We start from the raw sequence: 55,969 nt of genomic DNA on the forward strand, positions 1-55,969 counted from the left end.
TGTACGTCAAAAGCACCCGGCATCGACTTGTCGAGTTCCGCCTTGAACGCTTGCAGCGCCTTGGATTGCCATTCGGTGTCCGGACCGGGCGTCGAGGCACGGATGACCTTGCCTGCCGCGAAAGCGAGTCGCGAGACGAAGGGCGCCGCAAGGACGCCCAAGGCGCCGGCAACGACCGCGCGGCGGCCAACGGCTCGATTAAGAAATGGAGACTCCTGTTTGCTCATGCTCTTCCCCTCCTGCGTCGCTGTTGGGTCGCCTTCGATGGCGCGCGACCTGACGAACGGATGGTTTCACCACAGCTACAAATCGTCAAGCTGAATGTTGACAATAGGCAATCAATCATCATTTGTTGCGAGCCGGAGGGCGCAAACTGCTCTCAAACAGACGAGCGAGCCGACCTATGAAGATCCAGACGCCAGCCCTGCCGAGGATCGATTGCTTCATGGTCGCGGCGGCGACACCGCTGACGGCCGACCTGCACCCCGACATCAAACTCCTCGTCCGTCACATCGATATGCTGTTCGGTGCCGGCTGCGACGGCATCGCGCTCTTTGGCACGACGGGCGAGGGCACCGAGTTCTCGATGGAGGACAGGATAGAAGCACTTGATGGCGTCATTTCCGCCGGTATCGCGCCTGGCCGGCTCATCGTTTCGGTCGGCGCGCTGTCGATCCCGGATATTGCGCGGCTGGCTCATCATGCGCTCGACCGTGGCGTTGACAGCCTGCTGCTCATGCCGCCTTGCGTCTATCGCGGCGGCATCACCGATGACGGCACCTTTCGCTTCTACGCGAGTGTCATCGACCGTATCGCGCGGGCGGATCTGAAACTGTGCCTCTATCATTTCCCGGATATTTGCGGCGTTCGGCTGACGCCGCGCGTCATCCGGCGGCTGGACGAGGCCTATCCGGGGATCATCAGCGGCGTGAAGGACAGCGGCGGGGACCTGGATTTCACCGAGGCCTTGATACGCCGCTTCTCGCACTTGTCGATCTACACGGGCTCTGAGACCCATCTGCCGCAAGCGCTCGCCGCGGGTGCGCGCGGCACCATATGCGGCCTCGGCAACGCCATGCCGCGTCTGATGCGCGCGATGTTCGACGCATCGACCGCCTTCGATCGCCGCAAGCTCGTGCCGGCCTTGTTGGGCGGCGACTCCATCCTTTCGAGGAAACCGTTCCCTGCCTCGGTGAAGGCCGTACTCGCGTCGGCCAGTGGCGAGCCGGGTTGGAACCGGGTTCTGCCGCCGATGTCTGAGATAGCCATGCCCGAAAGAGATTGGCTGCTGCGGGATTTCTTCCGTTGGGAGCAGAACCTGCCGCCGGCTTGGCGCAGTTTTCAACCGAGCGAACCACAGATCGGGTCGCAGGTAGTCAAGATACGGCGCGCCTAGCCAGGCTTGTTGTCTACGGTCGGCAGATTGACTGCGTTAACAGTGGATCGTCCGAATTCGGGCCCTTCCTATGCATTGCGCCGCTCAGCAGGAGAGCACGGCTTTTCTGCCGGCTAAAGCCGGCGGCTATAGCTACCAAAGACTTGTTCGTCTTGAGCAATTATTATAATAGCATAATCAGACTGTTTGGAGACGCCGGATGCGCTGCGATTTGGGAGGCAAGGTCGCACTGGTCACCGGCGCGGCCGGGGCGATAGGCAGCGTGATCGCCAGGCGATTGTCCGACAACGGCGCAACGGTCATTGTCGCCGACATCGATATCGATGGTGCGGAGCGCGTCGTGGAGATGCTGCCCAACGCGATGGCCTGCTCGGTGGACATCCGAAACTCGGCGTCGGTGGATGCCAGCATCGCCACGATCACGCAACGCTATGGTCGTCTCGATATTCTGATCAACAATGCCGGCGTCAACACGCTGGCGCACCGCGTTACGCTGGATGAATTTCCTCCCGAGGAGTGGGATCGCATTACCGGCATCGACCTTGATGGCCTCTATGTCATGAGCCGCGCCGCGCTTCGACCGATGCTTGCGGCCGGCAAGGGCGGACGTATCATCAACATCGCCTCGGTCGTCGGCCTTGCGGCCATGCGTCTGCAGAGCCCGTTCGTCGCTGCCAAGGCCGCAATCATCCACCTCACACGGTCGATGGCGATTGAACTGGGAGGCAAGGGCATCCTGACCAACGCGGTTGCTCCCGGCTCGGTAATGACCACGCTGACGAAAAAGCTTTTCTACGGCGAAGACGGCAAGTTCGCCGGCCGCACGGAGGAATTTCTCGCCCATGTGCCGCTCGGCCGGCCGGGCCAGCCAGACGAAATCGCCGAGGCAGTGCTCTTTCTTGCCTCTCCGGCTGCTAGCTATGTCAATGGCCAGGTGCTTGCCGTCGATGGCGGCTGGACGGCGGGATACATGATGTGAGTGCGGGATGGAAATCGAGCTTGCAGGCACCGCCTTCGCCATGAATGGCGAACTTAACCCCGTCGCCGAGGCCGCGCTTGCCGCGCTCCAGGCCAATGGTGGCCATCTGGTCGAGGGCTCCCAAGCCCCCGGGGCGGATATCCTGCTGATTTCCTGCCCGTTGCGGCCTAGAGCGGTGACGGGTGAACCGAAATCCTTGTACGCGGATGCGCGGAAGGCGGCGGTAAGCATGACCGAGCGTGGAAGCGGACGCATCGTGTTCCTGCTGTCGGTGACGGCCGGCATGCCGATGCGTCGCCACCCGCGCTTTTCGATGGAGAATGCATCCATTCTCGCCGGCATGCGCACATTGGCCATGGAGTTTGGACCGAAGGTCCTGGTCAATGCCGTTGGGCTCGGCGCGGTCGAGGACGAAAAAATGGTTTCCGGCGACAAAGCTATGCTCAGCCACACGCCGGTTGGACGCCCCGGCATGATCTCGGAAGCGGTGGCTGCCGTGCTGTTCTTCTGCGATCCGCTGAACACCTATACAACTGGCCAGATGCTGGGCGTCGACGGCGGCTGGACAGCAGGCTACGGCCGCAACTTCTGAAGCATCGGCCCGGCGCGTAAGGCGACCGGTTTGATGCCGTCGCCGTCTGCCCGGCGATGAGTGGAAACCCGCCGCTTGACCCTCTATGATGCGCCGAGATGGTTTGCGGAGTGCATTGATGGCGGTGAAGTCTGGCGACGGCGAGAAGAAGTCGCCGCAGCGCCTCGGTGTGCGCGAGATCGCCAAACGCGTCGGCGTAGCGCCGATGACGGTATCGCGCGCGCTGTCCAATCCCGACATGGTCTCGCCCGAGACGCGCGCCAAGGTTCTGGAGGCCATCGAGCAGGCGGGCTTCGTTCCGAACAGGCTGGCCTCGAGTATGCGCGGCAACGGCCGCATGATCGGCACGGTGGTGCCGCCGCTGATCAATTCAGGCATCGCCGAACAGGTGCAAGGCATGTCCGACGAGTGCCATGCGTGCGGCTATTCAATGCTGTTGGTGCAAGGCGAGTTCACGCCGGAGGCCGAAGAGAAATCGATCCGCACGCTGCTCGGCTGGCGCCCGGTCGGCATGATCCTGCAAAGCTTCGTGCAAAGCGAAGTGGCGCGTGCGTTGCTGAAGAGCAGTGATGTGCCGGTGGTCGAAATATCCGAGATAAAGGGACGCAAGCCGATCGACATGGTGGTCGGCGTCTCCAACTTCGAGACCGCCTACGCCATGACCATGCATCTGGCGGCCAAGGGCTACAAGCGCATAGGCTTCGTCTCGACGCCAATACATGGCAACGACCGGCTGCAGCAGCGGCGCACCGGCTATCATGCCGCGCTGACTGAACTTGGCATCAAGAACCATGGCAGCATGGAGGTCGAAGTGCCGATCACGGCGCAGGGCGGCGCCGAGGCGCTGGTGACTTTGACGAGCCGCCACAAGGACATCGACGCCATCTTCTTTTCCAGCGATACACTGGCGGTCGGAGCTGTACAGGAATGCCACCGGCGCCGCTGGGCGGTGCCAGGCAGGATCGCGATTGCCGGCTATGGCGACATGGATCTCGCCGCCCAACTGTTTCCACCTCTGACCACGGTCAAGGTCAATCGTTACGAGATGGGCCGGCGCTCGGTGCGGCAGTTGCTGGCGAGGCTAGGCGGAAACACCAAGGTGCCCACCATTACCAGCCTCGGTTTCCAGATTGTCGACCGCGAAAGCGCCTGATCACTTGCCGCGTTTCGGCTTCGCGCTTTCTTCGCGGCGGCCAAGCCGCTTTTCCCAGGCTTCGGCGTGGACGTTGAGATAGGCGTTGGGATCGTAGGGGTGATGCTTGATCGCGTCGATGTTGAGATCTATGCCGAGCCCGGGCGCGTCCGGCAGCGACAGATGGCCATTCCTGGAATTGACGGTCGGATGCCAGGTGACGAGATCACGCGTCCAGGGATCGTTGAAGGCGTCAAAATGCTCCTGAATGAGGAAGTTTGACACCGCCGCCGCCAGCTGCAGGCACACCGCTGTCGCCACCGGCCCGCCGCTTTGATGCGGAGCGATGTGGCTGCCATGGGCAAGCGCCAGATTGGCCACTTGCATCGATGGCCCAATGCCGCCGAGCGACATCGGCTCGGGCTGGAAGATGTTGACGCCGCCACCCGCGGCCAGCGCGTAGAACTGGCCGACCGTGTCGTACATCTCGCCGGTGGCGACGGGGATCGGTGAGCGATGTGCGACTTCGTGCACGGTTTCCTGCCTGTCGCGCGAGGTCGGCTCTTCCCACCAGTAGATGTCGAGATCGGCGAATTTCTGCGCCGCCTGAAGTGCCGCGATCTCGGTGAAGCGCGCATGCACGTCGATCAGAATCAGCGTGTCCTTCGGCAGATGGTCGCGCAGCGTTCGGCAGATTGCGTAGGAAAGATCCAACTCCTCACGAGAAATGAAACCTTGCGCCGTGCCGAAAGGGTCAAGCTTGAACGCCTTGAAGCCTTTCGCCAGCACTGCCTTGGCCGCCTCCAGAAAAGCCTCCGGCGTGCGCTCGGTGCGATACCAGCCATTGGCATAGCCGAGCACGCTGTTGCGCACCTGTCCGCCGAGAAGCTGGTGGATCGGCACGCCAAGGCTTTTGCCCAGTATGTCCCAGCAGGCGACCTCGATGGCCGCGATCACCGTACGGTGAATGTGGCCGCCATCGAGCGACACGCTGTCCAGCATGCGCTTTGCCAGCAAGTTGATCCGGCGCGGATCCTGTCCGATGGCGAGATGCTTGAGTTCATGCACTCCGGCTTCGGTGGTCTTTATGAAGCCGTTCAACGTGCCTTCGCCGATGCCATTAATACCCTTGTCGGTATGCACCTTGACGAAGAGCCAGTTTTTCCAGCCGGCTCCAACGGAAAAAGTCTCGATCTCGGTGATCTTCATGCGAAACCCTAGCTCAAAGCGGCGATCGTGGCGACGACGGCCTCGGTGGTCAGGCCATACTTCGTTTGCAAGGTCGGCACCGCGCCGCATTCGATGTAGAGGTCGGGCAGGCCGATGCGCGTCACTTTCTTCGTTATGCCCGCATCGAACAGGGTCTCGACGACAAGGCTAGCTAACCCGCCGACCACGACATGGTTTTCCGCCGTCACGACACGGCCAACCGAACCGGCAAATTCGGCCACCGCCTCGGCGTCGAACGGTTTTATGGTCGGCACATGCAGCACGCCGGCGGAAATGCCCTGTTTGCGCAAAGCGTCGGCCGCGTCCAGCGCCCGCTCGGTCATGAAGCCGGTCGAGATAATGCCGACATCCGCGCCTTCGCGAAGCCGCCGCGCCTTGCCGATCTCGAAGGTGTAGCCGGCTTCGAATACCGCTGGCACGCTGCCGCGCAGCAGCCGCATGTAGACCGGCCCATGATGCTCGGCGATTAACACGGTGGCCGCGTCGATCTCGGTCGCATCGCAGGGATCGATGATGGTGAGGCCGGGAATCATGCGCATCAGCGCCAGATCCTCGATCGCCTGATGCGTGCCGCCATAACCGGTCGTCAGTCCAGGCAGGCCGGCAACGATTTTGACGTTGAGGTTCGAGTGGGCGAGCGCGATGGCGACGAAATCAAAGGCGCGCCGGGTCGCGAACACGCCATACGTCGTTGCGAACGGCACCTTGCCGGTGCGGGCCAGCCCGGCGGCGACGGCGACGAGATTCTGTTCGGCCATGCCGACATTGAAAAAGCGGTCCGGAAAGGCGTCGCGGAACGGGTGGATGTCGGTGTATTTGCCGAGGTCGGCGGTCAGCCCGACAATGTCGGGCCGGCTCTGGCCAAGCCTTGCCAGCGCGCGGCCGAACGGCGCTTCCACGCTCTGCCGGCCGCCGCCAACGGCCTCGTCCTGACCCATGGCCAGGGTGCGTCCGGCCTCCAGCCTTGCGCCGCTCATTGTTGTGTTCCCTCGCCGGGCTTTGCTTCGGCACTTTTGTCGAACTCGGCGATGATGCCGTCCCATTGCGCCATATCGATGCGGAAGAAGTGCGACTTCTCGCTGGCCTCAATGCGCGGCACGCCCTTGCCGGGCAAAGTGCGCAGCACGATCGCCTTGGGCCTGCCGTTGCGGTTGCGGGCATCGCCCAGTGCGCCGACCACGGCCGTCATGTCGTTGCCGTCGATCTCGAACGTCTCCCAGCCGAAGGCGCGCCATTTGCCGGCTACAGGTTCCATGTCGAGCACCATGGGTCCGTCGGCCTGGATGCCGTTGCAATCGATCAGCGCCACCAGACCATCGAGTTTGAAATGGCTGGCCGACATGGCCGCCTCCCAGGTCGAGCCCTCCTGCATCTCGCCATCAGACAGTTCGACGAAGACGCGCGCGTCGGAACGGTCGACACGCAGCCCGAGCGCCTGACCGACACCTTGGCCCAGGCCATGGCCGAGTGAGCCGCCGATCATCTCGACGCCGGGGGTTGTGTCGAGCGTCGACATTTCCAGTCGGCTGTTGTCGGCGCCATATGTCACCAGCTCCTCGACCGGGATGATGCCGGCCTCGGCGAGCGCCGCCCACAGAGCGATGGAATAGTGCCCGGTGGACAAAAGGAATCGGTCGCGATCGGCCCAGCCGAGATTGTGCGGGTCGTATCGCAGTTCGTGGAAATAAAGCGCGGCCAGCGTATCGGCGATGCCGAGGCCCTGGCCGATATAACCCTGGCCCTGACCGCGCGCCATGGTCAGCATGTGTCGGCGCAAATGTGCGGCCCGACGTTCCAGTGCGCCGATATCGGCGTTGCCGGGTGGAGAATTCCGAAGCATCCTGTTCCTAGTCCTTGTCGAGCCCGCCGGACATGTTGAGCCGTTCGGCGGTCATGTATTTCGGGGCGTCTAGGCAGAGCCACACCACCGCTTCAGCGACCTCTGAAATCTCTGCGCGGCGCCCGAGCGGGATGCGGCGCGTTCGCTCGTCGAGAAAGGCCTGCAGATCGTTGCGGCCATTGGCGCGGGCAAGGTCAGCCTCGGTGGAGCGCTGCATCTCGGTATCCATCATGCCCGGAGCCAGGCTGTTGACCAGAACACCGTAGGGCGCGAGCGCGACCGCAGCGGCTCGGGTGATGGAATCGACGCCAGCCTTGCTCGCCGTGTAGGCGGTATAGTCAGGCAGCGCCATACGCGAGCCAGGCGAGGTGATGTTGACGATGCGGCCCGAACGCTGGTCGCGCATCACACGGCCCGCCGCCTTGCAGGCCATGGCAAGTGCGGTGACGTTGAGCGCCAGCGTGCGCGTCCAGGCCTTGAAGGTTGCGTCGAGGAATGGCTCGATCACCCCATAGCCGGCGTTGTTGACGAGAATGTCGATGCCGCCCCAGCGTGCGACCACTTTGGCGACGGCGGCCTCTGGCGCGCCTTCCAGCGTAAAGTCGCCAACGATCGTCTCGGCGTCGCCGCCGGCTTCCCTGATCCGCCGGGCGGTCTCGCCGGTTCCTTCCGCGTTGATATCGGCAACGGCAACTGCGCAACCGCGCCGTGCGAGCTGGATTGCCACCTCGCGGCCAAGCCCGCCGGCAGCTCCCGTGACGAGGGCCCTGGGTGGTGTGGTATCGTGATTTTCGCCAGGCAAGCGATCACCCTCCCGGTGGCCATCTTGACGCGTTTGATACCGGTACCATAAAAGGCTGTCAACGGGGTTGTGCTATTGTCCGCCGACCGATTAGGTTGGGCTGGAGCCGGGGAGGAAAAATGAAAATCGTCGCGCTCGAAACGCTGCAGCTGGCGGAGTTTCCGTTCCTGTTCTGGCTGCGCGTCCACACCGATGCCGGCATCATCGGCACCGGCGAGACCTTCTGGGCGCCGGGTCCGGTCGCCTCCTACATCCACGACAATGTCGCCGCCTATCTCCTGGGCAAGGACCCGCGCAACATCGAGCTGCACGACCGCACGCTAGGCAGCGTCTATGTCGGCGCGCGCGATTCCGGCGCCGAGGTGCGCGGTAACTCCGCCGTCAACATCGCGCTATGGGATATTTACGGCCGGGCGCTCGGCGAGCCGGTCTGGCGGCTGCTCGGCGGCCGCACCCATAAGACCGTACCGATCTATAACACTTGCGCCGGCTACAAACATGTGCGCGCTTCAAAGAAGAACGCCTTGTTCGAGCGTGGCGAAGATTGGTCGCTCAAATCAGGCGATTCGAACGAAGGCCCGTACGATGACCTGCTGGCCTGGCGCTACAATGCCGGCGATCTCGCCAGGAGCCTGAAATCCGAAGGCATCGGGGCGATGAAGATATGGCCGTTCGACATCGCCGCCGAGGCCTCGAACGGCACCCGCATTTCGCTTGCCGACCTCGACAAGGCGCTGGAACCCTTTCAGAAGATTCGTGACGCCGTCGGCCGTGACATGGAGATTATGGTCGAGTTGCATGGGCTGTGGACCTTGCCGCCGGTACTGCGCATCGCCGAGGCGCTGAAGCCCTACGATGTCGCCTGGCTGGAGGAACCGATCCGCTACAACGAACTCGACGCGATGGCGGAACTTGCGCGCCGCACCTCGATACCAATCGCGGCCAGCGAGCGACTGGCCTCGCGGCAAATGTTCAAGCAACTGATCGACAAACGCGCTGCCTCGGTGATCATGATCGACCTCGCCTGGTGCGGCGGCATCAGCGAGGCACGCAAGATCGCCAACATGGCCGAAGCCAGCGAGCTGCCGGTGACCCTGCACGACTGTACCGGGCCGATTGTCTATGCCGCCAGTTGCGCATTGTCGGCGACCTTGCCGAACGCCAACTACCAGGAAGCGGTGCGCGCCTATTTCACCGGCTGGTACACCGAGATCGTCGCCGATATCCCGCCTGTCGCGGACGGTCATGTCGCGCCGCTCGAAGGGCCAGGGCTGGGTCTCAGCTTACGGCCGGAGCTGTTCCACCGGCCCGATGCCACTTCGAGGATCACGAAAATCTAGCCTCGACGCGGCTCCATCCAGAGTCAGTAGACATTATGCTATTATAATCTATTATCTACCGAAGCGAGCGACCAACAAGCTCGCCGCCGGCGCTCCGCCGCCTGGCGCGAGACGGTTTCAGGGAGGCTCTGGTGGCAATTTCTGCGGCGCGCGCACGCGAGGACTTCAAGGGTGCGCCAAATCTGCCCGACCGGAAAATCCTGCTCGACCTTTTCGAACGCATGGTACTGCTGCGCCGCTTCGAAAGCATCGCCCAGATCGCTTGCCGCAAGGGCGAGACACCAGGCTTCCTGCACCTCTATATCGGCGAGGAGGCGACCGGCGTCGGCGTCTGCGCGCATCTGCGTCCGACCGACTGGGTAACCTCGACCCATCGCGGCCACGGCCACGCGCTGGCAAAGGGCGCCAATCCCGGCCGTGTCATGGCCGAACTGTTCGGCAAGGCCGACGGCATCTGCGGCGGCCGGGGCGGCACCATGCATCTCTACGACCGCTCGGTCGGGCTGTTCGGAACCAATGGCATCGTCGCGGCTGGCATCGGTCATGCCGTCGGTATCGGCATGAGTGCCCGCCAACAGGGGCGGGACGATATCGGCGTAGCCTTCTTCGGCGACGGTGCGGCCAATCATGGCGGCTTCCACGAGGCGCTCAACTTTGCTGCGGTCCAGGATGCGCCGGCGGTCTTCATCTGCGAGAACAATCTCTACGCCACCGCGACGCCGCTCAAATCCATCACGCTCAATCCCGAGATCGCCACCAAGGCCGCCTCCTACGGCATGCCCGGGGTAGCTGTCGACGGCAACGACGTCTTCGCCGTCTGGCTCGCCATGAAGGAAGCAACCGAGCGTGCCCGTTCCGGCAAGGGTCCGACGCTGATCGAAGCCAAGACATACCGCACCGTCGGTCATCATGAGGGCGACCCGGTCATCGGCACCTACAGGACGCAAGAGGAGCTCGATGCCTGGATCAAGCGCGACCCGATCGACATGTTCCGCAAGCGGCTGATCGAGGAGTACGGCGTCGCCGACGCCGAGACGCTTGCGGCCATCGAAACCCGGGTCGAGAAGGTGGTCGAGGAAGCACTGGCCTTCGCCCGCAATTCGTCCGAGCCGGATCCGGCAACGGTGCGGCTGCATGTCTTTGCCGATCCGATCAATCCGCCCTCTGCCTTGTTGCCGCGCGCGGTCTCCGAGATGCGTACGCAAGGCTGGCTGGAGGCGGTGCGCGACGGTATTGCCGAAGAGATGCGCGCCAATCCCGCTATCCTCTACTTCGGCGAGGGAACCGGAGAGCGTGGCGGCAGCTTCGCCCACACCAAGAATCTCTGGCAGGAGTTCGGCGCCGGGCGCATGGTCGACACGCCGATTTCCGAACAGGGTTTTACCGCCGCCGCCGTCGGCGCCTCGGCCACCGGTGCCCGCACCGTTTCGGACCTTATGTTCGCCGATTTCGCCTTCGAGACCGCCGGGCAGATTTTCCTGCAGGCTGCCAAGCTCCGCTACATGACAAGCGGCCTCATGAGCGCGCCGATGGTGGTGCGGGTCGGCGCCGGCGCCTTGCGCAGTTCAGGCCCGCACCACAGCGGCATCTATCATCCGGTCTTCGCCCATATGCCGGGCCTCATCGTCTGCGTGCCGTCAACTCCGGCGGATGCAAAGGGCCTGATGAAGACGGCGCTCAGGGCAGGCGACCCGGTCATCATGCTCGAACCCAAGGCGCTGTTTGCTTCCAAGGGTGAGGTTCCGGTCGGCGAGCATTTTGTGCCGTTCGGCGTGGCGCGGATTGCCCGCGCCGGCACCGACATCACAATTGTCGCCGCCGGCCAGATGGTGCAACGAGCACTAGAGGCCGCCGAAGCGCTGGCTGCTGAAGGCGTCGAAGTCGAAGTGATCGATCCACGCACGATCATGCCGCTCGATATCGAGACCATTGTCGCCAGCGTGCGCAAGACCCACCGGCTGCTCATCGTCGACGAAGCCTGGGCCATGTGCGGCCTTGGCGGCGAAATAGCACAAGCCATCAACGAACTCGCCTTCGACGAGCTCGACGCCCCGCCCGGTCGGCTGCACACGGCGCCGACCTCGCATCCCTTCGCGCCGGTGCTGGAGCGCGCCATGCTGGTCGACGCGCCCCGCATCGCGCAGGGCGTGCGCGACGTCATCGCCGGCAAGCCGCCGGTGCCGGATCATTGGTACACGGTCGGCCTGACGAGCGCCCCGCCTGCCAAACCCGCGCCGGCCCCGCCGAAGCCGCAACCGGCCGCTCCGGCCCCAACGACCATTGCCGCCGCCGGCGATGATGAGCCGGTTACGATGCCGTTCGGAGATCTCACCGTCAGCGAAGGCACCGTCATCAAATGGCTGAAGGCAGTCGGCGACGCGGTCAAGGAAGGCGAACTGATCGCCGAGATCGAAACCGACAAGGCCGTGGTCGAGATCGAGGCCCCGATCGCCGGCACGCTCAGCGCAATCGACCAGCCGGTCGGCGCCGTGGTGCCGATGGGCGGCCGCATTGGCGGCATCAAGAAATAGTCATCTGTTCCCATATGAAAATCCGAAGGACTAGAATGAAGATCCTGTGCGCCAACTGGCAGGCCGCTGATGATGCCGAACTTGAGCGCGAGCACTATCCGGACATCGAGCTCATCCTCGCCCGCTCGACCAACGACCAGGCCGCCGCGCTCGATCCGGCCGTATGCCAGACAGTCGACGCCGTCATCAACTATTCGCCAACCCACAATGTAGCGGCGGCCCCGACTGAGTTTCCAAACGCCAGGATCGCGGTGCGCTCCGGTGTCGGCTTCGATAACATCGACGCAGTGGGCTGGGGAGCCCGCAAAATTCCGGCTTGCAACGTTCCGGACTATGGCACCACCGAGGTCGCCGACCACGCCATCGCCCTGATGCTGGCGCTGACGCGTGGCACGTCCGCCTATGGGGCGGAGCTTTCCGGCAACGGCGCCGAAGGCTGGCATTTCTCAAAGGCGCCGCTGGTGCGCCGGCACAAAGGCGCGACCTTCGGCATTGTCGGACTCGGCCGCATCGGGCTTGCCACGGCACGCCGCGCCGCAGCCTTCGACATGAAGGTGGTGTTCTTCGATCCGCATCTCTTGTCCGGCGTTGACCTGTCGACTGGCTATGAACGCGTCCATTCGCTGGTTGAGCTGATGGAGGGGTCGGACGTGGTCAGCATTCACACGCCGCTGAGCGAAGAGACCCGGAAGCTGCTTGGGGCCGAAGCCTTCGCGGCCGCCAAGCCTGGCCTTGTCCTCGTCAACACCGCGCGCGGCCCGATCGTTGATCTCGATGCGCTGGAAGTGGCGATGCGCAAGGGCACCATCGCGGGAGCAGGCCTCGATGTGCTGCCGAGCGAACCCGGCGATCTCGACCATCCGCTTCTGGCGGCGTGGCAGCACCGCGAGTCGTGGATCGCCAGCCGGATGATCGTCTCCCCTCATGCGGCTTTCTACAGCCCAGCCTCGATGCGCGACCTGCGCCTCAAATCGATCGAGGTCGTGCATGCCTACCTTGCCGACGGCAGGCTCACCAACTGCGTCAATGCCGAATATCTGAAATGACAAATGCGGTGGCAAACACACGGCTGGCTGTTTCGCCCTATGCGCGCCGCCTGGCGCGTCAACGCGCACTGCCACTCGAAGACCTTCGCGGCAGCGGTCCGGGCGGCCGTATCCTGGCCGCCGACGTGCTGGGCTTCGTTCCGGCCGCAGCGCCTGTGGATCCGACGACTGTGGTCGCCCCCGCTGCCGCGCCCCGCTTCACAGCCTTTGCCGCATCGATCGCGTTGGGCGCTTTGCGGGACTTGCTCACCGGGCTGGAGAGCGTCGGAAAGACGTTCGATATCGACGACATTGTGCTGCGAGCGGCAGGTCGGACATTAGCCGAAATACCGGATGCCGCTGCGATTGGCGACGCATCGCTGGCACTGGAGTTGACGGGCCGGCAAGCAATTTTCGCGAACGTTTCGGGCATGCCCCTGACGTCGTTGCGCGCCATGCGACTCGCGGCTCTGGCCGACAACCGCAACGACGCGGAAACACCGGCCGCTCTGTCCTTGCGGCTGCTGCCGGCAACTGGGATCCGCCCGCTGATGATGCCGCTGCTGCCATATCGCGCGATGCGCCTGACGGTTTCGCTCAGCACTGCGGGCGATCATGCCGAATGCCTGCTCACGGCGGATGCAGCAAGCGTTGATGAGGCGGCGGCCGCGGCGTGGCTGGCCACACTGAAATCCGCGATGGAAAACCCGCTTCGGCTCTTCGTATGAGGCCGCTATTCGCGGTGCACCTTGCCTAGCCTCGAGCGGCGGAAGCTATTATAAAAGCTTCGACACAGGCGCGACGAGGCTCATGGACCACTCCGTTCCCACCATCGACAGTCTTCCCAGGCGCACGCTCGGCCGCGTGAATGGGCCGCTTTACCGGCAACTGGCCGACATATTGCGCGAGCCGATCAGCAACGGGACGTTCCCGGTTGGCGGTGAGTTACCCAAGGAAGCGATGATCGCCGAGCATTATGGCGTCAGCCTCATCACCGTACGCCGGGCGTTGCGCGATCTCGAGGCCGACGGCCTGATCAGGAAACGTTCAGCGAAACCAGCGGTGGTCACAGCACGCAATCCATCGGTCAATCTGAGCTGGAAGTTCAAGAACTTCGCCGACATGGCTGCCTTCACCAAGGATGCGCAGCTCACGGTAAAATCCTATCGCAAGGAGGTGTCTTCGCTGCTGCAGCGGCATTTTGGCCTCGGCAAGGACGAAGCCGGCTATTGCCTGCGTGGCATCCTCTCGGTTGGTGAGCAGAAGAAGGCGCAGATCACCAGCTATTTCCCACCCGCTGTCGGCGCTAAGCTGAAGCGCGAGGATTTTTCCGATGTGCTCATCTTCCGTTCTCTGCAGCGGCATCTCGGGCTGCGCCTCGATGTAGCGCATGTGACGGTTCGTGCCGAAATCGCCGACGAGGTGATCGCGGCGGATCTCGGCCTCGCCCTCGGCAGTGCGATCCTCACCGTGGAAATGCTTTACCAGTCGGCCGACCAGCAGAGCGTCGAGTTCACCATGGCGAGGCATCCAGCCGATCTGTTCAGCATCAGTTACGACGCGCCAAACGACCTGGCTTAGAAGAGCATCGATCGGGGCAACTGATCGCGCTGATTTCCAGTTGCCAGCCATGGACAGCTTTATAAAATTATAATAGCACCATAGCTGGGATGCGGGCTGCTCAAAACCACGATCGCACGTGGATCCGCGGCCACATTCGATGTCGAGCAATGCCTGATCTGTCCGTAAGGGGGTGGTGCCTGAAAGGCACTTTATAGGCGGCGGCGTTCACGCGGCCGACAACATAAATGGGAGGAGGAAATCATGAAAGCAAGCGCATTTTTCGCCGGGCTTGCGGCGATCGCGACGACGCTTCTGTCAGTCGGCACAGTTCCGAGCCATGCTGCTGACAAGAAGCCCTACACAATCTATCTGTCCAACAATTTCGTCGGCAACGACTGGCGTCAGCAGATGCTGCGCAGTGCTGACATAGCGGTGAAGAAGCCGCCTCTAGCCGGTCGCGTCGACCTCAAGGTCGAGGTGGTTGAGACCACGGTCCAGGCGCAGATCAATTCGCTGAACAATATTATCCGCAACAAGCCGGACGCCATACTGATCGATGCCGGCTCGGGAGAAGCGCTGAACCCGACGATCCAGAAGGCCTGCGATGCCGGCATTGTGGTCGTTGCATTCGACCAGATCGTCAGCGCCCCGTGTGCCTATACGATGGAGTCGGACTGGGGTCGCGCGCCGCGCGTCGAAGCCGAGTGGCTGGTCAAGAAACTCGGCGGCAAGGGCAAGATCCTGGTTGACCGTGGATTGGCCGGCGCTCCGATTTCGGCGCAGCTGCAGGGTGGCTTCGAAGAGGTCATCAAGAAATATCCTGGCATCGAAGTGGTTGGCTACTTCAACGGCGACTATGCGCTCGGACCCGAGCAGGCTGGCGTCGCCAGTTTGCTGGCCGCCCATCCACAGGTCGACGCGATCTTTGTCCAGGGCTACGGTGCCGGCGCAATCAAGGCATTGCAGGATGCGGGTCGCCCCATCGTCCCCATCACCGGCAGCCCGTTCAATCTGACGACGACGACCTGTGTGCAGACCGAAGGCGCCCAATGTATTCTAGCGCCCAATCCTGCCTATCTCTCGGCTGAAGCCATGAAGCTCGCGGTGGAAATCCTCGACGGCAAGAAGCCGGCTGAGAAGAAGATTCTGCTGCGCAACGCCTTCCTCACCACCGATCCGGTGCCCTCGGAATTGTATCCCGACGCGACCATGCAGAAGATCGAGATCGGCAAGAATGCCTTCCCGGACATGGCTCCCGGCCTGTTTCTTCCGGTCAGCCCGGACTGGGTGGAAATCACCCCTGCCGAGGCCGCCGGCTCGAAATGATCGTTGCTTCGAGGCGAGTGCCCAGACACTGGCCCGGATCGTCGAAAACGGTTGCCTTGAGCCTCTCCAGCGCGCCTTGACTTAAATTGACAAGGCGCATTGGTACCGGTATCAATTTGCTGGCAGCGCCCACCAAGATGGCAAAGTCCGTCACCGGCTGATGCGGGAAACGCAAGGAGGAGAAATCATGAAACTGAAGACAATTTGCGCTGGATTGACGGGCCTCGCCCTGTCGGCGATCGCCGTCGGCACGGCTCCGAGCCATGCCGAGGACAAGAAGCCCTACACCATCTACCTGTCCAACAATTTCGTTGGCAATGACTGGCGCCAGCAGATGGAGCGCGTGGCCACCGTTTCGGTGAACAAGGGGCCGCTGAAAGGCCGTGTCGACCTCAAGATCGAAAATGTCGAGAACACCGTTCAGGCACAGATTAATTCGCTGAATAACATTATCCGCCAGAAACCCGACGCCATCCTCGTCGATGCCGGTTCGGACTCTGCGCTGAACCCCACCATCAAGAAGGCCTGCGACGCCGGCATCGTCGTCATCAGCTTCGACCAGGTGGTGACCGAGCCCTGCGCGTTTGCCGTCGCATCCGATTGGGACCGTATTCCCTCCGTCATGGCCGAGTGGATGGCCACCCAGCTTGGCGGCAAGGGCAATATCATCCTCGACCGCGGCCTTGCCGGCGCGCCGATCTCCGCACAGTTGCAGCAAGGCTATGAGAAGGTGCTGGCCAAATATCCCGACATCAAGGTCGTAGGCTACTACAACGGCAATTACGCCCTCGGACCGGAGCAGTCGGGCGTCGCGGCACTGCTTGCCGCCAATCCGAAGATCGACGGCGTCATGACACAGGGCTATGGTTCCGGCGCCATCCAGGCGTTGAAGGATGCCGGCCGGCCGATCGTCCCGGTCGTCGGCTTCTCATACAACGTAGCTGCTCTCACCTGTGCGCAGACGCAAGGCGCCAAGTGCATCCTCGGCTCCAACCCGGCCTATCTCTCGTCGGAAGCGATCAAGCTGGCGGTCGACATTCTCGACACCGGCAAGAAGCCGGCGGAGCGCTCCGTCTCGGTCAAGGGTGACTTCGTCACCACCGATCCCTTCGAGTCCAAGCTCTATCCGGGCACCAAGATGATCAAGATCGCGGTTGGCGAAAATGCCTTCCCCGATCAGGCGCCCGGCCTGACGCTGCCAATTACGCCTGACTGGGTCGAGATCACCGCTGCGGAAGCCGCAGGCAGCAAGTAACATCCTGTCACCACGACCCTGTCTCCCGGCATCGCAAGATGCCGGGAGAGCTTTTCGAAGGCGCATCCATGGACCTCGTCACCGTCAAAGGCTTGTCCAAACGCTATGGCGGCATCGTTGCCCTGAGCGAAGCGACATTCAGTGCCCGCGCCGGCGAAGTGCACGCGTTGCTCGGCGAGAACGGTGCCGGCAAAAGCACCTTCATCCAGATCCTGTCGGGCGCGGTCCGGCATGATGGCGGCTCGATCCTGGTCGACGGTCAGGATTATCGCCCCGCCAATCCAGATGCAGCTCAGGCGCGCGGCATCGCCGCTGTCTTCCAGGAACTGTCGTTGATCCCCGATCTCAGCGTCGAGCAGAACATCTGGTTCCGCCACGAGCCGAGGACATTTCTGCGCACCATAGATCGCGGCGAGATGCGCCGCAAAACCGTCGCGCTGCTCGACAGTTACAATTTCCCGGCACTGCGGCCAGAGCAGGAGGTGCGACGGTTGACACTTGCCGAGCGGCAGATAGTCGAGATCGCCAAGGGCCTGGCCAAGGACCCGCGCATCCTGATTCTCGATGAGGCGACCTCGGCGTTACCGGCGCGCGAAGCCGATTGGCTGCTCAAGCTCACCCGGCAACTCGCCGCCGAGGGCAGGCTGATCATCTTCATCTCGCACCGCATGGCCGAGGTTCGCGCCATCGCCGACCGGCTGACCATTTTCCGCAATGGCAGCACCATCGCCGCGCACGAGGCCAATGCGGTGTCCGACAACGAGATTGTCACTCAAATGATCGGCCGGCACCTCGACCGGCTCTATCCCGAGCGCATTGCGACGGTAACCGATCGTATCGCACTCAAGGTCAAGGGGTTTTCAAGCGGCAGCCGGCTCTCCGGTGTCGACTTCGCCTTGCGGGAGGGCGAAGTGCTTGGCGTCGGCGGCCTCCAGGGCCACGGCCAGCGCGAACTGTTTCAGGCGCTGTTCGGTGCCACCAAAGCCAGCGGTGCCGTCGAACTCTGGGGCAAGCCCGTCTCGATCGCCAATCCGCGCCAGGCACTGAGCGGCAAGGGCGGCATCGCGTTGGTGCCGGAGGACCGGCGCGGGCAGGGGCTGCTCCTGACAAAGAGCGTGCGCGAGAACTTGACCCTGTCGGTCATCAAGCGTTTTACGGAGAACGGGCTGCTAAGCCGGCAAAAGGAAGCGGCCTTGGTCAAGGAAATGGTCGACTTTCTGCGTATCAAGGCCGGCACGCCCGAACAGCTTGCCGGTACGCTGTCCGGCGGCAACCAGCAGAAGGTGATCTTCGGCAAGATGCTTTTGACCGAGGCACGCGTGCTCTTGCTTTACGATCCGACACGAGGCGTCGATGTCGGGACCAAGGGCGAGATTTTCCAGCTGATGCGCGATCTGGCGGCCAAGGGCTATGCGATCCTGTTCCATTCCAGCGACATGCCGGAGCTCGTTCATGTCGCGGATCGCGTACTGGTCATGCGCAACGGCCGTGTCGCCACAACACTTGAGGGCGAGCGCATCTCGGAAGAAGGCATTTTACGTGCCGCCATGCTTGAAAGCGAGGCTGCCTGAGGCATGGTGATATCCGTCGCAGAGAAACCTGTGGAAATGGCGCAGAGGGCCGCCGAAATGAATTCAGCCAAGCCCGGAATTGACTGGCGTGGCCGCGCTCTGGACCGCGCGCCGTTCCTCGTCGCTTGCCTGATGCTGGGGCTCATCATTGTCATCTATGGCAGTCTGCAAACCGGTGTCTTCACGCTGGATGAGCTTAACCTCGATACTGCGGCGGCGATGACTCTGATGCTAGCCGCGACAGGCCAGACCATCGTTCTGGTACGTGGTGGCATCGATCTTTCGATTGGCGGGATGATCAGCCTCGGCACCGTCATTGCGGCAACACGCTTTACCGACGATCCGTCGACCGTCGCCTTTTGGCTGATCGTCATTCTGGTGCTCGGCTTCCTGATCGGCGCGCTCAATGGCGTGCTGATCTCACTGCTGAAGCTGCAGCCTTTCCTCGTCACGCTGGCCACCTGGTCGATCCTCAACGGCATCGCCATGATCATCCTGCCGACGGACGGTGGCAGCGTGCCCGCCTGGTGGGTGGGCCTCAGCTCCGCGCAACTGTTCGGGCTGACCAGCCCGGTCTGGATGCTGGTCGGCCTCTTGCTGTTCTGGCTGTGGTTTCGCGCCACACGTGTCGGCGTGACCATCCAGGCGACCGGCTCCAACGAGAAATCCGCCTTCCTGTCGGGTGTCTCGGTCACCAGGGTCAATGTCATCACCTATGGCCTCTCCGGCCTGTTTGCAGCAGCCGCCGCGCTCTACCTGACGACGCAGACCGGCGCCGGCTCCCCGACCATTGGCAAGGACTACATCCTGCCGTCGGTCGCGGCGGCGGTTATCGGCGGCGTCAGCCTGTTCGGCGGGCGCGGGCATCTCGCCGGCACGCTGATCGGCGCCTTCGTGCTGACTTTGATTGGCAACCTGGTTTTTGTGCTGCATGTGTCGAGCTACTGGCAGCCGGTCGCCTCCGGCGTCATCCTGCTGCTCTCGGTGCTGGCGAGTTCCGTCGCGGAAAAAGCCGCAAGGGGCCGCGTCCAATGAGCGCCTTCCTGGACCGCAATCGGCTGATCGTTCTCGCCTATGCGGGCATGGTCGTGCTGCTTCTGGTCACGGCGCTGTTCTCGCCCGGTTTTCTTTCCGTCTCCAACATGCGTTCGACAGTCATATTGGCGGCCTTTGTCGGCATCGTCGCGCTCGGCCAGACCTTCGTCATCATCGGCGCCGGCATTGACCTGTCGGTGCCATGGGTGCTCAACTCCGCGGCCATCATCATGGCATTGTTGTGCGGTGGCCAGGACTTGCCGCTGATCTGGGTCATGCCCCTGCTGCTCGCCGGCGGCGCCTTCATCGGGCTGATCAATGGTGTCGGGGTCGCCCATTTTGGCGTGCCGCCAATTATCATGACTCTTGCCACCAACGTTATCCTGCAAGGCCTGATCCTTGTGCTGACCGGGGGCTCGCCGACGCCCTCGGCGCCGGCCTTGATCCAGTTCCTCTCAGTCGGGCGCGTAGGCGTCTTCCCGGTCATCGCGCTGATCTGGATCGTGCTGACCCTGGTGGCGAGCCTGCTGCTTTCCAAGGCGGCATTCGGCCGCCATCTCTATGCACTCGGCACCAGCGCCACAGTCGCCGAATTCTCCGGCGTGCCGACCGCGCGCACCACCATCCTGACTTATGTGATCTCAGGTCTCACCGCCGCTTTCGCGGGCATGCTGCTGACCGGCTATTCAGGTCAAGCCTATCTCGGCATGGGCGACGCCTATCTCTTCACCTCGATAGCGGCGGTGGCCATCGGCGGAGCCTCGATCCTCGGCGGCAGCGGCCACTATCTCGGGACGGTTGCCGGCGCAATGGTGCTCACCATTCTCACGGGTCTGTTGCCGGCGCTCAATCTGTCGAGCGGGGCGCTGCTCATCGTCTATGGCGCGGTCATCCTGGTCACTGTGTCTATCGGCAGCGAAACGTTCACCGGTCTCGGTGGCAGGTTGCGAGCAAACAAGGGCTAAGGGGTCGGAGATGGTCGAGATCACCTGTGTCGTCGATGCAAATGCCGAACTAGGGGAAGGCACGTTATGGGACCCCAAGGCCGGCGTTCTCTGGTGGATCGACATCTGGAAAAAGCTGATCCACCGCTACGATCCCTCGACCGGCAAGGACGACGTGTTCGAGGCGCCGGAGTATCTCGGCTGCCTTGGCCTGCGCGAAAAGGGTGGCCTGGTGCTGACGATGACCAGCGGCTTCCATTTCTTCGATCCAGCGACCGGCAGGTTCGAGGCGATCGTCGATCCGGAAGCGCATATGCCGAACACCCGCTTCAACGACGGCAAGCCTGACCGTCAGGGGCGTTTCTGGTCGGGCTCGATGTTTGAGGCGCCGGGCAAGCCGATCGAGTATATTGGCGCCCTCTACCGGCTCGATCCCGACCTTTCGGTGCACAAGATGATCGATGGCATAGGCTGTTCCAACGGGCTGGCCTGGAGCCCTGATTCAAGGACCATGTATTTCTCCGACAGCCATGGCGGCGCAGTGTGGGCCTATGATTTCGATCCCGCCACCGGCGACATCCAGAATCGTCGCACTTTCATCGACATGACCGTGACCGGCGGCCTTGCCGACGGCGCCACCGTCGATGCGGAAGGCTGCTACTGGGTGACGATACCGGTAACGAGCAAGGTCTGCCGCTACGATCCGCAAGGCAAGCTGATGCAGACCGTGTTGCTGCCAACGGATCTGCCGACCTGCTGCGAATTCGGCGGCAAGGATCTTGATATCCTCTATGTCACGTCAGCCGTGCTCAAGCGCCCAGCCAGCCACTTCGTCGGCCAGAAGAATCCGGGTGGCCTGTTTGCGATTGATGCCGGCATAAAGGGGCTGACCCTGCCGGCATTCAGGGGCTAGCGTCCAGCCTTATGCTGGAGACATCGCGTGAGGCTTCCGGCTTGTAAGCCATGCCTGTGGCGCGATTGCCCACCCTGATTCAGTTTGGTGAAGATAGCGCTATTCGACCAAAGCTCGATCCAGCTTAACGTTGCGCCGTTGGTTGCCGCGGAAGGTTTGATCATCTGCGAGCATCACCGCATCATCGATCGATCGGATGACCGGCCAAGACAGATTGTGGGAGGAGGCGGCATGCACGATCAGCATTTCGATAAGCCCGTACAGGTCGCGCTGGGAAAATCGGCTAACACGCTCTTCAAGATCGGTTGCCAGCGGTCACAGGCCAAAAACACATGGTCGCCCGAAAGGCCTGCCTGGCGGCACTGGAAGGGCTAAAAGACGCGCGAGCGGCCCGTGCGGCGTTCGTCAATGCAGCCATCGAAGCCGACATACTGCGCTAGAGGTAGAGTTTTCCGTCCCGACCCACGCAAAACCACTGCGACAGACGCCTTGGCCGGAAGGGCTTCAATCTTCCGGTCAGCCCGGCGATAAAGGCCACGTCACGTGACAGTCGATTGAGCTTAGGCACAATCACCGGGCATTTGGCCTGGCTGGCAAAGCGCAAGGGCGGCAGCCAGTTGCGGCCGGTGATTCAGCGCATGCGTCAGGCAATCGTCCTGCCGCATTTTTCAGTGGAAAGCGATGACGAAGGTGGCGTGACGCGCGCCAAGCCTCGAAAGCGGTCAGCCTGTTCGATTGCTTTCGATTGACGCTCGCGGGGCGGCAGCTCGGACTAAGTCCCGTAGGTGGTCTACGCTTGCTCTTGCCCACCCAGCGATTTCGCAAACTTGGACGCCCGATCGATCTGGAACACAGCCTCCCGAAGGTGCGTTCACGCGGGAAAACCGGCCTTTCTGAAGCCTGACGTGAAAAGCTCGAGGTCGACTTGGTCGGCGAACGGGAGACGTGAAATCAGCCGGATAGTCAGGTCGTGTGATCTCGGCAACGCGATCGAGCGCACGTTCGATCCGCTGAGGCGTGATTGGCAAGGGCGTTGGCGCGCACCGTTTCACGGATCCGCCCTTCTACAAAGCCCATGAAATCGACATGCCTTCTGCCTAAGCGGACGTTGATCGCGGATGGAAGGGCTGCATCAGGCTAATGCGGTATTATGCGCCCGCGACCTGCAAATCGGATGGTGATGAAGTTACTGGAGTCGGGGGTTGGTAGCGGGAGAGCGCTACCGCCTTTCCCCCCGTTCGGAAATCCTGCGATATTTTCTACGGTGTTGGGCGTGAGGGACTTGTCTCGGTGCTGCAAAGGCCGATGAGGAACGGGAAAGTTTCACCCAAAAGCGACGTTCGCGGTTCCATTGCTAGAGGTCTGGTTCGCGCCTTGAAGACAACGTCCACCGGTGTCTATCGTGTTCCAGGAAGCGGACGTTAACCTGGACAGCGACGAGGGGTTAGGTCATCGGCAAGAACCCGGCGCCCGAAAGAGCGAGTTGGTGCGATGTCATGGCGCGCGCGCTTATGCGCGTACAAGCCTGGCGTTGGCGCTCGCCAACTTCAGCATAGCTGCAACGCCTCTGCGATGGCGTCGTCGAGGCGTTCGACGATCGCGTCGATCACCGGCGCGTCACAGATGAATGGCGGGGCCAGAAGCACATGGTCGCCGTTGACCCCATCTATCGTGCCTCCCATGGGATAGACGAGAAGGCCGTGCGCCATGGCCGCCTTCTTGATGCGCGCATGCAGCTTTCGCTTTGGATCGAAAGGCTGTTTGGTCGAACGGTCCTCGACCAGTTCGACCCCCATGAACAGCCCGCGACCCCTGATATCGCCGACATTGGGATGATTGCCGAAACGCTCGCCGAGCCGGCGCGCCAGATGCGCTCCCATGGCTCTCACATTCTCAAGCAGCTTGTCGCGGGCAATGACCTCCTGAACGGCAAGTGCCGCGGCGCAAGCCATGGGATGGCTGATATAGGTGTGGCCGTGCTGGAAGAGCCCCGAGCCATTCGAGAACGCGTCGAATATCTTCTGGCTCAGCAGAACCGCGCCGATCGGCTGATAGCCGCCGCCCAGCCCTTTGGCGATCGTCATCAGATCAGGGGCAACACCATCCTGCTCGCAGGCATGCAGCGTTCCGGTGCGGCCCATGCCGCACATGACCTCGTCGAGGATCAGGAGAACGCCATGGCGATCGCAGATGTCGCGGATGCGGCGCAGATAATCCGCGACCGGCGGCACGGCGCCAGCGGTGGCGCCGACGACCGTTTCGGCAACGAAGGCCATGACCGTCTCAGGCCCGAGTTCGACGATCTTGTCCTCCAGCGCCTGCGCCGCGCGAGCGGCATAGTCCACGTCGGTCTCGCCGGCTTGCTGGAAGCGATAGGCGAAGCATGGATCTATGTGGTGCGTCTCGATGAGCAGCGGCCGGAACTGGGCGCGGCGCCATTCGTTGCCGCCGGTTGCCAGTGCGCCGAGCGTGTTGCCGTGGTAGCTTTGCCGTCGCGCGATGATGTTGCGGCGCTGCGGCTGGCCGATCTCGACGAAATACTGCCGAGCCATCTTGAGCGCCGCCTCGACCGCTTCCGAACCTCCGGAGACGAAATAGCAATGGCTGATACCGGCCGGCGCATCGGCGATGAGGCGGTCGGCCAGGGCTTCGGCGACGTCGCTGGTGAAGAAGCTGGTATGCGCATAGGCCAGCTTGTCGGCTTGGCTGTGCATGGCGGCGAGGATATCGGGATGGCCATGGCCGAGGCATGAAACCGCGGCGCCGCCGGATGCGTCGATATAGCCGCGCCCATTACTGTCGAAGAGCTCGATGCCCTTGCCGCCACTGGCTACGGGAAGCGAGACGTGAATCTGGCGGTGCAGGATATGGGTCATGCTTTCCTCCGGCCGCGCGGCGGCGAGATGTGGATGTCGAGTTGGGACAGCTGATCTTCGGTGCGGCGGATAGCGGCAAGCGCCGATTTCCCGCCCTTGCCTGCTATCAACGCTGCGAGGACCTCGCCGATGACGAAAGCGGGCGCCATGGTGTGAAAGAAGGACGGACTTTCCGTCGGGACCAGCACCGACAGCGTTGCCAGGCCGACGAGCGGGGAGACGACGCTGTCGGTGAGCGCGACGACCGGCACGCCGGTGGCGGCGGCGCGGCGGGCAAGATCGACGGTGAGCCTCGTATAGGGCGCGACGCTGGCCACAAACAGGACGTCCTCGGGAGTCGCCAGGCGGATGGCGTCGGTGCCGGTTCCTGATGCGCCATCCAGCATCACCGCCTTCTCGCCGAGGAAGGACATGACGTAGCCGAAATGCGCGACGACCGGATGGCTGGAGCGCAGTCCAAGGCAGAATATCCGACGCGCCGCGTGAAGCCGTTCGGCTGCCTGGGCAAGCGTGTCGAGCCGCTCCGGTTCGCCAAGCTCGGCGATCTGACCGGACAACGACTTTATCATTTCGGCCGCCAATGCCCGGTCGCCGACCTCTTGCTGGTGCGCCAGTTGCGTGCCGGCCTTGCCGGCAAAGCCGAGCTCGCCCTGCCGCATGGCGTTGGCGTAAAGCGAGCGCAGCGGCTCGTAGCCGTCAAAGCCGAGCCGCTTTGCAAGGCGCACCATCGTCCAGGGCTGCAGCCCGGCACGGCGCGCCTGTTCACGCATCGACAGCAGCGCGACATCCTCGGGATTGTCGAGGAGATAGCGGGCGGCACCCTGAAGCTGCGAGGGCAAGGCGTCGAAAACCTCGACAATGGCATCGGTGAGCGGCGCGCGGATCATTCCGCGACCATAGACGCGATCGCCAGATCGTGCAATATATGTTGCAAAATATGCAATAGAGCTACAAATGGAGCATTCATGCAGGACGGAGCGAAGCAAGGGCGGTCTGTTTCCGGGCGTTCCGATCCTGTCGCGATCGCCGTGGCGCCAAACGGCGGCAGGCGCACCAAGGCCGATCATCCCGCCTTGCCGATCATGCCCGATGAGTTGGCGGATGTGGCCGCCGCGTCGCGCGATGCCGGCGCCGCCATGATCCATGTTCATGTCCGCGACCGCGACGGGCGCCACCTGCTGGATGCCGAAGCCTATCGGGCAGCGATCGCAGCGATCAAGGCTCGAGTCGGCGAAAGGCTGGTCATCCAGATCACCAGCGAGGCGCTTGGCCTCTACGCACCCGAACAACAGATGCAGGTGGTGCGCGAGGTGCGTCCCGAAGCCGTTTCGCTGGCATTGCGCGAGTTTGTGCCCGACGAAACACATGAGGCTGCCTTCGCCTCGTTCCTCGACTGGCTGCGCGCGGAGCAAGTCACGCCGCAGATCATCCTCTACTCCGCCGCCGAGGCGTCCTACCTCAGGGCGCTCGCGCAACGCGGCATGATCCCATTCGAGAACCCGCCGGTGCTCTATGTGCTCGGCCGCTACACGGTCGGGCAGACCTCCCGGCCCGGCGATCTGTTGCCATTTCTGGCTCCGGAGGCTGCGGCCTTCAGGCACTGGATGGTCTGCGCCTTCGGCCGACACGAGACGGCGTGCGTCACGTCTGCGGCGCTGTTTGGCGGGGATGCGCGGGTCGGCTTCGAGAACAATCTTTCCCTGCCCGACGGCACGCTGGCCTCCGGCAACCAGGATCTGGTCGCGGCCACGAAACGGGCTGTCGAAGCCTGCGGGCTGGCGACCGCCGACGCTGACACGTTGCGCGGCCATTGGGCTGATATCTAGCGCATCGGATTTCATTTCGCCCTTGGATCAAGCGTTCCCGATCGTCGGCCCGATACGCAAATATCAAATGCATGTGATATAAACATGCATTTTAGATTTGCGAGACGATTGCGACGGTGTTACGGTTCCCAACGCAAATTCCAACAAAAAAGGGGAACCCGGACATGAAGTTCGCATTTGCAAGTCTCACCGCTGCCGCTGTCGCGGCAACGCTTCTGCTTGGCCAGCCGGCCCGTGCCGACGACCTGATCGTGGCGACGGACACCGCTTTCGTCCCGTTCGAGTTCAAGGAGGGCGACAAATATGTCGGCTTCGACATCGACCTGTGGGATGCCGTCGCAAAGGATATCGGCGTCACCTACACGCTGCAGCCGATGGACTTCAACGGTATCATCCCGGCGCTGCAGACCAAGCAGGTCGACGTCGGGCTTGCCGGCATCACCATCAAGGATGAGCGCAAGAAGGTCATCGATTTTTCGGACGGCTACTACGACAGCGGCTTCCTGCTGATGGTGCCGATCGACAGCTCGATCAAAGGTCCGGAGGATCTCGTCGGCAAGACGCTTGCGGTCAAGACCGGCACGTCGGCGACCGACTACGCCAAGGAGAACTTCAAGGGCACGGAACTGCGCCTGTTCCCGAACAGCGACAACGCCTATCTCGAAGTCGCGACTGGTCGCGCCGACGCCGCCATGCACGACACCCCGAATGTACTCTACTACATCAAGACCAACGGTCAGGGAAAAGTGAAGACCGTCGGTCCGCAGATGATGGCCCAGCAATATGGCATGGCCTTCCCGAAGGGCAGCGAACTTGTCGCCAAGGTCAACGCCTCGCTGACCAAGCTGAAGGGCGACGGCACCTACACCGCCATCTACAAGAAGTGGTTCGGCACCGAGCCGCCGAAGAGCTGATCCCCCAGGGTTCCCCAGCACGCCGGCATGGCCGGCGTGCTTTCCTCGAAGGGAAAGCGTCCCATGGATTTTGATTGGTCGGTCATCTGGCAGGCCCTGCCGGAACTTCTCAAAGGCGCCCGCCTCACCGTGCTGATCGCGCTGGCCGGCCTCGCCGGCGGGCTGGTCATCGGCTTCGCCGCCGGGCTGGCGCGCGCCTATGGCAATGTCGTCCTCAACGCCATCGCCTTCGTCTATGTCGAGATCATCCGCGGCACGCCGATCATCGTGCAGGTGATGTTCATCTATTTCGCCTTGCCGATCCTCGCCGACATCCGGATCAATCCCCTGGCGGCGGCCATCATCGCGATCGTCGTCAATGCCGGCGCCTATATCGCCGAAATCGTGCGCGGCACGTTCCTCTCCATCCATAAGGGATTGCGGGAAGCCGGGCTGGCGCTCGGCCTGCCGTTCTGGAAGGTGCTTGTCTACATCATCGGCCCGCTCGCCTTCCGCCGCATGATCCCGGCGCTCGGCAACCAGTTCATCGTCAGCCTAAAGGATACGTCGCTCTTCATCGTCATCGGTGTCGGCGAACTCACCCGGCAAGGCCAGGAAATCATGGCGGCCAACTTCCGCGCCGTCGAAATCTGGTCCGCCGTGGCGTTGCTCTATCTGATCATGACCGGGGTGCTGACGCTGATCCTCAGAGTGACCGAAAAGAGGATGCGCATCCTGTGAGCATCGTGGAGTTCAAGAAGGTCACCAAGCGCTTCGGTCAGGTCACGATCCTCGACGAGGTCGATCTGTCGATCGAGCCGGGCGAGAAGGTCGTTCTCATCGGCCCGTCTGGGTCCGGCAAGTCGACGCTGCTGCGCTGCATCAATGCGCTGGAGGAGATCAATGGCGGCGATCTCATCGTCGACGGCATCAGCGTCAAGGGCAGCGGCCGCATGGTCCGCCTGATCCGCCAGGAAGCCGGCATGGTCTTCCAGCAGTTCAATCTGTTTCCGCAGATGACGGCGCTGCAGAATGTTGCCTTCGGCCCGCACCGCGTGCGCGGCGAAACAAGGCAGGAGGCGCGCAGCCAGGCGCTGGCGATACTGGCCAAGGTTGGGCTCGCCGACCGGGCGAACCATTATCCGAGCGAGCTGTCCGGTGGCCAGCAGCAACGCGTCGCCATTGCGCGGGCGCTGGCGGTCAAGCCGAAGCTGATGCTGTTCGACGAGCCGACGTCGGCGCTTGACCCCGAACTCAGGCATGAAGTACTGCGCGTCATGCAGGCGCTGGCCGAGGAAGGCATGACCATGATCGTGGTCACCCACGAGATGGCCTTCGCCCGCAAGGTCGGAACCAGGCTGATTTTCATGGAGGGCGGCAAGATCGCCGTCGACGGTCCGCCGCGGGAGCTGCTCGAAAACCCGCAAAACCCGCGCTTGAAAGAGTTTCTGCAGCATGTCGCCTGACGCCGGCCGCCGGCTTTCCTTCATCGATATCGAGGGCTCGCCGCATGATGTCGGCGCGGCCCTCGGGCGCTTTGGTCGCGTGGCGCTGCAGGACCATTTCCGCCACTCCGCGGCTTGGCGCGAACTGACGGCGCGCCGCGCCGATCCGCGCATCGGCCTGATGGCGACGATCGTCCGGGAGAGGTTTCCGCGCTGCTGGGCCGAGTTGCAAGGTCTTGCCGCCGGGCTGGAGCTGCCGTTCGATGATGTCTTCCTGTGGAACTGCCGCGGCGACATCTGGGCGATGGCGCCGGATGGCTGCACGACCGTGCAACTGCCGGGCTCTCCGCATGTCGTCGGGCACAATGAGGATGGCGATCCGGACTTTGCCGGCCATTGTGCCCTGGCTCATGTGATCTGCGAAGGCGGCAGCCCATTCACGGCATTCGTCTATCCCGGCTCGCTGCCGGGGCACACCTTTGCCGCGACGTCGGCGGGGCTGGTCCAGACCGTCAACAACCTGAGGCCGCTGGCCGGCGGCAGCGGCACGCCGCGCATGGTGCTGACCCGCGCGATCCTCGACGCGCCCGATCTGGGCGCTGCGGTGGCCCTGCTCAAATCGGTGCCGCGCGCCGGCGCCTTTCACCTGACCCTGGCCCAGGCGGGAGACGAGCGGCTGCTCAGTGTCGAGTTCACCGCCCAGGCGCTCTCCGTCGATCGCGTTGAAGCGCCGCGCATCCATTCCAACCATCTCATCCACGCCGACACCGGACGCGTGTCACAGGTCGTCACCGGATCATCTGGCGCACGCCAGCGGCGGGGCGAGGTATTGCTGGCTCAAACGCCGCAGCCGGATCCGCAGAATTGTGCTGTCGGCATATTGTGGGACGCGGCCGACCCGGAACTGCCGATCTACCGCACCGACCCGGATGACGGCGATATAGAGAACACGCTGGCGAGCGCCGTCTTCCGCATCGGGGCTGACAAGGTCGAATGGTCTGTCTACGATAGGCCGTATGAAGCGGCTCGCTTCGAAATGCGGGATGGGCTGGTACCTGTCGCGACGTGAACAGGAACGGTGCGATGCCAGAGGAACCCGTTGCAGAGCCGCCGCGCACCATCGAGGATCTGAGGGCGCTGGCGCTCTCGGTCGGCCGCGACGAGGCCGGTTTTTCGCTCGGCTCGAAGGCGCATGACGTGTTCGCCAAGCTGGTGGAGGCCCCCGAGCAGTCGGCGGTCCGTTCGATTTCGGAACTGGCAAATCAGTTCGGCATCAATCCCTCGACCCTGACCAGGCTGGCGAAACGTCTCGGTTTTGAAGGCTTCAGCGATTTCCAGGCCGTCTTTCGCAAAGCGATCGCCAACGACCAGCAGTATTTCTACAGCCGCCAGGCCGGACGGCTTTTGGCGACGCGGTCCGTCGGCAATGCTGAGGTCGATGTCTTCGAGCGCCTGGCGCGCGAAACGGCGGCGAATGTCGATGGCTTCCTCGGCCAACTGGATGGCGTTTCGCTGCAGGGCGCGACCAGGCTGCTGGCCAGCGCGCGCCGCGTGCGCGTCCACGGCGTGCGCCAGTTCCATTCGCTGGCGAGCTTTCTCACCTATTGCCTGGGCATGGTGCGGTCCGACGTCGCGCTGCTCGACGCGCCGCGGCTCGGTGTCGCCGAAGCACTGTCGCAACTCGACCCGGGCGACGTCGTCATCGTCGCCAGTTGTGCCCCTTATACGCGCAGCGTCGCCGAGGTTGCCCGCATCGCGGCGGCTAATGGCCAGACCGTGATCGCGATCACTGATTCCCGGTCCTCCCCCCTTGTGCCTCCGGCCGCGCACGCCTTCTTCATCCCGCACACCAGCAGCTTCTATTCGAACAGCATGGGCGCCTATGTCGTTTTTTGCGAGGCACTGCTCAACCTCGTTGCCAGGGAGCTGGGCGACAAGGCGCTGAACTCGCTGGCCGGGCGCGAACGTCTGATTGCCGAGATGAACATAGAGGTTGGTTGACCCGCAGCTTGCCACGGTCCGCTCCTGCGGCAACGCGACCTTCCGCAGGCTCTCCTCAATGTCGTAGAATGGCATGGCCGCGCCGTATACCCGTGGCCACGTCAATGTCCGCTATCTCGCCCGGCGCATCCCGGGGGCGCAACTGGTGATCTACGAGGACGCCGGACATGGCGGGGTCTTCCAGAATCACACCGAGTTCGTACCCAAAGCCCTGTCATTCCTCGAGGCATGACGCCTTGCGCGCCAGCCTTGTGCCGGACATCAAGACCCATTTTCAGAAAGCGAACATGATGAAAGCCTTTGTCGTCGATAAATATCAGAAGAAGGGTGTTCTGCGGCTTGCCGAAATGCCCGAGCCGGATCTGCTGGACAATGATGTCCTGGTCGAGATCCACGCCGCCGGCGTGAACCTTCTGGACGCCAAGGTCCGCGATGGGGAGTTCAAGCCCATCCTGCCGTATCGCCCGACCTTCATCCTCGGCCATGACGTGGCGGGGATTGTCGTGCGGGTTGGATCGAAGGTTCGCAAATTCAAACCCGGCGACGAAGTCTATGCGCGGCCCCGCGATGGCCGGGTCGGGACGTTCGCGCAATCAATAGCTATGGGCGAAGCCGACGTGGCCTTGAAGCCAAAGAACCTCAGCATGGAAGAAGCCGCCTCGATCCCGCTGGTGGGGCTGACCGCCTGGCAGGTGCTGGTCGAAAAGGCCAATCTCAGGAAAGGCCAGAAAGTCTTCATCCAGGCTGGCTCGGGCGGTGTAGGAACCTTCGCCATCCAGCTGGCCAAGCACATCGGTGCGACGGTCGCGACGACGGCGAGCGCGGCCAACACCGAGCTGGTCAAAAGTCTCGGCGCCGATATCGTCGTCGACTACAAGAAAGACGATTTCGAGAAAGTCCTGCAAGGCTACGACGTCGTTCTGAACAGCCAGGACGCGAAGACGCTCGAGAAATCCCTGCATGTGCTGAAGCCGGGCGGCAAGCTCATCTCGATTTCTGGTCCGCCGGATCCTGAATTCGCCAGCAAACAGGGGCTCAACATAATCCTGAAGCTGGTCCTGCGGCTGCTAAGCCGCGGCATACGCAGCAAGGCCAAACGCGCTGGTGTCGGCTATTCGTTCCTGTTCATGTGGGCGCAGGGCGATCAGCTGGGCAAGATCACCTCGCTCATCGAATCCGGAATCATACGCCCCGTTGTCGATCGGGTCTTCCCGTTCGAACAGACCAACGAGGCATTGGCTTACGTCGAAACAGGGCGTGCCAAGGGCAAGGTCGTCATCAAGGTCAGATAGAAATTCCCTTGCTTTTAGGTACGCAAGACGGCCTCGCTCGATATCTGCTCATGGCGCAAACATGTCGGCCAGCGTAGTCGTTTGGGAAGTCGACTTTCAGCAAGGGTCGAAGGCACCCTCATGACCGATACGAGGCGCCAAGGTGGCAGATCCTGCGAGATCAGCGCCCTGACAGTTTGAGCATCTGCTCGGGATAGCGTTCGCCCTGCACGCCGATCTCGGCCGATCGCTCTTCGATCTCCTGGATATCCGCGCTGCTGAGGTGAACATCGAGCGCGCCGAGGTTTTCCTCCAGCCGCTCGAGCTTGCGTGTGCCGAAGAGCGGGACGATCCAGGGCTTTTTCGCCAGCAGCCATGCCAATGCTACCTGCGCCGGTGTCGCGCTGTGGCGTTCGCCAACGGTGCGGATCAGATCGACGAGGGCCTGATTGGCTTGACGCGCGTGGGCGGAGAAGCGCGGGATAGAGTTGCGGAAGTCCGTGCTGTCGAAGGTCGTGTTGACGTCGATCTTGCCGGTCAGAAACCCCTTGCCGAGCGGACTGAATGGAACCAGGCCGATGCCAAGCTCCTCGAGTGTCGGCAGGATTTCCGCTTCAGGCTCCCGGGTCCAAAGCGAATATTCGCTTTGCAGAGCCGAGACGGGCAGCACTGCGTGCGCGCGGCGGATGGATTCCGGACTGGCCTCCGACATGCCGAAATATTTGACTTTTCCCTGCTGGATGAGGTCCTTCACAGTGCCGGCGACGTCCTCCATCGGCACCTCGGGATCGACCCGGTGCTGATAGAGCAGGTCGATCTGGTCGACGCGAAGCCGCCGCAACGTGCCCTCGACTGCCGCCCGGATGTGGGCCGGCTTGCTGTTGACGCCGCCATGATGCACGCCTGTGTCGGCGTCTACGTCCCAACCGAACTTGCTCGCGATGATGACCTGGTCGCGGATCGGGGCGATAGCCTCGCCGACCATCTCTTCGTTGGTGAAAGGGCCATAGACCTCCGCGGTGTCGAAGAAATCGACGCCGCGCTCCACCGCGCCGCGTATCAGCGCAATCATATCGGGCTTGTCGCGTAGCTGACGGGCATCGCTGCTGTAACCCATGCAGCCCAGCGAGAGCGCCGAAACCTCCAGGCCAAGAGAACCCAGTTTGCGTTTTTGCATGATGATGTCCTCGTGCTTACGTGTTGCGGGGGCTGATCTTGATCGTGGCGGACCGTGGACGCGGCCCGACCATCGCGGCGAGATAGGGACTGGCGGCGTACTTGCCGCGGTCGATCGGGTCGTTGACGGCTCCGTCGACCGGTTCGAAGGAGATCTCCCTGGCCAGCCCGGCGGCTGTCACCCTGCCAGCCTTTTGCCGGAGCTGCCTGGTACCAGCGCGACTTTTGTCCGTTGTAGCCGCGAACGTAGAGGGCGTTGTCGACGACGACGGACCGGATCCAGGTCGGCGTGCCGCAAGTTGTTCCATCCTCGCGGAACGGCGCGATATACAGATCGTCGCTTTCGGCGATCCTGCGCAGTTCATCGGGTGACCAGGTCATGGTGACGCTCCTATTCAGACACGCGGTATTGCTCAGGCGTCACCTGCTCCATCCAGTCGACGTTGTTGCCGTCGAGCATGTAGGAGATGGCGATATGGGTCATACCGCTGGTCTCGGTGGCGCCATGCCGTTGTTTGACACCAGCGGGGATCCAGACGACGTCGCCCGGTTTGATTTCAGTTCGGTCCTTGCCTTCTCCCTGAACCCAACCCGTGCCCGAAGTCACGATCAGGGTCTGGCCGGCGGGGTGCGTATGCCAAGCGGTGCGGGCACCCGGCGCGAATGTCACCTGGCCACCCGTGCCATGGGTGAACTCGGTTGCCGGAAACAGCGCGTTCACAACGACGTGCCCGACAAAATACTCCTGGGCTCCCAAAGTGGCCGGGTTGGAACCGTTCTTCGAGATATGGATGGCCTCGGCGCCGGCGGGCGCGGCTCCGAGGGTGTCGAGGGTCGCCACCGCTGCAAGTTTGCGTTTCATGGGCATGCCCTTTCAGTTTGGTTACGTGCTTGCAAATGCAGGATGGCGCTTACTTCTGGCGGCCTTCAAAGACGTCCTTGACGACTGGGACGGCCGTCATCGCGGCCGGCCATCCGGCATAGAACGCAACCTGCGAGAGAACCTCTGATGCCTCGTCCCGCGTCAGGCCATTGTCCATCGCCCGGTTTAGATGGAACGGAATCTGGCCGACGTAACCCGACGCCACGAGGGCACTGACGGTCACAAGGCTTCGGTCGCGGGGTGCCAGGTCGGGCCTTAGCCAGAGATCCTTGAACAGGACGTCGCCGGTGAAATCGACGAGGCTCTGCGATACGGGTCCGACGTTGTTCTGGACACTGGCGGCACGCGCATCCTCGGCCTTTTGGTCGATGGGCAGAAGCGTCGGCGACGCTGCCGGCAACTGGTCGGTGCCGATGGCTCGTGCCTCGAAAATGTGCCTGGTTTCATTGACGGCGGCCATGGCATTGCCCCAGCCTGAATAGAAGGCAAGGTGCGTGATGGTCTCGGAGATTTCGGCCGGCTTCACGCCGTTGTCCAAGGCGAACGCCACCTGCTGGCCCAACTCGGCGGTCTGGTTGCGAGCGATCATGACGGCAAGTGTCACGACGCTTCGGTCACGGGGTGAAAGGGCTCCACGCTGCCATAGATCACCGCCGAGCGTTTCTTTCCTGTACTTCTCGAGGGCAGGGGCCACGAGAGCGAGACTGCCGACCGCCACCGGCGGATGATCGGGGTCGGTCGAGGCCTCCTCACAGTAAGCGGCACCTGATGCCGCTAGGCTGATCAGTGTGGCCGCAGCGAGCTTTTTCATGTCGGGTACCTCCTCAGTTGGCCTTGATCACCAGGGCTTCGCCTGCGTTGCCGCTGCGCGATGAGCCGATGATGTCAATATAAGCCGCCTTGGAGTTTGCATTAGGGAGCAAAAACCGCATAAACTAATTAGAAGCACTTATGAAATGGCTGGCGAGAACCTGAATGACCTTGTGGCGTTTCTCGCGGTTGCGCGGGAGCGCAGTTTCACCAAGGCGGCAGCCAAGTTGGGCGTGTCGCAATCTGCGCTGAGCCAGACCATACGGCTGCTCGAGGAACGGATCGGCCTTCGGCTGCTGACGCGCACCACGCGCAGCGTGTCGCCCACCGAAGCGGGCGAACGCCTCCTGCAAAATGTCGGTCCGCGTCTGGACGAGGTCGAAGCCGAGATCGAAGGATTGAGCGAGCTTCGCGAGAGGCCCGCCGGCACCGTCAGGATCACGGCCGGAGACCATGCCATCGTGACGCTGCTCTGGCCGAAGCTGCGGAAACTTCTGGTCGACTACCCCGATATCAAGGTCGAACTTAGCGCCGATGCCGGCCTGACCGATATCACCGCCCATGGGTTCAATGCCGGCGTACGGTTGGGAGAGCAGGTTGCCAAGGACATGATTTCGGTGCGGATCGGCCCTGACATGCGTTTCGTGGTCGTGGGAACACCGAGCTACTTCGAGAATCATGCACCGCCCGTCGTACCGCAGGACCTGGTCGAACACACCTGCATCAACCTGCGTCTCGCAACATTCGGCGGCCTATACGCGTGGGAGTTCGAGAAGAATGATCAGGAATTGAAGGTGCGTGTCGAAGGACCGCTGATCTTCAACAACATATTCCACGTGCTCGACGCCGCGCTCGACGGATTCGGCCTTGCTCATGTGCCCGAGGACCTGGCCCGGCCACACCTTGCCTTGGGACGTCTGCGCCAGGTACTCGATGACTGGTGCCCGCCTTGGCCTGGATATCATCTGTATTACCCAAGCCGTCGCCAAGCCTCACCGGCGTTCGCAGTCTTGCTGGAAGCCTTGCGTATTCGCGCATAGGATTTTCGGTCAGTCCGGAGGTCACGCTCGTTCGCGAACAGCTGGACGCGACGGCTGAGACGCCAGCGAAATCGGCGCCCCTTGGAGCATTCGTCAACTGGGAACTGTCTTCCGCGTTACACTAGGTGCGAACAATCGAACCGAGCGATTGCGCTTGCTGGATCCGGTGGCGAAGTGCGTTGACGATGACCCCCATCCCTCAAAGATCTACCGCCTGGTTGTGTAGTAGAGGTGATAGCCGGCGAGGGTGGCTCCAATAGTCGAGCACAAGTTGGCCGTCTGTCAAATATCGGTCACAGCCTTGAGGTTCGCTGCGAGTGTATCAATTGCAGCACGCAGCCTCATCGGAATGTATTGCGCCGAAGGCCAGACCGCGTAGGTATCGAGGGCGAGAGACTGAAATTGATCCAACAGGGTAACCAGCTGACCTGCTGCAAGCTGATCACTGACCAGCCAACTGGGCAGCCAAGCAACTCCCATACCCTGAACTGCGGCATCCGCGATTGCCTCCTGATTGTCGAATTGCAGGCGCCACTTGAGTTTCGCTACAATCACCCGTCCGCTTTCATCGTGAAACGTCCAAGGGAACGGCTGGTCGTTCCGCCAATAAACCAACGCGTCATGATCGAGGAGGTTCGCAATATCCGTGGGTATGCCATGGGCAGCCAAGTAAGACGGCGACGCGCAAACAACTTTTTTCTGACTGACGAGTTTTCTAGTGCTCAGACCGCTGCCCTCGCCAGGCGTCCCATTGCGAACTGCAAGATCGAATCGCTCTGCGACCAAATCAACCACAGAGTCGCTGAACCGGAGGTCCAGTTCGAGACTCGGATGTTGCCGCGCCAGTTCGAGCAGCACAGGTTCAACGCAATGGCGCCCAAATAACAGGGGTAGAGATACTTTCAGCCTTCCCCTGACCTCGCGTCGGCCGGACTCGAGCAACGCTTCTCCCGCGCGCAGCTCCTCGAGCGCGCGCAGGCAGCGTTCATAATAAATCTGGCCGTCTTCGGTCAGGCCCTGGCTTCGCGTCGTGCGATGAAAAAGCCGAACACCCAGTCGCGCTTCCAGACGCGCGATCGTTTTGCCGACCGCCGAGCGGGTAAGCGCCAGACGTTGTGCAGCGCGCGCGAAACCACCAGCCTCGACCGCTTCCACGAAAACCGAGACCCCGTCCAGATTGTCCCGCATCACTGACCCATTGCTTCCTGACGCGCTACAGCGTGCGGAAAAAATATCCGCACTGTGCATTCTCGTTCGACAGTATCGCAGCAATGATGAAACGTAGTCAATGAAGCGCGGACCAACAGCCAGGCGTTTGCAACTGTCCCGCACGCTGTGCGTTCAGGCTACCGCTTCTGCCTTTTGGTGACCGCTGAGCCTGCTTGACAGCACTCTCCTCGCCTTTGGCCTGTCGTCGGCCGGATCGGCGAGCACGCAAAGGCCGATGCAGGCGCCGGTTCTGGGGGATGGGAGCGAGCGATTGGCCGCGCCTGACGCTGGTGCGGCTCGTGACCATGGCGCTTCGCAGGTAGCAGGAAGCACGACTTTGAAGCTTACAGGAAATACCATTCTCATCACCGGCGGCGCGACCGGTATCGGTTTGGCACTCGCACGGCGCCTTTGCGAACGAGGTGACCAAGTCATCGTCTGCGGTCGGAAAGAGGAAGCGCTTGCGAACGCTCGGGCGGAGGTGCCTGCATTTGCCACGCGCGTCTGCGACATCGCCGCCGCCGAAAGCCGTCGTTCGATGGTGGAGTGGCTGAAGGCAGAGCATCCCAACCTCAACATTGTCATCAACAATGCAGGGGTCCAGCATCATCGCGACTTCACCAGGGATCCGGGCATGGAAACGCTCGATCAAGAGGTGGCGATCAACCTCACTGCACCGATCCATCTGATCGCCTTGCTGCTACCCATGCTCAAGGAACGGCAAAATGCGGCGATCGTAAACATAAGCTCCGGGCTCGCCTTCTCGCCGATGGCGGACGTCCCCGTCTATTGCGCCACCAAGGCCGCGATCCACTCCTTCACCCTCAGCCTGCGGCACCAGTTGAAGCAGACGACGTGGTCGAGATCGCCCCGCCGATCGTCGACACAGGCCTCGGGGGCGGCACGCGCAGCGAGGGGACCGCCAGCCGCATGATGGTCACCCCCGAAGCGTTCGCAACCGACGCGCTGGCCCAGCTCGAAGCGGACAAGGACGAAGTTCTTGTCGGGATTTCGGTTCAAACTCGCCAGTTGGGCGAGGCCATGTTCGAGCGGATGAACAGTCGCAGCTGAATCACCGTGTTGGAGTTGTCGCGCAGGGTCGTGAAGCTCGAGCCATGACGTATCCGATCTATCTCCTCCGGAACGGCGCCCGAACCGAAGCAACGCAAGGACAGCCACTTTGACGGTGATTGGACACACCCCTACCGTCTACCTCCTGAAGGGCTGCCCATTCTGCATGAAACTCTTGATCTTCCTGCTGGAGGCTGGGCTGATCGACCGGGTGAAGCTGGTGGAAGCCTCGACGCCGGACGAGCAGAACAGAATTGCCGACCTCCTGAAGAACACGACGGGCAAGTCGAGTTTCCCGACAGCCGAAATCGCGCTGTACCAATATCTGTCCGATTCCGATGCCCTGGTAGCGCATTTTGCGGCGGCGGCGGGCGTGGATCCGGAAACCCTGATCGTCTATCAAAACTATCTGAACGGCGTCTTCATGACAGTCACGCGTCTCTTCCGTGAGAACATTGAGTTGAAGAAGAGGCTCGGCTGAGCCCACCGCGAGGTTTCAGCGCCGAGAGCGCCGTTGCGCCCTTCCAAGCGCGCCGCCGCCACGCCCACGGCCTAGTGCGCGTCAGCGACGGCCCGTCGGCCGCTCGTGCGAAACCGCTCGCCTCTCCCACCCCGGCAACGATCTGAACGCGATCGAACCGGTCGCGCACTCTCGCCTCTCCAACAAACCAAACTGAACAACTGTAGAACAGGTGGAACCAAAGACGGGATAAACAATCACTAATGGTAATTCAAATTCTACGGTATAGCGGCTGCCACGCAACCGATATTTTTGAGGCGAGCTCAGTCCGAACGCCGGCAACCGACGTTACGGCCGTCCTCGTCCTCCCCAACGTGACTCAGAAGGACGCCGATTTTGTTAGTTTCAATCGTATATGACAGCGGCTATGGCCATACCGCGCGCGTCGCCGAAGCGACGGCCCAAGGCGTGCGGGATGTTGAAGCCACGGAGGCTAGGCTCATCGCCGTCTCCGACGGCCCGATAGACTGGGAGACGCTCGAGAAGAGCGATGCGATCGTCTTCGGGTCGCCAACCTATAACGGTATGATCAGCGCCAGGCTCAAACAGTTCTTCGAGGAGTCCACGAAGACCGCATGGACCGAGCTGAAGTGGCGCAACAAGATCGCCGCCGGTTTCACCAATTCGGGCGCGCAGCACGGCGACAAACTGAACTCGCTGGTCTCGATGGCGCTCTTCGCCGCCCAGCATGGCATGATCTGGGTCGGCCTCGACCTGATGCCGGGCAACAACAGCAGTACGTCGAGCCCCGATGATCTGAACCGGCTTGGAAGCTGGCTCGGGGTGATGACCCACGCGAATGTGGATCAGGCGCCCGACATCGCGCCGCCGGACAGCGATCTGCGCACCGCGCAATATCTCGGCCGTCGCGTGGCGCAGATCGCTCGCCAGTTCCAACCCGCTTAATCCGCCTTATCCAATCAAGGAGCATAACCATGAAGCTGCTTTGCCTCGACGTCCCACAGCCCGGCGCCGCAATGGAAAAGTACCAACCGCATATGCAGGACGAAGCCCGCCACGCCTGGCAGATGTACAAGGGCGGCATCATCCGCGACATCTATTTCCGAGTGGACCGTCCTGGCGTCGCCATCATCGCGGAGGCCGAGTCCGTCGAGGCCGCCAAGAAGGCGCTCGCCGAATTTCCCCTCGCAAAGGCCGGCGTGATCGATTGGGACGTGATTCCGCTCGGTCCTTTCACGAACTGGGAAACGCTGTTTGCCCCAGGAAACGCCTGAGACTGAGACTCGCCATATCCACTGCCGACCACGCTCGGAAGGCGCGGTCGGGTCAGGCAGACAAGTTGCGCGAGGCGCGAGAATAAGAGGTACCAACATGAAAGCAATGGGCTTCGCAGCTCAATCTGCCACTGGTCCGCTCGAACAGTTCGCGTTCGAACGGCGCGCACCGCGTCCAGACGACGTCGTCATCGACATCCTCTTCTGTGGGGTGTGCCACACGGACCTGCACTTGGCTCGCAACCATGGCGGCTTCACGACCTATCCGATCGTGCCTGGTCACGAGATTATCGGCCGCGTGCGCGAGGTCGGCACGGGCGTTTCCCGCTTCAAGGCTGGCGACCTGGCCGGCGTTGGTTGCATGGTCGACTCCTGCCAGCACTGCAAGCCTTGCCTGAAGGGCTGGGAACAGGATTGCGTCGAGGGCTCGACCTACACCTATAATGGCATCGACCGGCTGGACGGCAGCGTCACCTATGGTGGCTATTCGGATTCCATCGTTGTGCGTGACAGGTTCGTGCTGTCGATGCCCGACGGGCTCGATCCGGCCGGCGCAGCGCCTCTGCTCTGTGCCGGAATCACCACCTGGTCGCCGCTGCACCGCTGGAATGTCGGCAAGGACAGCAAGGTCGCCGTGATCGGCCTCGGCGGCCTCGGCCACATGGCGCTGAAACTCGCCAAGGCGCTGGGCGCCGACGTCACGCTGTTCACGCGCTCGGCCGGCAAGGAGGAGGACGCCTTCCGCCTCGGCGCCGATCATGTCGTGCTCTCGCGCGATCAGGAGCAGATGAAGGCTGTCGCCGGGCGGTTCGACGTCATCATCGACACCGTCCCCTATGACCATGACGTCAACCCGTACCTGCCAACGCTCGTGCTGGAGGGCGTTCTGGTGCTCGTCGGATACATGGGGCCGCTCGGCACGCCGGTGAATGCCGGCGGGGTCGTGCGTGGTCGCCGGGCGATCTCCGGCTCATTCATCGGCGGCGTGCCCGAAACCCAGCAAATGCTCGATTTTTGCGGGCAGCACGGCATCGTCTCCGATGTCGAGATCATTCCCATCCAAGAGATCAACGAAGCCTATGAGCGCATGTTGAAGAGCGACGTGAAGTATCGCTTCGTCATCGACATGGCCTCACTCAAGTCCCAAGGAGCATAAACGTGTCAGACAACATCAAGCCTATCCTTTGCGTGGTCACCAGTCATCCGATCCGTGGCGACAGCGGCGAGCCGACCGGTTTTGCGATGGTCGAACTCACCCATCCGCTCGAGGTGTTCGAGGCGGCCGGCATTCCAGTGGAGATCGCCTCGATCCGCGGCGGCCATCCGCCGATCGACTTTTTCGACCTTTCCGATCCGGTCAACGACCGTTTTTGGAAGGACAAGGCGTTTCGTGAGGCGCTGGCGCATTCGCTCGTCCTGGGCGACCTCGACCCTTCGCGCTACTCGGCGGTCTTCTTCGCCGGCGGCCATGGTACGATGTGGGACTTCGCCGACAGCCCGGCCGTGCAGAAGGTCATCCGTGAGATCTGGGAGGCGGGCGGCATCGTTTCCGCGGTCTGCCATGGCCCCGCCGCGCTGGTCGACGCGACGCTGTCTGACGGCAGCTATCTCGTCTCCGGCAAGAAGCTTGCCGCTTTCACCGACGAAGAGGAGGCGGAAGTCAAATACACCAAGGTCGTACCCTATCTGCTCGCCACGACACTGAAGGAGCGAGGTGCGCTGCACCAGCCCGCCCCCAATTGGACAGTGAAAGTCGTGGTCGATGGGCGGCTCGTCACCGGCCAGAACCCGGCCTCGGCGCATGGTGTGGGACAGGCGATCGTCGATCAGCTGACCGCGACGGCCTGAGCGACATCGGCGTTCCCGCTCGGGAACGACCGTTCGGTCCGTCGAGTGCCCGGTCACATATTCGCGTTGCAAAGTAAGACCCCGCAAGGCCACCTTCGACAGTCAAAGGAGATCCGCTAATGGCGACCGTTGCCGGAACGAGCGGTCAAGGTGCAACTGATATCGAGACGATAGGCCGATTGGCGGGAGCCTGGCGTCTCGCGGCGATCGAGCTGCCGCAGGCGGACGGAACGACAAGGGAGTCGAACGCGGTCGGCCTCCTCGTCCTCACGGCTGATGGGCACATGGCGATTCAGGTCCGCAATCTGGATGCGTCCGAGGCCGACAACGCCTATAGCTCCGGCGGATACGAGGCGAGCTACGGCACGATCATGCTCGACCCCGTGTCCAGTACCTTTGTCTATCACGTTGACGGCGCCTTGGTTCAAGATCTCGTGGGGCAGGACCTTCCACGAGCCTACCGGGTGATGGGCGACCAGCTCATCCTCACGTCCACGCGGAACGAGGAAGTGTGGCGCGTCGTCTGGCGCCGGAGCGCGGACGGAGCCGTGAAGGAGCGTGCATCATGAAGATTGTCGCAATCGAGGAGCATGTCCTCCCGGGCGAGGTCAAACAGGCCTGGACCACGATCCTCGGCGGCGATGATGGAACCCTCGCTCTCAATCCACCGGTCATCGACGAGCGCCTTGCCGATTTCGGTGAGGGGCGGCTTGCGCTGATGGACGAAACTGGGATCGACGTGGCAGTCCTGTCGCTTACGACGCCGGGCCTCAACAATCTCGGGTCTCACGGCATCGATCTAGCGCGCCGCGTCAATGACCAACTGGCCGAAACGGTGGCATCAAACCGGACCCGGTTCGAGGCGCTCGCCGTGCTGCCCTTTGCCGATCCGGATATGTCGGCGCAGGAGCTCCGGCGCGCTGTCGAGGAGCTTGGCTGCAAAGGCGCAGTTCTTTACGGCCGGGTCGGCGAGAAGCATCTCGACGATGCCTTGTTCGAGCCGACCTTCGCTTGCGCCGCAGCGCTCGACATACCCCTCATGATCCATCCGCAAATTCCCCAGCCCGCCGTCCGCGATGCCTATTATTCGGGATTTGGCGCGCCGATGGACCTTGCCCTGGCGAGCTTCGGGCTCGGATGGCACTACGAAGCAGGTATCGAGTTTATCCGCATGGTGCTGGGCGGGGTCTTCGATCGCCACCCCGGTCTTCAAGTCATTCTTGGTCATTGGGGCGAAGTGGTGATTTTCTACCTTGAGCGCCTCGTGATGCTGGACCGGGTCTCGAAACTCGACAGGCCGTTGCTCGACTATGTGCGGAACAATCTCTACCTGACCGCCAGCGGCATGTTCAGTCCGGACTATCTGCACCGCGCGATCGACGCCGTCGGGCCGGATCGCATCCTGTTCTCGACGGATTATCCGTACCAGTACCGGCCGGGCGGCGACGCGCGCCGCTTTTTCGATGCGCTGACCTTGGACGAAACAGGCAAGCGCAAATTTGCGCACGGCAATTGGGACCGGCTCCGCGGCGTCGCATAGGCAACACGGGGCATCGGTCCGCAGGCACGCAGGCATGGCCGATCCTTCGCAGGTTGATGGAGGCGAGCGATCAGTCGAAACAAGGATCGGCGCGATGCGTTGGATAAAACGGAGCCACGCTACAATGCAAGCGGCGCGGCAGGTGGTTATCGCTGCGTTACCTGGTGATAAATTCCTGCCTCCTTCACAGTCTTCGTGGTCTCATCTAGCTACTTTCTACGGCATATGGCCGAAGAAGGGCGATCATGGCGACTTCGACTTACGCGAGATTTTCGTGATCGGTTTATGCCGGAACGGGGTTAGCCATCGACGTCTTCAATACTGAATCCAATCACCAACGCAAATATGGAGTGCCCAAATGAAGGCAGTACGTTTTCACGACTACGGTGGCCCGGAAGTCTTGAAGATCGAGGAGGTCGATGTTCCTAAGCCAGGTCCTGGCGAGGTGCGGATCGCGGTCAAAGCCGCCGGCATCAACCAGATCGACTGGAAACTGCGGGCCGGACATATGCGCGATTTTATGCCCCTCTCGTTCCCGGTCGGGGTCGGGATCGACGCAGCGGGCGTTGTCGATGCGATCGGTGAAGGCGTGACCAACCTGTCCGTGGGCGATCCCGTGTTCGGCAAGGGCCATGACACGATGGCCGAGTATGCAGTCCTCCACCAATGGGCACGCAAGCCCGACAGCCTATCGTTCGAAGAGGCGGCGGGTTTCCCGGTCGCGGTGGAGACGGCCACGCGGATCATCGACGAGGTCGGCGTGAAGCCCGGCGAGACGCTGCTTGTCAGCGGCGCAGCCGGCGGGGTCGGAACCGCGGCGATCCAGCTGGCGAAGACCGCCGGGATCCGCACGATCGGCACGGCGAGCGAGCCGAAGCATGCATATCTGCGGTCCCTGGGGGCCATCCCGACGACCTATGGAGCCGGCCTTCGCGAGCGGGTGGCGGCGCTGGCGCCGGACGGAGTGCAAGCGGCGCTTGATATCACGGGTTCCGGCATCATATCGGATCTGGTGGCGATCACTGGCGATCCTTCCAAGGTTGTGTCGATCGCCGACTTCAGTGCACCACAGCACGGTGTGAGGACATCGTTCGACAACAGGGACGCGACGCCTGCCATGGAACATGCTGCCGCGCTGTACGCAGCAGGGTCCTTCACCTTGCCTGTGGAGCGAACCTTTCCGCTCGATCAGATTGCCGTCGCGCAGGAACTAAGCGCGCAAGGTCATGTCACCGGGCGGCTCGTCATCACGATCGGTTGACCGGAAAGGCGGAGAGGTCACCCACCTTCGACGCGCTGGCTTGCGCGGTCGGCCACCAGCCGCGCTTGTGGTGCAACGATCGGCGGGCTAGGGCGAGGTATCGTATTGCTTTCGCGCTGTCCCAATCGCATCGTGGCTTCGCTCCACCCAGCGCACAAGCATCGTGAGCGGCTCGAAGACGGTGCGGCCGAGCTCACTGAGCCTGTATTCCACGCTGGGCGGATTGGTCGGGAACACGCTGCGCAGGACCAGCCCATCCCGTTCCAGCGTGCGCAGGGTTTGCGACAACATGCGCTTGGAGATGTCTGGAATCGTGCGGTTTACCTCGCTGAACCGGCGTGGGCGTTCCGCCAACGCGATCAGGACCAGCATCGTCCATTTGTCCCCTACTCGATCCAGAACGTCCCTGACAGGACACACCGGAGCATCGAGGTCTGCCGTCTGTCGTTCCGCAAACATCCGCGCGAGCTGGAGGTGATAGGGAGGCGCGTCAGCTTGTTCCATATCACTCCTCGCCTTAGGCCTTTTGCTATCCATGTGGAACCTTCGCAAAGCCTATAACAGAAATGGACATGCCTCGCATGACGTCCGAATAAAGGACGCGATCCGCGATAGCGAAGGCGTCCGCTGTTTGCCCGTTCATAGAAAGTCCCCAGTATCGCACGGGCGATCCTGTAGCGGGAAGTAAGTCGATGGCTCGGCATTGAAATTACTGACTAATTTCTACTGGAGGCGCTACCATCTAGCTACCTTTGTCTTGTTATTTCAATACCTTAGGAGGATTTTGGTAGCGGGAGAGTGCTACATCGCAAGACCCACTATCGAAGAAGCCTTTTTTTGCTATCGACGACGCGCGGCATAATGGGGCCGCGTGTTGCCTTCCGAAGGCAGCTGACGCAGTCAGAGAACGACCAACTCAGGAGTCAAAATAGGCGCCCCGTTGAGCCGATTATACAGCGACGGGCGTCATCCATAAGGGGTTGGGTGCGCTTGCGCTGTCCACCACTGCATCGACAAACGCCACACCCTTCAGGCCATCGTAAGCGGTCGGGATATCGCGACCTATGTCGGTGGGTTCACGCCTTTCGCGCTTGGCATGGATCGCCTCCGCAAACCCGGCGTAGAGGTTGGCGAACGCTTCCAAATAACCCTCGGGATGCCCCGGCGGGGTGCGGGTACGGGCCTTTGCTCCGTCGCTGAGATTATCTGCGCCGCGTTTGACAATCTCAGTTCTTCCGCCGAGGCGCGCACGGACAAGCTCATTCGGCTGTTCCTGGAACCAGGAGAGCGAGGCTTTATCGCCGAACACGCGCAGCCTCACCCCATTTGACGATCCCAGCGCTACTTGCGAGGACCAAAGGAGGCCGCGGGCGCCGCCCTGATAGCGGAGCATCACGTGCGCGTTGTCATCGAGCGCGCGCCCTTGGACGAACGTCGCGAGATCCGCAGTCAGACACTCGAGTTTGAGACCGGACACGAACCCCGCCAGGTGATAGGCGTGGGTACCGATGTCGCCGATCGAGCCGCCTCTACCGTTCTTCTTGGGATCAGTGCGCCACGCCGCTTGTGCGTTGCCCTCGGCCTCGATTGCAGTCGCCATCCATTCAAGTGGATATTCGACCTGAACAGTCCGAATCCCTCCGAGTTGCCCGGTAGCGACCATGTGCCGGGCCTCATGCACCATTGGATAGCCGGAATAGGTGTAGGTCACGCCCATGAACCTACCGCTGTCGCGGACCAGCTTTTCGAGTGCGACGGCATCTTCCAGTGTCGCGGTCAGTGGCTTCTCGCAAATCACCTCAAAGCCCGCTTCCAAAAACGCCTTGCTGATAGCGAAGTGCGTGAAGTTTGGCGTACAGATTGCTACGGCGTCGATCCTGTCCTCGCGAGACAGCTCTCCCTCAATCATCGCCTTGTAATTGTCATACGACCTGGCGGGGTCGAGGCCCTCGCGAGCCGCAAACGCATGTCCGCGGGCTGCGTCGACATCAAACGCGCCGGCGACCAGTTGCCAGGCGCCATCCTGCCTCGCCGCGATGCGATGAATGTTGCCGATGTAGGCCCCTTGGCCGCCTCCAACCATACCCAGCCGGAGAGGTTTCTTCGTCGTCGTTTCAGACATTCTGCCTACGCCTCAGTCAAGCCCGAGCATCGCCCGGTTGGCGGCTTTGTTAGCGCCAGATTTCACAAAATCGTCGAAAGCGCGATCGGCGACACGAATGATGTGTTCGCGAATGAACTTGGCGCCCTCGGTGGCGCCGTCATCTGGGTTCTTGATGAAACACTCCCACTCGAGTGTCGCCCATCCGTCGAAGCCATAAGTTGATAGCTTCGTGAAGATCGTGCCGAAATCAACCTGGCCGTCACCGAGCGACCTGAAACGGCCTGCACGTTTGGACCATGGTTGGAAGCCGCCATATGCGCCGGTCTTGCCGTCTGGACGGAATTCCGCGTCCTTGACGTGGAACATCTTGATCCGCTCATGGTAGTGATCGATGAAGGCCAAATAGTCCAAGGCCTGCAGCACAAAATGGCTAGGGTCATAGAGGATGTTGCAGCGCGGGTGGTTGCCGACCCGCTCAAGGAACATCTCGAAGGTCAGTCCGTCATGAACATCCTCGCAGGGATGGATCTCGAAGCAGAGGTCCACACCCTGCTCGTCGAAATCGTTGAGTATCGGCAGCCAGCGACGGGCGAGTTCGTCGAAGGCATCATCGACCAGACCTTCCGGCCATTGCGGATAAGGATAAAGGTAAGGCCAGAGCAACGTGCCGGTGAAAGTCACGTGGCGGTCGATCCCGAGATTGCGCGAGGCTCGCGCGGCAAACTTCATCTGCTCCTCAGCCCACGCCCGCCGCGCGGCAGGGTTGTTATGAACGGCTGCGGGCGCGAAGCTATCCATGATCTGGTCGTGAGCAGGATGCACCGCTACCAACTGGCCAGTGATGTGCGAGCCGAGCTCCGGAAGTTCGAGACCCTTCGCGGCAACGACACCCTTAAGCTCGTCGCAGTAGGTCTTGCTTTCGGCCGCAAGCCTCATATCGATGAGGCGTGTGTCCCACGTCGGTATCTGCACTCCGGCGAAGCCCCTGTCCGCGACCCAGCCGGCGATATCGGGGAGGGTGTTGAAGGGCGCGTTGTCGGTTGCGAACTGAGCCAGATATATCCCCGGCCCTTTGATCGTTCTCATCGTTGCCTCCTCATGCGGATAGGGCCATTGCAGGAGCTGGTGGGCCGCCGTCATAAGCTCCCCAGACCGATTGATCGAAGTGGACGACAGCGCCCGTCATCATCCCGGAATCGTCCGATGCCAGGAAGAGAACCGCGCGGGCAACTTCCTCCGGTGCGAGGAGACGGCCGAATGGCTGAGCGGCTGCGGCCTTGGCCAGCCAATCGGGTTCCGCGTGATGGTACTCCCGCTGCACCTTGTCCTCTCCGTCTGAAGCCATCCAGCCGATGTCGAGCTGGTTCACCCGGATCTGGTTGCGCATAAGAGCGTATCCAGTATTCCGGGTTAGGGTCGCGAGCGCTCCCTTCGATGCCGAGTACGATGACAAGAAGGGTTGCCCGGCCCGCTCAGACGCCGAGCCGATGTTAACGACGCTTCCTTTAATGCCCCGACTGATCATCAGCTTCGCGGCTTCCTGCATCAGGAAGAACGGCGCCCGCACGTTTATTGCGAACATGCGATTAAACAGTTCGGGAGACGTATCGAGCAGATTTCCGCGGTCAGTAAGGCCGGCCGCATTCACGAGGATGTCGACGCGCTCGTGTTTGGCTTCTACGTGGGCCAAAACTGCCCGGCAATGATCGACGTTCTGAAGGTCAGCCACCACGAAAGAGACATCGACGCCAGTGTCGGCAGTGATTGCTTTCGCGACAGACTCGCCTTTCTCGCGGTCGCGACCGCAGGTCACGATCCCCGCTGCGCCTGCTTGGGCGAAAAGCCTGGCAATGGCCGCGCCGAGTCCCTGCGTGCCGCCCGTGACGAGCGCTATTTTTCCATCAATTCGGTTCACTTCACACTCCGACCCGCTGCTTCTCGCGGATTTCAATTTGCTGGGCACGCGCTTTCTGGACGGACTCCCGCTCGGAGACTTCCGGCACACCAACGTCCCAGTCTGCATCTCCTGGCACCCAGGCGAAGGCATCGGTGACAATTGTGATGACCGTGGTGCGATCTGTCTCTTGCGCCCACTCCATCGCGGCCTCGAGATCGGCAAGGCTTTCGCAACGGCGAGCTAAAGCACCCATGGATTCTGCGTGCTTCACAAAGTCGACTGCAAACGGCTCTTTGACCCGGCAATCCTTGAGGAGATTGTTGAAGCCCGGGACACCCTTGTACTGCTGCAGCCGGTTGATGACAGCAAAGCCGCCATTGTCGCAAACCACCACGATCATCTTGTGACCGGTAAGGACGGTCGAGTAGATGTCGGAATTCATCATCATGTACGTGCCGTCTCCGATCATCACGATCGGCGTGCCATCACCATCCTTCGCCATGGCGTGACCCCAACCAGCGGCGATCTCATAGCCCATGCAGCTGAAACCGAACTCGCAGTCGAAGGTGTTGCTCTGCTTCACCCGCCAGCCTTTGGTGACTTCTCCCGGTGTGCCGCCGGCAGCAGCAATCAAGGTGTCATTCGGCTTGGCGACCTGATTAACAACCGCGACTACCTGGGCGTAGGTGGGAACGGGGCCGTTGGTGGGGGCCTGATATTCGTCGAGTAGTTTGTTCCAGTCTGCGAACAGCGCCTTTGCATGCTTCATATGGTCGGGGCTCGCCTTCCAGTCGCCGAGCGCCGCGTCCAGTTCGGTCACTGTTTCGAGCGCGTCGCCGACGACTGCGATCGCGCGATGCTTGGTCGCGTCATAGCGGGCGGTGTTGATCGAGATGAATCTGGCGTCTCGTCGAAATGCAGTCCACGAGCCTGTCGTGAAGTCTTGCAGCCGTGTTCCTATCGCCAGAATGAGATCGGCGTCCCCAGCGAGCGCATTCGCAGAGGTCGAGCCAATGATGCCAATCGGCCCAGCGTGCGCGGGATGGTCGTGCGTGAGCGCGCTTTTGCCGGCTATGGTCTCTACGATGGGAATGCCACGGCGAACCGCAAAATCAGCGACCAGCTCCTCGGCCAACGAGTAGCGAACGCCGCCGCCTGATATGATGAGCGGCTTCTTTGCCTTCTTTAGCAGATTCACGGCCTCGGAAAGTTTGGTGCGGTCCGGCCTAGGACGCGGAACTGCCCAGGTCGTCGGCTCGAAGAATGCAAGCGGGTAGTCGTACGCCACCTCCTGCGCGTCTTGAGCAAGACCCAGAAAGGCAGGCCCGCAATCGGCCGGGTCCAGCATCGCAGCGACCGCTTGGGGTAAAGACGAAATAATCTGCTCAGGGAGCAGGATGCGATCCCAATAGCGGGTCACGGCCTTGAAGGCGTCATTGACGGATATGGTCGGATCAGTGAAGTGCTCAACCTGCTGCATGACCGGATCCGGCACGCGACTGGCGAAGATATCGCCCGCAAGGAGAAGCACCGGCAGACGATTGGCATGTGCCGTTCCGGCAGCGGTTATCATGTTGGTCGCGCCTGGTCCGATCGATGTCGCGGCAACCATGAGCCGGCGACGTCGATATGCCTTCGCAAAGGCAACGGCCGCGAGGGCCATCGACTGCTCGTTTTGACCGCGCCAGGTCGGCAGTTTGTCCTGCACCGCCTCAAGCGCTTCGGAAAGACAGGTGACGTTGCCATGGCCAAAGATGCCGAAAACGCCAGCGAAGAGGGACACCTTGTGTCCATCTATCTCTGTGAATTGATTGCACAAATAGCGCACTAGCGCCTGCGCCATCGTCAGGCGCACGGTCTCGCGGGACATCGCATCTCCTCCCATGCATCAGGTTTCGAGATACCTACGAAATATTTATTGACAATGCAAGAGTTCCGCAACAAACATTGCAAAATTGGCTGAATGGGAGGACTCCTTGTTGAAAATTGCGGTGCTTGGCTGCGGTAGGATCGGTCGGATGCATGCGGCCAACATCGCTGCGCATCCACGCGCATCACTGGCCGGCGTGCTCGACGTGCATCGTCCCGCGGCTCAAGAATTGGGCAGCAAACTGGGAGTGCCGGTTTTTGATACCGTCGATGATCTGATCGAAAGTGAGCATGTCGACGCGTTACTGATCGCGACATCCACGCCCACTCACGCCGATTTGCTTGAGAAGGCGGTTGCCGTCGGCAAACCAGTCCTTTGCGAAAAGCCAATCGATCTCGACCTGGGCCGGGTGCAAAAGTGTGCAGAGGCCATCCGATCCAAGAGCGATGTCCCTATTATGTTGGGCTTTGTCAGGCGCTTCGACCCCGGCCATCGGGCGCTCCGCGACGCGATCCGTGCTGGGGACATCGGCGATCTCCACCAAGTAGTCATCACATCCCGCGATCCTGGAACGCCCCCAGAGGCTTACGCAGAGGCTTCCGGCGGTATTTTCCGCGACATGACCATTCACGACTTCGATATGGCGCGGTTTGTTCTGGGTGAAGAGGTCACAGAAGTATTCGCTGCCGGAAGTCGACTAATCGACAAGGTGTTGATGGATCGACTGGACGACTACGATACCGTTTCGGTCGTCCTTAGGACGGCCACGGGCAAGCAATGCATCATCAACAATTCGAGGCAGGCGACCTACGGCTACGACCAGCGGGTCGAGGCCTTGGGCACCGCGGGCATGTTGGTGTCGGAAAATCGCCGGCCGCATATGACGAGCCTCCATCGGGTAGACTTCACCGGCAAGGCGGCGCCGCTGCTCAACTTTTTCATCGATCGATACGCCGAGGCTTTCATGGCCGAAATCGGCGCCTTCGTGGATGCCATCGAAACGGGAAAAAAGCCGGAAGTCGGGTTCGAGGACGGCCATGCGGCCCTCGTCCTGGCCGAGGCGGCAATCAGGTCGGCGGCCGAGCGCCGCACCGTCAGCATCAGTGAGATTGGGTGATCCATGTACAAGAACTATGGTCTGTTCATCGATGGCCAGTGGATGGCCTCATCGGACAAGACGCAAGCCGAAGTCGTCAGCCCCGTAAGCGACCAAACAATGGGCGCTGTGCCCGTTGCGACCGTGGCTGATACCGAGGCCGCTCTCGCATCGGCCGCTAGAGGCCTGCGGGAATGGCGGTCCACGAGCGGGTTCGCCCGTGCTGACGCCCTTCACAAGATCGCGGACGAGATGACCCGGCGCGCCGAGGAAGCCAAACGCATGATTTCGCTCGAGACGGGCAAACCCGTCGCGCAAGCGGAGCGAGAATGGGCATTGGCGATCGATCAATTCAGGTGGTTCGCTGAAGAGGCGCGGCGGATTTACGGCAGGATCATCGAATCGCGGGTTCCCGGCGGCCGCTTCGAAGTATTCCGCGAGCCGGTTGGCATCGTCGGCGCCTTCACCGCCTGGAACTTTCCCGCTGCGCTTGTCGCTCGAAAAGTCGCGCCGGCGCTGGCTGCCGGCTGCTCCGTCGTCCTGCGCCCCTCAAGCCAAACGCCAGGCGTCGCCATGGTGATGGTCGACTGCATGCGTGTCCTTCCCAAGGGCGCCGTCAACCTAGTGGTGGGGCCGACGGCCACGACCTATGCCCCGATCATGGCCGACAAGGCAGTGCGAAAAGTGTCCTTGACCGGCTCGACCCGCGTCGGCCAGCAGATGATCCGGGATGCGGCGGACACCGTCAAGAAAGTGTCGATGGAACTTGGCGGCAACGCCCCCTTGATCGTCTATGACGACGCGGATCTCGAGCTCGCGCTCAACGTTTCGGTGCCGACGAAATTTGCAAATGCCGGCCAGGTGTGCGTGACGCCCGATCGGTTCTTCATCCATGACAGCCTTCACGACCAGTTCGTCGACGGCTTCGTCAAAAGGGCCAAGAGCCTGAAGTTGGGTGACGGGCTTGACCCATCGACCCAGATGGGCCCGCTGATCAACGCAGCGCGCTTCAGAGAGATCGAGGCCATCGTTGCCGATGCGCTGAAGGCGGGCGCAACATTGGTCGCCGGAGGCGGTCGCGCGCCGGATCTCAATTCGGGGCATTTCTTCGAGCCGACCGTCCTGACCGATGTCACCGACGATATGAAAGTCTTCGACCAGGAGAACTTCGGTCCCATCGCGGCAATCACACGCTTCACCGAGGAAGAGGAAGCAGTCTCCCGGGCAAATGCCTCGGACATGGGCCTGTCCGCCTATGCATTTACCCGTTCGCCTGGACGAGCTCGTCGCACCGTTTCCGCACTGAAGGCTGGGATGGTCGGGATCAACAGCTTTGCGTTGGCGGCATCCGAAGCTCCGTTCGGCGGCACCAACCACTCCGGCATGGGACGAGAAGGCGGGACCGAAGGCATTAGCGACTACCTCGATACCAAGCTCGCACAGGTCGTGTTCTAGGAGGCTGCGATGATAAAGAACAAACTGAAGCAGATTTGGGCGGAAGGTCGACCGACCATCAATGGCTGGCTCTCGATCGGGAACGCCTTCACAGCCGAAATCATGGCCGCACAGGGCTATGACTCTGTTTCAATCGATATCCAGCATGGCGCTTTGGACTATTCTGCCGTGCTGCCCATGTTTCAGGCCATGCGCGCTTCAGGCGTCGTGCCTATGGCTCGCGTTCCCTGGCTTGAACCCGGCATCATAATGAAGGCGCTCGACGCTGGGGCCTACGGCATCATTTGTCCGATGGTAAACACCGGAGGGCAGGCCGCAGAGTTCGTCAGCTACCTGCGTTACCCACCACTTGGGCAGCGGAGCTTCGGGCCAACCAGGGTCAGCTTCGCCGCCGGCTCGAACTACGCAGGCGAAGCCAATGACGAAATCCTGGCTTTTGCGATGGTCGAGACCAAGCAGGCGATGGACAACCTCGACGACATTGCCGCTACACCCGGGCTGGACGGGATCTATGTGGGGCCCGCAGACCTGACCCTCAGCGTGACGGACGGCAGACTCTCCCCCGGCTTCGACCGTGAGGAGCCTGAGATGCTCGATGCGCTGCATCGGATCGTAGGGGCGTGCCAAGCGAACGGCATAAAGGCTGCCTTGCACTGCGGCACTGCAGAGTATGCCGCCCGAGCAATCGAGTGGGGATTCAATATGACCACTGTTGCAGGGGATTCCCGCTTACTGGCTGCAGCCGCCGCGGCAAGTGTCAGCCGTTTTCGGGAATTGGTGGGTCGCGTCGGCACCGCCGGAGAGAAGGGGGCCTACTGATGCCGCACATCCTTGTTGCCGGGAAATTGCACCCGTCCGGCATGGCACTTCTGAACAGCCTGCCCGATGTCACATTCGACTATATCGAGGAAGTCTCCGAGCAGTCCTATGCGCCACTGATCGGCAACGCTGATGCGCTTGTCCTTCGTACTCAACCTTTGTCGGCCGAGACCGTCGCGAAGGCCGATCGCCTGAGAGTCGTCTCTCGGCATGGCGTCGGCTATGACGCGGTGCATTTGCCTTCGTTGAACGAGCGCGGCATCGCATTGACTATCGTTGGAGATGTAAACTCTGTCTCCGTTGCTGAGCACGCCATGATGCTCATTCTTGCTGCATCCAAGCGCGCGGTTCGTGCCGATCGTGCGGTGCGGCAGGCAGGTGAATGGGGATGGCGCAACAAATTGGAGGCCGAGGAGATTTCAGGCAAGAATCTCCTCATCGTCGGATTCGGCCGGATTGGCCGCCATCTGGCCCGCATGGCTTCCGGCTTTGGCATGGAGGTCAAAGCGTTCGACCCTTACTTGCAAGGCCAAGGCTGGCCCGAAGGCCCGGTCAGCGCGGTGGACACGCTGCGTGAGGGGTTGTCGTGGGCCGACGCCGTTTCGATCAACATACCCAAGGCTGACCAGCCGCTGATTGGCCGCGCAGAATTTGCTGTTATGCGGCGCGGCGCCATACTCGTGAATACGGCTAGAGGGGGCATTGTTGAAGAGCGAGCTCTCGTCGAGGCTTTGCACTCTGGCCAGGTCGGCGCTGCCGGCCTTGACGTCTTCGACCGTGAGCCGCCAGCCGAAGACGACCCGCTGGTCAATCTGGATCAGGTCATCCTCTCACCTCACATCGCGGGACTTACAAAAGAATGCGGAGAGCGCATGGCCGTGGCTTCGGTTCGAAACGTGATCGATTTCTTTTCGGGGAAGATCGATCCGGCTCTAGTGGTGAACCGCTCCGCAGGGAAAGCCGCGTGAACGAGCCGGCTATAGAGCGAGGCGGGCGCCTCTATGCAATATTTGTTGCGGCTTTATGAATCGATCACATAGCGTTGCATTTTTCCTTTGACTCATCGTGTTTTGCAGAATACAGAATTATGCAATGAGCATTGCAATCGTCGATGTTCAGGCCGGGGAGGAGAAGGCGGGGAGAGATCTCCCTAGCTCCGCAGCTTCCGGTAACCTTGTTCCACGGGAGGTATAAATGGAACGACTGATTTCTACCCTTTTCGCGTCAACCGTCATTTCCGCGGCCCTGATTGGCGGTGCCGCCGCAGCGGACAAGGCGAAGGTTTTCTTTCTCCTGCCCAACGAAACCACGATCCGCTTTGAGAGCCGTGATGCTCCGTTTTTCGTTGCGGCGATGAAGGAGAAAGCCCCGGACGTGGAAGTCGTCGTCGCGAACGCCCAGGGCGACCCGTCCAAGCAGCAGTCTCAAGTCGAGGACGCCATTGCCCAGGGGGCGAAGGTCATCCTTCTCACTTCGGCCGACGCCAATCTTGCGGCCGGCGAACTGGCGGCGGCCGCCAAGGCGAATGTGCCGGTCGTGCTCTACGATCATGACGCGGTCGGCGGAAAGGCCGAGGCTCATGTGGTGTTTGATTCGCTTGCTGTCGGCCGGGAGCAGGGCAAGCGCGCCGCCGAACTTATCACGGCCATGTCGAAGACCCCGGTTAAGGTCGCGCGGGTCAAGGGCAATCAGGGCGAATATGGCACCAAGCAATATGAAGCCGGCCAGGATGAATTCCTGAAGCCGCTGATCGACTCCGGCAAGGTACAAGTCGTCTGTGAGCAGTACACGCAGAACTGGGATCCGACCATCGCTCAGAGCTTCGCCGAAGACTGCCTCACCAAGAATGGCGGCGACGTCGACGCTTTCATCGGCATGAATGATGGTACGACCGGCGGTTCGGTTGCGGCCCTAATTTCGCAGGGCTTCAAGCCAGGCGACAAGCTGGTGACCGGCGGACAGGACGCAACCGTAGAAGCGCTGCGCTACGTCGCGCAGGGCTGGCAGGACAACTCCGTCCTCAAGGACCTCAAAGTTCAGGCGAACTATGCGGCCGATGTGGTCGCATCGATCGTGGCAGGCAAAGGCGTTCCGAAGGACCTGATCAACGGCAAGGTCAACAACACGTTCATGGACGTGCCGGCGGTGTTCCTTCCGGTCTCCAACATCACCAAGGACAACCTCGGCGATGTGGTGAAGGCCGGCGTCTGGACCTGGGCGGAAATCTGCAAGGGCATCGAAACAACGGATATCTGCAAGAAGAACCTGTAGAGCCGCGAAAAGGGGGGCACCGAGGATGGCCCCCCTGTAGCCCGGGAGGAGGAGACGATGACCGCACAAGCAGATGAG

The 55,969-nt window shown here is 61.9% G+C and carries 57 protein-coding genes and 2 pseudogenes (2 of these 59 cut by a window edge); 41 read left to right on the plus strand and 18 right to left on the minus strand.

Annotated features, from left to right (window positions below; all coding sequences use genetic code 11):
* Positions 1–227, minus strand: the beginning of a protein-coding gene (locus AC07FD_RS28105) for a DctP family TRAP transporter solute-binding subunit (RefSeq protein ID WP_478352493.1). Its footprint begins 799 nt before the window's first position; only the first 227 of its 1,026 coding nucleotides appear in the window; its start codon is at positions 225–227; its stop codon lies beyond the left edge, outside the window.
* 176 nt (positions 228–403) lie between these two features.
* Between AC07FD_RS28105 and AC07FD_RS28110 the strand changes: the two genes are divergently transcribed.
* The 4 genes from AC07FD_RS28110 to AC07FD_RS28125 all read left to right on the plus strand — a co-directional run bounded on the left by AC07FD_RS28110 (position 404) and on the right by AC07FD_RS28125 (position 4,120).
* Entirely contained in the window at positions 404–1,396 is a 993-nt protein-coding gene (locus AC07FD_RS28110) for a dihydrodipicolinate synthase family protein (protein ID WP_478352494.1), read from the plus strand.
* Between the two features lie 199 nt (positions 1,397–1,595).
* Complete coding sequence (locus AC07FD_RS28115) at positions 1,596–2,375, plus strand: SDR family NAD(P)-dependent oxidoreductase (RefSeq protein WP_478352495.1); 780 nt, start codon at positions 1,596–1,598, stop codon at positions 2,373–2,375.
* A 7-nt stretch (positions 2,376–2,382) separates the two neighbouring features.
* Complete coding sequence (locus AC07FD_RS28120) at positions 2,383–2,967, plus strand: SDR family oxidoreductase (RefSeq protein WP_478352496.1); 585 nt, start codon at positions 2,383–2,385, stop codon at positions 2,965–2,967.
* Between the two features lie 118 nt (positions 2,968–3,085).
* Positions 3,086–4,120: a substrate-binding domain-containing protein gene (locus AC07FD_RS28125; protein WP_478352497.1), complete on the plus strand. Its 1,035-nt coding sequence runs from the start codon at positions 3,086–3,088 to the stop codon at positions 4,118–4,120.
* On the opposite strand, the gene AC07FD_RS28130 is transcribed toward AC07FD_RS28125, so the two are convergent.
* From AC07FD_RS28130 to AC07FD_RS28145, 4 genes are read right to left on the minus strand one after another with little or no spacing between them, the layout of a single operon-like run.
* Positions 4,121–5,308, minus strand: coding sequence for a mandelate racemase/muconate lactonizing enzyme family protein (locus tag AC07FD_RS28130; protein ID WP_478352498.1), 1,188 nt, complete (start codon positions 5,306–5,308; stop codon positions 4,121–4,123).
* 8 nt (positions 5,309–5,316) lie between these two features.
* Complete coding sequence (locus AC07FD_RS28135) at positions 5,317–6,306, minus strand: transketolase family protein (RefSeq protein ID WP_478352499.1); 990 nt, start codon at positions 6,304–6,306, stop codon at positions 5,317–5,319.
* Entirely contained in the window at positions 6,303–7,169 is an 867-nt protein-coding gene (locus AC07FD_RS28140) for a transketolase (protein WP_478352500.1), read from the minus strand. The genes AC07FD_RS28135 and AC07FD_RS28140 overlap by 4 nt, the downstream gene beginning before the upstream one ends.
* A 7-nt stretch (positions 7,170–7,176) precedes the next feature.
* Entirely contained in the window at positions 7,177–7,971 is a 795-nt protein-coding gene (locus AC07FD_RS28145; RefSeq protein ID WP_478352501.1) for an SDR family NAD(P)-dependent oxidoreductase, read from the minus strand.
* 119 nt (positions 7,972–8,090) lie between these two features.
* Here AC07FD_RS28145 and AC07FD_RS28150 point away from each other — a divergent pair, with 119 nt between their 5' ends.
* The 11 genes from AC07FD_RS28150 (at position 8,091) to AC07FD_RS28200 (ending at position 21,474) form a co-directional block, all read left to right on the plus strand.
* Positions 8,091–9,311, plus strand: a complete 1,221-nt coding sequence (locus tag AC07FD_RS28150) for a mandelate racemase/muconate lactonizing enzyme family protein (protein WP_478352502.1) — start codon at positions 8,091–8,093, stop codon at positions 9,309–9,311.
* Between the two features lie 131 nt (positions 9,312–9,442).
* The gene (locus AC07FD_RS28155) at positions 9,443–11,842 is read left to right on the plus strand and encodes a thiamine pyrophosphate-dependent enzyme (RefSeq protein WP_478352503.1); all 2,400 of its coding nucleotides are present in this window, start codon (positions 9,443–9,445) and stop codon (positions 11,840–11,842) included.
* Positions 11,843–11,877: 35 nt separating this feature from the next.
* The gene (locus tag AC07FD_RS28160) at positions 11,878–12,888 is read left to right on the plus strand and encodes a C-terminal binding protein (protein WP_478352504.1); all 1,011 of its coding nucleotides are present in this window, start codon (positions 11,878–11,880) and stop codon (positions 12,886–12,888) included.
* Complete coding sequence (locus tag AC07FD_RS28165; RefSeq protein ID WP_478352505.1) at positions 12,885–13,595, plus strand: E3 binding domain-containing protein; 711 nt, start codon at positions 12,885–12,887, stop codon at positions 13,593–13,595. Before AC07FD_RS28160 ends, AC07FD_RS28165 begins: the two co-directional genes overlap by 4 nt.
* Before the next feature lie 82 nt (positions 13,596–13,677).
* Entirely contained in the window at positions 13,678–14,448 is a 771-nt protein-coding gene (locus AC07FD_RS28170) for a GntR family transcriptional regulator (RefSeq protein WP_478352506.1), read from the plus strand.
* Between the two features lie 243 nt (positions 14,449–14,691).
* The gene (locus AC07FD_RS28175; RefSeq protein WP_478352507.1) at positions 14,692–15,756 is read left to right on the plus strand and encodes a sugar ABC transporter substrate-binding protein; all 1,065 of its coding nucleotides are present in this window, start codon (positions 14,692–14,694) and stop codon (positions 15,754–15,756) included.
* Positions 15,757–15,943: 187 nt separating this feature from the next.
* Positions 15,944–17,011, plus strand: a complete 1,068-nt coding sequence (locus tag AC07FD_RS28180) for a substrate-binding domain-containing protein (RefSeq protein WP_478352508.1) — start codon at positions 15,944–15,946, stop codon at positions 17,009–17,011.
* Between the two features lie 68 nt (positions 17,012–17,079).
* Positions 17,080–18,582: a sugar ABC transporter ATP-binding protein gene (locus tag AC07FD_RS28185; RefSeq protein WP_478352509.1), complete on the plus strand. Its 1,503-nt coding sequence runs from the start codon at positions 17,080–17,082 to the stop codon at positions 18,580–18,582.
* Positions 18,583–18,639: 57 nt separating this feature from the next.
* The gene (locus AC07FD_RS28190; protein WP_478352510.1) at positions 18,640–19,617 is read left to right on the plus strand and encodes an ABC transporter permease; all 978 of its coding nucleotides are present in this window, start codon (positions 18,640–18,642) and stop codon (positions 19,615–19,617) included.
* Positions 19,614–20,582 (plus strand): ABC transporter permease, encoded by a 969-nt coding sequence (locus AC07FD_RS28195; protein ID WP_478352511.1) that lies wholly within the window; start codon positions 19,614–19,616, stop codon positions 20,580–20,582. The genes AC07FD_RS28190 and AC07FD_RS28195 overlap by 4 nt, the downstream gene beginning before the upstream one ends.
* Positions 20,583–20,592: 10 nt before the next feature.
* Entirely contained in the window at positions 20,593–21,474 is an 882-nt protein-coding gene (locus AC07FD_RS28200) for an SMP-30/gluconolactonase/LRE family protein (protein WP_478352512.1), read from the plus strand.
* 99 nt (positions 21,475–21,573) lie between these two features.
* Here AC07FD_RS28200 and AC07FD_RS28205 read toward each other — a convergent pair whose 3' ends face one another.
* Positions 21,574–21,720 carry a hypothetical protein gene (locus tag AC07FD_RS28205; protein WP_478352513.1) on the minus strand — a complete coding sequence of 49 codons (147 nt, stop codon included), beginning with the start codon at positions 21,718–21,720 and terminating at the stop codon, positions 21,574–21,576.
* Positions 21,721–21,806: 86 nt separating this feature from the next.
* Here AC07FD_RS28205 and AC07FD_RS28210 point away from each other — a divergent pair, with 86 nt between their 5' ends.
* Positions 21,807–21,914 (plus strand): DUF982 domain-containing protein, encoded by a 108-nt coding sequence (locus tag AC07FD_RS28210; RefSeq protein WP_478352514.1) that lies wholly within the window; start codon positions 21,807–21,809, stop codon positions 21,912–21,914.
* 1,107 nt (positions 21,915–23,021) lie between these two features.
* On the opposite strand, the gene AC07FD_RS28215 is transcribed toward AC07FD_RS28210, so the two are convergent.
* Together AC07FD_RS28215 and AC07FD_RS28220 are read right to left on the minus strand one after the other, a co-directional pair.
* On the minus strand, positions 23,022–24,350 hold the full coding sequence (locus tag AC07FD_RS28215; protein ID WP_478352515.1) for an aspartate aminotransferase family protein: 1,329 nt from the start codon (positions 24,348–24,350) through the stop codon (positions 23,022–23,024).
* A complete protein-coding gene (locus AC07FD_RS28220; RefSeq protein ID WP_478352516.1) occupies positions 24,347–25,237 on the minus strand; it encodes a MurR/RpiR family transcriptional regulator in 891 nt (296 codons plus the stop codon). Before AC07FD_RS28220 ends, AC07FD_RS28215 begins: the two co-directional genes overlap by 4 nt.
* A 78-nt stretch (positions 25,238–25,315) precedes the next feature.
* Between AC07FD_RS28220 and AC07FD_RS28225 the strand changes: the two genes are divergently transcribed.
* From AC07FD_RS28225 to AC07FD_RS28260, 8 genes and pseudogenes are all read left to right on the plus strand, one after another.
* A complete protein-coding gene (locus AC07FD_RS28225) occupies positions 25,316–26,176 on the plus strand; it encodes a beta-keto acid cleavage family enzyme (protein WP_478352517.1) in 861 nt (286 codons plus the stop codon).
* 164 nt (positions 26,177–26,340) lie between these two features.
* Entirely contained in the window at positions 26,341–27,090 is a 750-nt protein-coding gene (glnH, locus tag AC07FD_RS28230) for a glutamine ABC transporter substrate-binding protein GlnH (protein WP_478352518.1), read from the plus strand.
* A gap of 63 nt (positions 27,091–27,153) precedes the next feature.
* On the plus strand, positions 27,154–27,810 hold the full coding sequence (gene glnP, locus AC07FD_RS28235; protein WP_478352519.1) for a glutamine ABC transporter permease GlnP: 657 nt from the start codon (positions 27,154–27,156) through the stop codon (positions 27,808–27,810).
* On the plus strand, positions 27,807–28,535 hold the full coding sequence (gene glnQ, locus AC07FD_RS28240; RefSeq protein ID WP_478352520.1) for a glutamine ABC transporter ATP-binding protein GlnQ: 729 nt from the start codon (positions 27,807–27,809) through the stop codon (positions 28,533–28,535). The genes glnP and glnQ overlap by 4 nt, the downstream gene beginning before the upstream one ends.
* Entirely contained in the window at positions 28,525–29,583 is a 1,059-nt protein-coding gene (locus tag AC07FD_RS28245; protein ID WP_478352521.1) for a C45 family autoproteolytic acyltransferase/hydolase, read from the plus strand. Before glnQ ends, AC07FD_RS28245 begins: the two co-directional genes overlap by 11 nt.
* A gap of 14 nt (positions 29,584–29,597) precedes the next feature.
* Positions 29,598–30,515, plus strand: a complete 918-nt coding sequence (locus AC07FD_RS28250) for a MurR/RpiR family transcriptional regulator (protein ID WP_379019846.1) — start codon at positions 29,598–29,600, stop codon at positions 30,513–30,515.
* Positions 30,516–30,615: 100 nt separating this feature from the next.
* Positions 30,616–30,747 (plus strand): annotated as a pseudogene (locus AC07FD_RS28255) (alpha/beta fold hydrolase); the annotation flags it as partial.
* 58 nt (positions 30,748–30,805) lie between these two features.
* Complete coding sequence (locus AC07FD_RS28260; protein WP_478352552.1) at positions 30,806–31,807, plus strand: NADP-dependent oxidoreductase; 1,002 nt, start codon at positions 30,806–30,808, stop codon at positions 31,805–31,807.
* A gap of 160 nt (positions 31,808–31,967) precedes the next feature.
* On the opposite strand, the gene AC07FD_RS28265 is transcribed toward AC07FD_RS28260, so the two are convergent.
* From AC07FD_RS28265 to AC07FD_RS28280, 4 genes and pseudogenes are all read right to left on the minus strand, one after another.
* A complete protein-coding gene (locus AC07FD_RS28265) occupies positions 31,968–32,963 on the minus strand; it encodes an aldo/keto reductase (protein ID WP_478352522.1) in 996 nt (331 codons plus the stop codon).
* A 16-nt stretch (positions 32,964–32,979) separates the two neighbouring features.
* Positions 32,980–33,343: pseudogene (locus AC07FD_RS28270) on the minus strand (DUF2255 family protein).
* A 10-nt stretch (positions 33,344–33,353) separates the two neighbouring features.
* Entirely contained in the window at positions 33,354–33,824 is a 471-nt protein-coding gene (locus tag AC07FD_RS28275; RefSeq protein ID WP_478352523.1) for a (R)-mandelonitrile lyase, read from the minus strand.
* 49 nt (positions 33,825–33,873) lie between these two features.
* On the minus strand, positions 33,874–34,656 hold the full coding sequence (locus AC07FD_RS28280) for a carboxymuconolactone decarboxylase family protein (protein ID WP_478352524.1): 783 nt from the start codon (positions 34,654–34,656) through the stop codon (positions 33,874–33,876).
* 145 nt (positions 34,657–34,801) lie between these two features.
* Here AC07FD_RS28280 and AC07FD_RS28285 point away from each other — a divergent pair, with 145 nt between their 5' ends.
* Complete coding sequence (locus AC07FD_RS28285) at positions 34,802–35,695, plus strand: LysR family transcriptional regulator (protein WP_478352525.1); 894 nt, start codon at positions 34,802–34,804, stop codon at positions 35,693–35,695.
* A 282-nt stretch (positions 35,696–35,977) separates the two neighbouring features.
* On the opposite strand, the gene AC07FD_RS28290 is transcribed toward AC07FD_RS28285, so the two are convergent.
* On the minus strand, positions 35,978–36,883 hold the full coding sequence (locus AC07FD_RS28290; protein ID WP_478352526.1) for a LysR family transcriptional regulator: 906 nt from the start codon (positions 36,881–36,883) through the stop codon (positions 35,978–35,980).
* Positions 36,884–37,241: 358 nt separating this feature from the next.
* On the opposite strand from AC07FD_RS28290, the gene AC07FD_RS28295 reads away from it, so the two are divergent.
* The 10 genes from AC07FD_RS28295 to AC07FD_RS28340 all read left to right on the plus strand — a co-directional run bounded on the left by AC07FD_RS28295 (position 37,242) and on the right by AC07FD_RS28340 (position 44,379).
* Positions 37,242–37,838 carry an SDR family oxidoreductase gene (locus AC07FD_RS28295; protein WP_478352527.1) on the plus strand — a complete coding sequence of 199 codons (597 nt, stop codon included), beginning with the start codon at positions 37,242–37,244 and terminating at the stop codon, positions 37,836–37,838.
* Complete coding sequence (locus AC07FD_RS28300; protein WP_478352528.1) at positions 37,835–37,975, plus strand: hypothetical protein; 141 nt, start codon at positions 37,835–37,837, stop codon at positions 37,973–37,975. The genes AC07FD_RS28295 and AC07FD_RS28300 overlap by 4 nt, the downstream gene beginning before the upstream one ends.
* 115 nt (positions 37,976–38,090) lie before the next feature.
* Positions 38,091–38,456 carry a glutathione S-transferase N-terminal domain-containing protein gene (locus AC07FD_RS28305; protein ID WP_478352553.1) on the plus strand — a complete coding sequence of 122 codons (366 nt, stop codon included), beginning with the start codon at positions 38,091–38,093 and terminating at the stop codon, positions 38,454–38,456.
* A 375-nt stretch (positions 38,457–38,831) separates the two neighbouring features.
* Positions 38,832–39,401, plus strand: coding sequence for a flavodoxin family protein (locus AC07FD_RS28310; RefSeq protein ID WP_478352529.1), 570 nt, complete (start codon positions 38,832–38,834; stop codon positions 39,399–39,401).
* Positions 39,402–39,430: 29 nt separating this feature from the next.
* A complete protein-coding gene (locus AC07FD_RS28315; RefSeq protein WP_478352530.1) occupies positions 39,431–39,730 on the plus strand; it encodes a YciI family protein in 300 nt (99 codons plus the stop codon).
* 97 nt (positions 39,731–39,827) lie between these two features.
* The gene (locus AC07FD_RS28320; RefSeq protein ID WP_478352531.1) at positions 39,828–40,886 is read left to right on the plus strand and encodes an NAD(P)-dependent alcohol dehydrogenase; all 1,059 of its coding nucleotides are present in this window, start codon (positions 39,828–39,830) and stop codon (positions 40,884–40,886) included.
* 2 nt (positions 40,887–40,888) lie between these two features.
* Positions 40,889–41,578 carry a type 1 glutamine amidotransferase domain-containing protein gene (locus AC07FD_RS28325; RefSeq protein WP_478352532.1) on the plus strand — a complete coding sequence of 230 codons (690 nt, stop codon included), beginning with the start codon at positions 40,889–40,891 and terminating at the stop codon, positions 41,576–41,578.
* A gap of 119 nt (positions 41,579–41,697) precedes the next feature.
* Positions 41,698–42,147, plus strand: coding sequence for a lipocalin-like domain-containing protein (locus AC07FD_RS28330; RefSeq protein ID WP_478352533.1), 450 nt, complete (start codon positions 41,698–41,700; stop codon positions 42,145–42,147).
* On the plus strand, positions 42,144–43,118 hold the full coding sequence (locus AC07FD_RS28335; RefSeq protein ID WP_478352534.1) for an amidohydrolase family protein: 975 nt from the start codon (positions 42,144–42,146) through the stop codon (positions 43,116–43,118). The genes AC07FD_RS28330 and AC07FD_RS28335 overlap by 4 nt, the downstream gene beginning before the upstream one ends.
* Positions 43,119–43,476: 358 nt before the next feature.
* Positions 43,477–44,379, plus strand: coding sequence for an NADP-dependent oxidoreductase (locus AC07FD_RS28340; protein ID WP_478352535.1), 903 nt, complete (start codon positions 43,477–43,479; stop codon positions 44,377–44,379).
* A gap of 87 nt (positions 44,380–44,466) precedes the next feature.
* On the opposite strand, the gene AC07FD_RS28345 is transcribed toward AC07FD_RS28340, so the two are convergent.
* The 5 genes from AC07FD_RS28345 to iolD form a co-directional block, all read right to left on the minus strand.
* Positions 44,467–44,883, minus strand: coding sequence for a winged helix-turn-helix transcriptional regulator (locus AC07FD_RS28345; protein WP_478352536.1), 417 nt, complete (start codon positions 44,881–44,883; stop codon positions 44,467–44,469).
* Positions 44,884–45,328: 445 nt separating this feature from the next.
* A complete protein-coding gene (locus AC07FD_RS28350; RefSeq protein ID WP_478352554.1) occupies positions 45,329–46,462 on the minus strand; it encodes a Gfo/Idh/MocA family protein in 1,134 nt (377 codons plus the stop codon).
* 51 nt (positions 46,463–46,513) lie between these two features.
* Entirely contained in the window at positions 46,514–47,569 is a 1,056-nt protein-coding gene (locus AC07FD_RS28355) for a sugar phosphate isomerase/epimerase family protein (RefSeq protein WP_478352537.1), read from the minus strand.
* Positions 47,570–47,579: 10 nt separating this feature from the next.
* On the minus strand, positions 47,580–48,398 hold the full coding sequence (locus AC07FD_RS28360; protein WP_478352538.1) for an SDR family oxidoreductase: 819 nt from the start codon (positions 48,396–48,398) through the stop codon (positions 47,580–47,582).
* A gap of 1 nt (position 48,399) precedes the next feature.
* The gene (gene iolD / locus AC07FD_RS28365; protein ID WP_478352539.1) at positions 48,400–50,250 is read right to left on the minus strand and encodes a 3D-(3,5/4)-trihydroxycyclohexane-1,2-dione acylhydrolase (decyclizing); all 1,851 of its coding nucleotides are present in this window, start codon (positions 50,248–50,250) and stop codon (positions 48,400–48,402) included.
* 106 nt (positions 50,251–50,356) lie between these two features.
* On the opposite strand from iolD, the gene iolG reads away from it, so the two are divergent.
* The 6 genes from iolG to AC07FD_RS28395 all read left to right on the plus strand — a co-directional run.
* A complete protein-coding gene (gene iolG, locus AC07FD_RS28370; RefSeq protein WP_478352540.1) occupies positions 50,357–51,367 on the plus strand; it encodes an inositol 2-dehydrogenase in 1,011 nt (336 codons plus the stop codon).
* Positions 51,368–51,370: 3 nt separating this feature from the next.
* Complete coding sequence (locus AC07FD_RS28375) at positions 51,371–52,801, plus strand: NAD-dependent succinate-semialdehyde dehydrogenase (RefSeq protein WP_478352541.1); 1,431 nt, start codon at positions 51,371–51,373, stop codon at positions 52,799–52,801.
* Positions 52,802–52,810: 9 nt separating this feature from the next.
* Positions 52,811–53,620 carry an HpcH/HpaI aldolase family protein gene (locus AC07FD_RS28380; RefSeq protein ID WP_478352542.1) on the plus strand — a complete coding sequence of 270 codons (810 nt, stop codon included), beginning with the start codon at positions 52,811–52,813 and terminating at the stop codon, positions 53,618–53,620.
* Positions 53,620–54,588 carry a hydroxyacid dehydrogenase gene (locus tag AC07FD_RS28385; protein WP_478352543.1) on the plus strand — a complete coding sequence of 323 codons (969 nt, stop codon included), beginning with the start codon at positions 53,620–53,622 and terminating at the stop codon, positions 54,586–54,588. The genes AC07FD_RS28380 and AC07FD_RS28385 overlap by 1 nt, the downstream gene beginning before the upstream one ends.
* Positions 54,589–54,814: 226 nt before the next feature.
* Positions 54,815–55,891 (plus strand): ABC transporter substrate-binding protein, encoded by a 1,077-nt coding sequence (locus AC07FD_RS28390; RefSeq protein ID WP_478352544.1) that lies wholly within the window; start codon positions 54,815–54,817, stop codon positions 55,889–55,891.
* A 57-nt stretch (positions 55,892–55,948) separates the two neighbouring features.
* Positions 55,949–55,969, plus strand: partial view of an ATP-binding cassette domain-containing protein gene (locus AC07FD_RS28395; protein WP_478352545.1) — the start only. It continues 795 nt past the right edge of the window; only the first 21 of its 816 coding nucleotides appear in the window; the start codon lies at positions 55,949–55,951; its stop codon lies beyond the right edge, outside the window.

The organism is Mesorhizobium waitakense (assembly GCF_056431085.1).

Bases quoted from the DNA above. Each gene is read 5' to 3' on its own strand.
- AC07FD_RS28345 (WP_478352536.1), bottom strand. From the start codon at position 44,883: ATGGAACAAGCTGACGCGCCTCCCTATCACCTCCAGCTCGCGCGGATG.
- AC07FD_RS28275 (WP_478352523.1), bottom strand. From the start codon at position 33,824: ATGAAACGCAAACTTGCAGCGGTGGCGACCCTCGACACCCTCGGAGCC.
- AC07FD_RS28340 (WP_478352535.1), top strand. From the start codon at position 43,477: ATGAAGGCAGTACGTTTTCACGACTACGGTGGCCCGGAAGTCTTGAAG.
- AC07FD_RS28150 (WP_478352502.1), top strand. From the start codon at position 8,091: ATGAAAATCGTCGCGCTCGAAACGCTGCAGCTGGCGGAGTTTCCGTTC.
- AC07FD_RS28245 (WP_478352521.1), top strand. From the start codon at position 28,525: ATGTCGCCTGACGCCGGCCGCCGGCTTTCCTTCATCGATATCGAGGGC.
- AC07FD_RS28175 (WP_478352507.1), top strand. From the start codon at position 14,692: ATGAAAGCAAGCGCATTTTTCGCCGGGCTTGCGGCGATCGCGACGACG.
- AC07FD_RS28320 (WP_478352531.1), top strand. From the start codon at position 39,828: ATGAAAGCAATGGGCTTCGCAGCTCAATCTGCCACTGGTCCGCTCGAA.
- AC07FD_RS28330 (WP_478352533.1), top strand. From the start codon at position 41,698: ATGGCGACCGTTGCCGGAACGAGCGGTCAAGGTGCAACTGATATCGAG.
- AC07FD_RS28220 (WP_478352516.1), bottom strand. From the start codon at position 25,237: ATGATCCGCGCGCCGCTCACCGATGCCATTGTCGAGGTTTTCGACGCC.
- AC07FD_RS28390 (WP_478352544.1), top strand. From the start codon at position 54,815: ATGGAACGACTGATTTCTACCCTTTTCGCGTCAACCGTCATTTCCGCG.
- AC07FD_RS28185 (WP_478352509.1), top strand. From the start codon at position 17,080: ATGGACCTCGTCACCGTCAAAGGCTTGTCCAAACGCTATGGCGGCATC.
- AC07FD_RS28250 (WP_379019846.1), top strand. From the start codon at position 29,598: ATGCCAGAGGAACCCGTTGCAGAGCCGCCGCGCACCATCGAGGATCTG.
- AC07FD_RS28190 (WP_478352510.1), top strand. From the start codon at position 18,640: ATGAATTCAGCCAAGCCCGGAATTGACTGGCGTGGCCGCGCTCTGGAC.
- AC07FD_RS28120 (WP_478352496.1), top strand. From the start codon at position 2,383: ATGGAAATCGAGCTTGCAGGCACCGCCTTCGCCATGAATGGCGAACTT.
- AC07FD_RS28300 (WP_478352528.1), top strand. From the start codon at position 37,835: ATGATGGTCACCCCCGAAGCGTTCGCAACCGACGCGCTGGCCCAGCTC.
- AC07FD_RS28380 (WP_478352542.1), top strand. From the start codon at position 52,811: ATGATAAAGAACAAACTGAAGCAGATTTGGGCGGAAGGTCGACCGACC.
- glnP (WP_478352519.1), top strand. From the start codon at position 27,154: ATGGATTTTGATTGGTCGGTCATCTGGCAGGCCCTGCCGGAACTTCTC.
- AC07FD_RS28290 (WP_478352526.1), bottom strand. From the start codon at position 36,883: ATGCGGGACAATCTGGACGGGGTCTCGGTTTTCGTGGAAGCGGTCGAG.
- iolD (WP_478352539.1), bottom strand. From the start codon at position 50,250: ATGTCCCGCGAGACCGTGCGCCTGACGATGGCGCAGGCGCTAGTGCGC.
- AC07FD_RS28165 (WP_478352505.1), top strand. From the start codon at position 12,885: ATGACAAATGCGGTGGCAAACACACGGCTGGCTGTTTCGCCCTATGCG.
- AC07FD_RS28315 (WP_478352530.1), top strand. From the start codon at position 39,431: ATGAAGCTGCTTTGCCTCGACGTCCCACAGCCCGGCGCCGCAATGGAA.
- AC07FD_RS28335 (WP_478352534.1), top strand. From the start codon at position 42,144: ATGAAGATTGTCGCAATCGAGGAGCATGTCCTCCCGGGCGAGGTCAAA.
- AC07FD_RS28180 (WP_478352508.1), top strand. From the start codon at position 15,944: ATGAAACTGAAGACAATTTGCGCTGGATTGACGGGCCTCGCCCTGTCG.
- AC07FD_RS28225 (WP_478352517.1), top strand. From the start codon at position 25,316: ATGCAGGACGGAGCGAAGCAAGGGCGGTCTGTTTCCGGGCGTTCCGAT.
- AC07FD_RS28130 (WP_478352498.1), bottom strand. From the start codon at position 5,308: ATGAAGATCACCGAGATCGAGACTTTTTCCGTTGGAGCCGGCTGGAAA.
- AC07FD_RS28260 (WP_478352552.1), top strand. From the start codon at position 30,806: ATGAAAGCCTTTGTCGTCGATAAATATCAGAAGAAGGGTGTTCTGCGG.
- AC07FD_RS28215 (WP_478352515.1), bottom strand. From the start codon at position 24,350: ATGACCCATATCCTGCACCGCCAGATTCACGTCTCGCTTCCCGTAGCC.
- AC07FD_RS28285 (WP_478352525.1), top strand. From the start codon at position 34,802: ATGGCTGGCGAGAACCTGAATGACCTTGTGGCGTTTCTCGCGGTTGCG.
- AC07FD_RS28170 (WP_478352506.1), top strand. From the start codon at position 13,678: ATGGACCACTCCGTTCCCACCATCGACAGTCTTCCCAGGCGCACGCTC.
- AC07FD_RS28375 (WP_478352541.1), top strand. From the start codon at position 51,371: ATGTACAAGAACTATGGTCTGTTCATCGATGGCCAGTGGATGGCCTCA.
- glnH (WP_478352518.1), top strand. From the start codon at position 26,341: ATGAAGTTCGCATTTGCAAGTCTCACCGCTGCCGCTGTCGCGGCAACG.
- AC07FD_RS28385 (WP_478352543.1), top strand. From the start codon at position 53,620: ATGCCGCACATCCTTGTTGCCGGGAAATTGCACCCGTCCGGCATGGCA.
- AC07FD_RS28205 (WP_478352513.1), bottom strand. From the start codon at position 21,720: ATGCTGATCGTGCATGCCGCCTCCTCCCACAATCTGTCTTGGCCGGTC.
- AC07FD_RS28115 (WP_478352495.1), top strand. From the start codon at position 1,596: ATGCGCTGCGATTTGGGAGGCAAGGTCGCACTGGTCACCGGCGCGGCC.
- AC07FD_RS28265 (WP_478352522.1), bottom strand. From the start codon at position 32,963: ATGCAAAAACGCAAACTGGGTTCTCTTGGCCTGGAGGTTTCGGCGCTC.
- AC07FD_RS28195 (WP_478352511.1), top strand. From the start codon at position 19,614: ATGAGCGCCTTCCTGGACCGCAATCGGCTGATCGTTCTCGCCTATGCG.
- AC07FD_RS28355 (WP_478352537.1), bottom strand. From the start codon at position 47,569: ATGAGAACGATCAAAGGGCCGGGGATATATCTGGCTCAGTTCGCAACC.
- AC07FD_RS28125 (WP_478352497.1), top strand. From the start codon at position 3,086: ATGGCGGTGAAGTCTGGCGACGGCGAGAAGAAGTCGCCGCAGCGCCTC.
- AC07FD_RS28110 (WP_478352494.1), top strand. From the start codon at position 404: ATGAAGATCCAGACGCCAGCCCTGCCGAGGATCGATTGCTTCATGGTC.
- AC07FD_RS28135 (WP_478352499.1), bottom strand. From the start codon at position 6,306: ATGAGCGGCGCAAGGCTGGAGGCCGGACGCACCCTGGCCATGGGTCAG.
- AC07FD_RS28280 (WP_478352524.1), bottom strand. From the start codon at position 34,656: ATGAAAAAGCTCGCTGCGGCCACACTGATCAGCCTAGCGGCATCAGGT.
- AC07FD_RS28350 (WP_478352554.1), bottom strand. From the start codon at position 46,462: ATGGTTGGAGGCGGCCAAGGGGCCTACATCGGCAACATTCATCGCATC.
- AC07FD_RS28160 (WP_478352504.1), top strand. From the start codon at position 11,878: ATGAAGATCCTGTGCGCCAACTGGCAGGCCGCTGATGATGCCGAACTT.
- AC07FD_RS28200 (WP_478352512.1), top strand. From the start codon at position 20,593: ATGGTCGAGATCACCTGTGTCGTCGATGCAAATGCCGAACTAGGGGAA.
- AC07FD_RS28140 (WP_478352500.1), bottom strand. From the start codon at position 7,169: ATGCTTCGGAATTCTCCACCCGGCAACGCCGATATCGGCGCACTGGAA.
- AC07FD_RS28210 (WP_478352514.1), top strand. From the start codon at position 21,807: ATGGTCGCCCGAAAGGCCTGCCTGGCGGCACTGGAAGGGCTAAAAGAC.